This is a genomic window from Pedobacter sp. ASV1-7, assembly GCF_040203335.1.
Lineage (GTDB): Bacteria > Bacteroidota > Bacteroidia > Sphingobacteriales > Sphingobacteriaceae > Pedobacter.
The window spans coordinates 57,672-115,342 of sequence record NZ_JBEHBV010000005.1 but is presented as its reverse complement, the minus strand read 5'-3'; the positions used below and the strand labels follow the sequence as shown (position 1 = coordinate 115,342).

Sequence of the window (57,671 nt, the reverse complement as noted above, 5' to 3'; positions counted from 1 at the left end):
AAAAGCCTTCTGATGCATTGTAGGTTTCCAGATAATACATGTCCTTACATGGAATTAATTCCTTGAACTGCTCTCTGTAAGGTTTAAAGTTAACTGCACCGTGGATGTAGAGTTCCAGGTTGGGCCAGACTTCAAGTAAATGTTTCTTGCCAGTCATCTCCAACACTTTTTTCGCCAGTACGATAGTCCATGTCGGAACGCCGGCAATATTAGTCACATTCTCTTTGATGGTTGCTTCGGCCATTTTCTCCATTTTATCTTCATAATTGTCCATCAGGGCAATAGAGATATTTGGCGTTCGGTAGTACTCGGCCCACATTGGAAGGTTTTTAATCAATACAGCTGATAGATCACCATAAAAAGAATCTTCGTTGAGTTGATTGATCTGGTGACTTCCTCCTAATACCAGGCCTTTTCCGGTTAGAATTTGGTTGTCTGGGCGATTATTGCAAAAGATAGAAAGCATATCTTTTCCACCTTTAAAGTGACATTCTTGTAGTGACTCTGCAGAAACCGGGATGAATTTACTTCTGTCGCTGGTAGTCCCTGATGATTTAGCAAACCATTTAATTTCTGATGGCCAAAGAATATTTTGTTCACCTTTAAGCATCCGCTCAATATAAGGCTTTAGTGTATCGTAATTTTGTATTGGTACTCTTTCTTTAAATTGCTGGGGGCTAAGGATAGATTGGTAATCGTATTTTAATCCCCATTCTGTATCCTCAGCACTAGATATGAGTTTATGAAACCACTCTTCTTGTACATCATGAGGATATTTCATAAAAAGCTCGATCTGATGAACTCGCTTTTTCATATACCAGGTGAAAATTGAATTTACAATTGCCATGCGCTATATTTTGAATAAGGATTATAAGTTTTTCTTGCGGAGTACGAAATTTGAGCCGAGATACACTCTTCTAACCATTTCGTTCGCAGCAAGTACTTCAGGGGTGCCTGATTCGAGTATCTTTCCTTCAAAAAGAAGATAAGCTCTGTCTGTAATAGATAAGGTTTCCTGAACATTATGATCGGTGATCAATATACCGATGTTTTTTTGTTTCAGCTTAGCTACAATCGTTTGAATTTCCTCAACAGCAATTGGGTCTACTCCTGCAAATGGCTCATCAAGTAAAATAAAATTAGGGCTTGCAGCCAGTGCTCTTGCAATTTCTGTTCTTCTTCTTTCTCCTCCGGAAAGCAAATCTCCACGGTTTTTACGTACTTTATGTAAACTGAATTCAGTGATTAGTTCTTCCAGTTGTTCATGACGTTCTTCTTTGCTCATCTTGGTCATTTCTAAAATGGCCATTATATTGTCTTCAACTGAAAGCTTTCTGAAAACTGATGCTTCTTGTGCCAGGTATCCGATTCCTTTTTGTGCCCTTCTATACATAGGATCCTTGGTAATATCCTGATCATCTAAAAAGATGGTGCCTTCATTGGGTTTTATCAATCCCACGATCATATAGAATGAGGTTGTTTTTCCGGCTCCGTTTGGTCCCAGCAGACCCACAATTTCTCCCTGACTAACATTAAATGAAACGTCATTAACGACTGTACGTTGTTTATATTTTTTAATCAGATGTTCAGCTCTTAATATCATTTATAATTACGATTTACGAATTATGTCTGTTGATTTGCTCAATCTAGTTTAATTCCTTTAATATTTAACTGCAACCTTTTTTGTTCTTTCCACACATTTTCTTCAATAGTATAACAAATTGAAAAAGGCTTGTTTGGTTGTAACAGTAAAGCATACTCTTCTGCCATTCCAAATCCGATGCAGTCAAAAATAGCGGAATTTTGTTGTTTTACAGATAATTTTAAATGTTTTGTCCCAACAACAAAGGGCTGTCCTACAAAAGTTACACCATTGCTTATAAAAACAGGAGTAGGATTGTGTGGACCAAAAGGTGCCATTTGGGCAATGATCCGCTGGAATTTCCCATCTATTTGTGCAAGATTAATTTCATTGTCAATCTTGATTTCAGGAGTAAGCAGATCATCTGTAATAGTAGCTCTAACTTGTTCCTCGAAGCGATTTGTGAACTGATCAATGTTTTCAGGCTTCATGGTTAAACCGGCTGCAAACTTATGACCTCCGAATTGTACAAGGAGGTCATTACAGGCTAGCAAAGCTTCATACAGGTCAAAACCTGCAACAGAACGAGCTGAGCCAGTTAGTAAGCCATTTGATTTGGTGAAAACCACTGTAGGACGATAATACGTTTCGGTAAGCCTAGATGCAACTATACCAATTACACCTTTATTCCAATCTTCATGATATACAACCGTTGTTTTTTTGTTGATCAGAATATTACATTCACCAATTAAAGCAAGGGCTTCAGCCGTAATGCTCTGATCTGAGTTTTTTCGATCGGTATTTTGAATGTTGATTATTAAACTTTGCTCTAATGCCAGATCACGCTCTGTGCATAATAACATTTTGACAGCTTGATTGGCATGATCCATTCTTCCTGCTGCATTAATGCGTGGGGCAAGGTTAAAAACCACATCAGTTAGGGTATAATCTTTATTTTTTCCGGTTATATCTATAAGCGCTTTCAATCCCATGCATGGATTAGTATTCAGCTTTATGAGTCCGTGATAAGCCAGTATTCTGTTCTCATCTTCTACAGGAACAATGTCTGCGGCAATGCTTACCATAACAAGGTCAATATATCTCTCGTATTGTTCTGCAGGTAAATTATGAGTTATACAATAGGCCTGAGCCAATTTAAATCCAATACCGCAACCAGCAAGTTCTTTGAACGGGTATGGACAATCATTCCGTTTTGGGTCAAGTACTGCCACTGCTGCAGGTAATTCATCCCCAGGTAAATGGTGATCGCAGATAATAAAATCAATAGACAGATCATTGGCATACGAGATTTTATCGACAGATTTTATACCACAATCCAATGCGATGATTAAGCTGAAACCATTTGTTTTGGCATAATCTATTCCTGTTGTTGAAATTCCGTATCCCTCTTTATGTCGGTCTGGTATATAATAATCTATTTGTTGGGTAAACTGACTGAAAAAGCTAAAGGCTAAAGCAACAGAGGTAGTTCCATCTACATCATAATCGCCATAGATTAGTATTTTTTCATTGTTTTTTAATGCCTTATCAATACGCTCAATTGCCTTATGCATGTCCTTCATAAGAAAAGGATCATGTAACTTGCTCATTTGAGGTCTGAAGTATTCACGGGCTTCATCAAAAGTCGAAACGCCTCTTTGAACTAATATTTGTGCTAAACTGGGGTCTATATTTAAATCTTGTGCAAGCAAAGTAGTTGTTTCCGGATTTGCCCGGATTGCCTGCACCCATCTTTTCTTCATTGTTATCTGTTTGTCTATTTTTTCATGCAGGTTCCATATCTTTGCAATGATTCGTAAATATATCATTTAATTTCTTCTAACTAATAACTACGACATTGCAAGTTTTCACTTTATACGAAGGTTCTTATTCTGTAGATATAAGCAAAAAGTTTGTCCCATTTAATCCGGAGACTGATGACCCTAAAAGCCGCCCGGCGTCTTTGTTTGTTCATATTCAGCCATTTCTGGTGAAGTTGAAAAACTCTCTGGTACTAATTGATACAGGATTGGGATATAGTAATGATAAGGGGCAGTTGATTTTACATGAGAATATAAGAAAAGCAGGCTTTGATCCGGATGATGTGGATTTGGTGCTGATGTCGCATTTACATTTTGATCATTCTGGCGGTATGGTTCACCATATTGGTGAAAAGATGGAGCTTAGCTTTCCACATGCCAATTATGTGATTCAACGTGGAGAGTGGGAAAGTGCTTTTACGAATAGCTCATCTTCATACAAAACTGAAATCTTTGAGTTCTTACAGCGTAACGCTCAATTAACTTTTATTGAAGGTTCGGGGCAGTTAACAGATGAGATTAACTATGAGCTAACTGGTGCGCATACACCTTTTCATCAGGTTTATTTATTGGATGACGGTCATGATAAAGTGTTTTTTGGAGGTGATGTCTTACCTGAGCCAGAGGAATTGTTACGTAAGTTTATTGCGAAGTATGATTTTGATGGAAGGAAAGCGATGGAGCTAAGGGAAGAATTTGGTAAAAGAGCAGCAGCAGAGAACTGGAATTGTTTGTTTTATCATGCGAAAACTAAAGCTACTGGTTATGTAAGTTTAACTGAGGGGCAGTTTCAGATCACCTAATCGGCAAGTTGAAGTTCTTTAAAAAGTTCTATTAATCGTTCTATAGAGAGGGGTTTAGAGATAAACCCTTTAACTTTTGAGAAGGTTTTTGCTTTTTCAATATCGTTTTCATAAACAGATGAGGAAAGCATATACATATCTATATTTTTAGAAATATGTAGTTCTTCATAAGCATGGAGAAACTCCCATCCATTTAAAATAGGCATATTGATATCTATCAAAATTAAATCAGGAAGGTCTTCCTGATTTGTTGAGCTTTTTAAATGGTCAATAGCAAGTAAGCCATTTGCTTTGGATACCATCTTTACGTTATAGCCTGTTTTTTCAACGATCTTATTAATGATAAAGATGTTAATATCATCGTCATCAATAACGAGAAGGTTAATTATATTATCCATCATAAATTTGTTTGGGTCCCTATCCAAAAATTGGTATCGACATAAAGTTATAAAATATGTCGGAAATTTGGTTTATATGACAAGGTTTTATTTTTTACTAAATACAGAAGGCTGTATCATTTCATTATGATACAGCCTTCTGTATGGTTAAGCTAAATAACTTTTTATTTTTTAGCTACCAGCTTAATATTCAATTCAAAATCATCATAGATCATTTTATCTCCAACATCAGGGAACATACCCTTAGATCTATATTTGATACCATATTTAGTGCGATCAACGATTACCTTTTCCGCAATTGCAGTTACAGAACCATCAGCATTCCAGATTACATTAGCAGGGAAAGTAATAGAATTTGTAATACCTTTTATGGTCAGGTCTCCTGTTACATTTACTTGTTTACCTGCGGGAACAACTTTCTTAATAACAAAAGTAGAAGTCGCAAATTTATCTGCGCCAAAGAAATCGTCAGCTTTTAAATGGCCTTCTAATCTTTCGCTTTTATCGGCGTCTTTAATTGTAGTCATGTTGATTACAAAGTTTCCTCCAGATAGGTTTTTGCCATCAAATAAAAGGCTTCCTGATTGTAATGCAATTGTACCATTATGGCTTCCTGTTACTTTTTTACCAACCCAGGTAAGTGTTGATTGTGTAGCATCTACTTTGTAGTTGATAGGTTTAACCGGGGCTTTAAAAGCAGAAGTTGCAATAACTATCATAAGTAATGCAAGGGATGTAAGTTTTAATTTCATTGTTTTAGATTTTGTTTTAAACTAAAAACCAGTCCTGGCCTTTTGATACATTTTATATGACAACAAATGTATCAAAAGGTTTGACTGGTTAAATTGATCTATGATATTTTTTTCGTTACCTAATTGTTAAGCTAAATCTTCCTCATAACTTTCAATTGGAGGACAAGCACAAACTAAAGACCTGTCTCCATATGAATCATTCACTCTACCTACAGAAGGCCAGAATTTATAAGCCGCAACATAAGGTAGTGGAAAAGCTGCTGTTTGTCTGCTATAGTTATGGCTCCAATCATTCCCCGTAACAACTGCGGCAGTATGTGGTGCATTTTTTAATGGATTATCTATCTTATCTAATTCAGCATTTTCAACTGTTGCTACCTCTTTTCTGATTGCGATTAAGGCATCACAGAAGCGGTCAAGTTCATGTTTTGGTTCACTTTCAGTAGGTTCAATCATTAATGTGCCGGCAACAGGGAAAGATACTGTAGGTGCATGGAAACCATAATCCATTAAACGTTTAGCAATGTCAACCACTTCAATTCCAAAGTTCTTAAAGCCTCTGCAATCCAGGATCATTTCATGCGCACAACGGCCGTTAGCTCCTGAGTATAACACTGGATAGTGCTGTTCCAAACGCGCTTTCATATAATTGGCATTGGTAATTGCATATCTTGTTGCATTAGTTAACCCTTCAGAACCCATCATTGCAATATAAGCATGAGAGATAATTAATATGGAAGCTGAGCCCCATGGAGCAGAAGATACTGCATGGATAGATTTCTCATTATTGATATCAACTACCGCATGCCCTGGTAAATAAGGAACAAGGTGTTTTGCAACGCCGATAGGGCCCATGCCAGGACCACCACCTCCGTGAGGGATACAGAATGTTTTATGTAAGTTTAAGTGACAAACATCTGCACCAATATAACCAGGGCTGGTTAATCCAACCTGAGCATTCATGTTTGCTCCGTCCATATAAACCTGTCCGCCATTTTCGTGGATGATGTTACAGATATCGATGATACTTTCTTCGAATACACCATGTGTAGACGGATAAGTAACCATTAAGCAAGAAAGGTTTTCTTTGTTTGCCTCTGCTTTTTCTCTTAAATCATCAACATCAATATTTCCATTTTCCAGAGACTTAACAATAATGATCTTCATTCCAGCCATTGCAGCAGAAGCTGGATTGGTTCCGTGAGCAGATGAAGGAATTAAAGCAATATTACGGTGATGATCACCACGATCCTGGTGATAAGCTCTGATTACCATGAGACCAGCATATTCACCCTGGGCACCTGCATTTGGTTGGAAACTCATAGCAGCAAAGCCAGTAATTTCACTTAACCATTTGTTTAGTTCATTGAATACATTATAGTAACCTAAAACCTGATCCGCAGGTGCAAATGGATGCATTTTACCAAATTCTGGCCATGTTACCGGAATCATTTCAGTCGTCGCATTTAGTTTCATCGTACATGAACCTAAGGCAATCATTGAATGACAAAGTGAAAGGTCTTTAGTTTCCAGTGACTTGATATAACGCAGCATTTCATGTTCAGAATGGTGCGAATTGAATACAGGGTGTGTTAAATAGTCAGATGTGCGTTGCAAAGCCGCAGGAATTACAGATGTTACGTTTTTATCTTCAATTTCTACTGCATCAGCTGCGATAGCTTTTACTTTAGCAAAGATTTTAGTAAGTAATTTGATATCTTCAAAGGAAGTAGTCTCATCTACTGCAATGGTAACAATGTTACCGTTGTAATGTAAGTTAATCTCGTTGTCTATACATTCTCTGTGTATCGAGTCAACTAAGCTGCCTAAATCTAATTGTATTGTGTCAAAATAAGATTTGTTTAGTTGTTTGTATCCTATTTTCTCTAGAGATGTAGCAAGAGTAACGGCAAGACCATGTGTGCGTTCTGCTATTAATTTTAAACCTTTAGGTCCGTGGTAAACAGCGTAGAAACCAGCCATAATAGCTAATAAAGCTTGTGCTGTACAAATGTTGGAAGTAGCTTTATCGCGGCGGATATGTTGTTCTCTTGTTTGCAATGCCATACGCAATGCATAGTTGTTATTACTATCGATTGTTACACCGATAATACGGCCGGGAATAGAACGTTTATATTCGTCTTTTGTAGCAAAATAGGCAGCATGTGGGCCACCAAAGCCCATTGGGATACCAAAGCGTTGTGTAGTACCTACGACAACATCCGCACCCCATTCCCCCGGAGGAGTTAATAACGTAAGGCTCATTAAATCAGCTACAACTGTAACCTTTACATTTTTAATGTGCGCATTTTGAGCAAAAGTTCTGTAATCAAATACTTCTCCATTACCAGCAGGATATTGGATAATTGCTCCAAAAAACTCTTCAGTAAGTTCAAATGACTGGTGATCACCAATAACCAATTCAATACCGTATGGATTTGCACGGGTTTTCAGGATGTCAATCGTTTGAGTGAATAACAATTCAGAAACAAAGAATTTTTTTGCTGTCTGGTTTTTACGCAAGCTGTATTGCATAAACATAGCTTCAGCAGCAGCGGTACCCTCGTCTAACAGAGACGCATTTGCAATTTCCATACCTGTAAGGTCAATGACCATAGTCTGGAAGTTTAATAGAGCCTGTAAACGGCCTTGTGCAATTTCTGCCTGGTAAGGCGTGTATTGTGTATACCATCCTGGATTTTCCATTACATTACGTAATATAACTCCCGGTGTAATGGTGTCATAATAACCCTGGCCAATATAAGATTTGAAAACTTTATTTAAAGAAGCTGTTTGTTTCAGTGCAGCCAGGTAATCAGTCTCAGATTTAGCTTTTGGTAAATTTAACGGCTGTTTTAATCTGATAGATTGTGGAACTGTTTGTTCAATTAGTTCGTCAACAGATTTTACTCCTATGGTGTTTAACATTGCATTGGTGTCCTGTGTGTTAGGTGCAATGTGACGGTCTTTAAAGTTCTCTTGGTAATGAATATTTAAGCTCATGCAGTGTATGAATAAAAAGTTGCGCAAAGGTAATAAAAAATACCCTTAGCTCCAGTCAAAAACACTTCATAAATAGGTAAGAATTAATAGGCTATTCGCCCACTACTGCCCAACCTTCCTTTTTATTATATTTTAATTTGTAGGTTTTGGTGATGAAATTGCTGCCCGTGTTTTTATCTTTATAGAAAACGGTAAAAGCATTTTGTTGTTTTTTAAGCATGATGGTTACTTTGGCAGTTTTACTTCGCGCCTTATCTAAAGTAGCAGGCTTATCCTTGTCTAACACATATTCCATTACTTTTACAGTAGCTTTGTTTTGCTCTTGCTTCAAAACGTAAGGTTTTGATTTGTCAGTCAACGTAATCATATAAACATAGGAACTATCTTTAGACAGGAACTTTTTCTTTTGCTTTTGTAACTGCATTTCAACATAACCATTGTTATTAAGTTCTTTGAATTTAGCCAGCTCGTCTTTATCTGAACCACTTTTGAACTTAATTTCTCCAAGATTTATCTTTTCAGATTCATAAACTGGGTTTGATTTTAAATAATCAGCAATGATGTCAGAAGCGGTCGACTGCTCCAAAACGGCATTGTTGCCACAACCGGTTATAAAAATCAGGAATAAAAGAAACAAAGGAATATGTGCTTTCATAGTTTATCTCTGATTAGTTCTTTAACCGTTGCAGATACATTTGTATGGTATTTTCAAGACCTAGGTATAAAGCATCGCTAATCAAAGCGTGACCAATACTCACTTCCAGAAGTTCGGGGATACTTTCTGCAAAATACTTTAGGTTATGTAAATCAAGATCATGTCCGGCGTTGATGCCGAGTTCAAGTTCATTCGCTTTAAGGGCTGCTGCTACATATGGTAGAATGGCTTTTTCTCTGTTACTGAAGTAATTTTGGGCATATGCTTCAGTATACAATTCAATTCTATCTGTACCTGTAAGTGCTGCACCTTCAATCATTTCTACTACTGGGTCAACAAAAATCGAAACCCTAATGCCGGCAGATTTAAAGAGGCCCACCATTTCCTTTAAATAATCTTTATGTTTTATAGTATCCCAACCATGATTGGATGTGATTTGTCCATCTGCATCTGGTACTAATGTTACCTGTGCTGGTTTGTTTGCTAATACTAAATCAACAAATTTCTGCTCTCTGCAATTGCCTTCAATGTTAAATTCTGTGGCAATCACAGCTTTTAAATCATAAACATCTTGATAACGGATATGTCTTTGATCAGGTCTGGGATGTACGGTTATGCCTTCAGCACCAAAGCGCTCACAATCTAAAGCTACTTTTACAAGATCAGGATTATTACCACCACGGCTATTGCGAAGCGTAGCTATTTTATTGATATTTACAGATAGATGTGCCATGCACAAATATAAAATAAATAACCTATGTCGATACGATCTCTGTTTGTTTTTGTAGTTCTGACTATCATTTGCAACTTAACCTATGCCCAGAATGGAGCAGCTTTTTTTAAAGGATATCCAGTAGTGGCGCATTCGGATACATTATTCTTTATTAAAAATAAATTAGGCTCTTTGTCGGCCGCCGAAAGAGCAGAAAGAACATCGGCGAAAGTTGAACAACTGGCTGAAGATCTATTATTTGTATCTGATTCTTTAATTACTGAACGTGATTCAAGTCTGATCGCAATTGCTTATAAAGGAAATGTCATGATGAGCTTATCTCAGGCTGATGCAGACTCTGTAAAGATGGATCGTGAAGTTATGGCCAAAGCTTATCAGGAAATTATCCTGAATAATATCGATAAATATAAAAAGGAGACTGATTTAACGGAGTTGTTGAAGCGTGCAGCGCTTGGTCTTCTTATCATTTCAATATTAGGAATGTGTATATACTTCCTGAATAAGTATTCGAATCGTTTTAATGCCTGGCTTCGGGTCAAGCTTCACGCAAAGATTTCAGGCTTTAAAATCAAGAATTATGAACTGATTAACAGCAAAACTGAAATGCTTATTATTCGTAAGCTGCTTAATCTCATCAAGATATTGGTAATATTTATTCTTGTCTATCTGACTTTACCTATAGTATTTAGACTTTTTCCATGGACCAAACCATGGAGTGACAGTCTGATTGGTTTTGTGCTTAATCCCTTGAAAAATATATTTAGCGCAATAATAGATTTTGTTCCTGATTTGATTACAATAGGTGTGGTTGTAATAGTGTTTCAATATCTTAAAAGGGCAATTAAATTTCTGGCAACTGAAATCGAAGCAGAAAGACTCAATATTAATGGTTTCTATCCTGATTGGGCAAAGCCAACATATAATATAGTGAAACTGATATTGAATGCATTTATGTTGGTCGTTATATGGCCATTTATACCTGGTTCAGATTCTGGAATATTTAAAGGAGTTTCTGTGTTTTTAGGACTATTGATTTCTTTTGGTTCATCATCTGCCATAAGTAATGGGGTGGCAGGAATGGTGATTACCTATATGCGACCTTTTAAAATAGGAGACATTGTGAAGATCGGCGATACAACAGGAGCTGTTCAGGAAAAATCATTGCTCGTAACTAGGGTGCTAACCTTTAAAAATGAACTGATTACTATTCCTAATAGTGCTATATTAAGTGGTAATACCGTGAATTATAGTAGTATGGCAAATCAGAATGATTTGATCATCCACACTACCGTTACCTTAGGATACGACCTTCCATGGAACCAGATTCATGAGTTGTTAATTGATGCGGCACTGGCTTCTGAAGGAGTGATTAAAGAGAAACAGCCTTTTGTATTGCAAACAGGATTGGAAGACTGGTACGTGTGTTATCAGTTGAATGCTTATATCAACAACCCTAAGCGGATGCCGGCTATTTATTCTGAAATTCATAAAAATATTCATATAGCTTTTGATGCCGCAGGGATAGAGATTATGTCGCCACATTACCAGGCTATCAGAGATGGAAACGCAAGTACCTTGCAGAATACTGTGGTAATGACTAAAGGGGAATCATAAAATGAAATTTTATGATATGTGACGAATATTCCTATTTTTGCTCAAAAAATATTTTATATGAAAATAACGCTCTTATCATTTTTCGTAATGATATTTACTTTCGTTGCGAGGGCACAAGATGTAACAAGTCAATACACTTGGATGGAACATCCAGATTTTGTAATCAAAGGGGATGAACTGAAGAATTTTCCTGGTGGACAGTTAAGTGAAATGCTAATTGGACGACTCCCTGGAATAGATCATATCAATACTGCGAATCTGGAATCTCAGGTTGTGTTTATAGTAGACGGTTTTGTATGGAAAAGTATTGATGCAATTTACATTAATAACATTGAACAGATTGCTTATTATCGAGGAGGTTTAAATGCTAAGCTGGGTGTCCAAAATGAAACACCTAATGGTGTAATTGTAATTACTACAAAAACCGCGAAGTTTAAGCAGCCGCTAAAAGTAGATGTGAATACAATATTGGGAAACAATTTTTATAAGAAAGAGTTGGTTAACAAGGAAAACCGTATGCTGCAAAGCTATAATGTAGCTTTATCACAGGGACTTGATAAATTTTCATGGCGTGCATCTGCTGGATTTAATAGTGCAACCAGAAATCTTACTGGTTTTGATTTTACCAGGCAATTTCAATTGAATGGAGATTTACGGTTTTCACCCTTAAAATGGTTAGATCTTGGATTGAATGCAAATTATGCCCCTGTTAAAGGAAGTCTGGAAATAGGTAATATTCAGCTTGCTAATTCTAGTACAATGAATTCTCATGCTAAAATTAAACACGATGATTGGAATGGTACATTTTATATGAATGTCAAACCGGTTAAGGGTTTGTTAAATGAAATTAAAGTCTTAAAAGGGAAAACAGTCGTTGATCAAGGCTTGAATACTGAAACCTCTCGTTATTATGATCCCAGTTATACTGCGGAGTCTCACTCAAACGAATTGAGGAGTGGCAAGTATAAATATTTGTCTTTTCAGGATGATTTAAGTTATCGTTTTAGCGTAGATGAAGATAAGATCAGATTTAAAGCTGGAGCAAATTTTCAGTACCATAAATTCAATTCAGATTACGAAGTGGTATCTAAGAGTTTTTTTAATGGACAACAATCAAATTCATTTGAGAATTTAACTAAAAGTTGGCTTGAATATTACACACTTGTAGGTGATCTTTCTGTTAACTTTTATGATGTTTTGTTCTTAAAAGGTGGTGTTCGTTCAGACAAGTCTAAAAAATCATTGACAAAAGCTATTTATGCGCCATTTTTCTATGCTGATTTGAATTTTAAACAGGTTTTACTAAAAGATGTAAATGAGGTGAATGAAATTCGCTTGTTTGGATCTTATGGTGAATATCGTTCATTTGTCCCTTTAATTACTGAATCTAGTATGATAGGTATTACTGACGAATTCGCTAATATGTTTATCAATGCGAATTTAAATGATGATTTAGATAAAGTAAAAGTGCGGAACTTTGGTTTGAAGACTATATTTTTTGATAGATTAAAGCTGTCAGCTGATTGGTATAAAAATGATAATAATGCCTTTATAAGCGTAAGTATACCTTCGGTTGGTAATGGGTTTGAGACAATGGTGGTTCAAGCTAGAGTAGCATATAGCGGGTGGAGAGTTTGGGGATCAGCAGATGTTTTTAAAAATGCTTTATTTAGGTGGAATACTGGATTGAATTTCTTTAAGAATAAAACTAAAATGGTCTCAGGTAATCAGGTGGACTTGAATTCTAATGTTGATTTTAAACTTGCACTTCAAGCAGGTATGCAACAGCATTTCTCTTATGATAACTTTTCTTTGAATCTAAATGGTAGTGCTTATTTTAATCATCCTGTAATCAGCCCTGATTATTCTGGAAACATGGTTCTATTGCGGAGTGAAAAAGCTACTTTTATCAATTTAAATTATTTATCATTTGGCTATAACTTTAAAGATCAGATTTCCGATAAAAAACTAAAAGATCTGAATATAAGTCTTGTTGCCAGAAACCTGGTTCTAGATAAAAGATATGTAAATGATGTTATTTTATCTAAAACAGTTGGTATTGCTTTAAATGCTAGCTTTTAAAAGGTAAAAATGTTTTATAGCAAAAAGGGGTGCAGTTTTTTAACTGTATCCCTTTTTAATTTTCGAACAGATTTAAGACCTGTTTTTTGTATTCGCCCAAAATTTCGATTCATTATTCCATAAGGTAATAAAATGTGAAAAATAAAAGGTATTTTAGATTTACGGTAACGTAACCGTTTTGTCTCTTAAAAACAATCTTAATTAACGTACTGCGAATTAATCATCTGGATAATGGATGAAAGAAACAGCAGATCTCAACACCCGGGTACGTAACCGAATAATCTATTATTTAATTAAACTAGCATAATTAACCATACAGTGTAAATCTAAATCCCTAAACAAAATGATGAAAACAAAGAATTTTACTGCAACATGTTTCCTTTTCGGGATTCTATTTGCTTTAATCCCAGGAGTAGGTTATGCCCAGGGACCTCTAAATGTGAGTGGAAAAGTTGTAGATCGAACTAATCAAATTACTTTGCCAGGTGTAAGTATAAAAATAAAAGGAAGCAGTGGCGGTACGTCCAGCGATGTGAACGGAAATTTTCAGATTGCTACAAAATCAACCGATACCTTAGTTTTTTCTTTTATCGGATATCAAAGTAAACAGGTTGGTGTAAATAACCAAACCAATTTAACAGTTCAACTAGAACCCGAATCGAGTAACTTAAATGAGGTTGTGGTAGTAGGTTATGGAACTCAACGTAGGAAAGACATGACAGGAGCGGTATCTTCCATTAAGTCAGAAGATTTGGTAAAGGTAGCTACGCCAAGTTTTACATCAGCTATTCAGGGTAAAATACCTGGTGTATATGTCTCACAAACTTCAGGCGCTCCAGGAGGCTCTTCTTCCGTACGGATCAGAGGCGTTGGTACAACTGGAGGTAACCAACCTTTATATGTGGTTGATGGTTTTCCAATAAGTAGTGGAAGTATGGGAACTGGTCGGAGTTCAGATAAAGTTGATGGCTTATCTGTTATTAATCCTAATGATATCGAATCTATCGAAGTATTGAAAGATGCGGCCTCAGCAGCGATTTATGGTTCTAGAGCAGCGAATGGAGTTATTTTAGTGACGACTAAAAGAGGTAAAGAGGGGCAGGCAAAAGTGAATTTTAACTCATCAGTTGGTATGGCACAGCTATGGAAAAAACCTAAGTTTTTGAATGCTGAACAATTTGCAACCCTTGCGAATGAACTCTATACCAATTCGAATATGACCCCCAATCCTGAATGGGCAAATCCTGCTTCTTTTGGAGAAGGAACAAATTGGATTGACCAGGTTTTTAGAAATGCTCCGGTTCAAAATTATGATTTCAGCGCCTCTGGCGGTACAAAGAAATTAAAAGCAGCCGTTTCTCTGGGTTTTTTAGATCAGGATGGAACCATGATTGAAACGAACTATAAGCGCTATACAGGTAGATTTACAGCAGATTTAGCGGCAAGTGATCAATTGTCATTTGGTGGTTCCCTTGCCTATACCATTACACAATCTCAAGGACAGCAGAATCAGGTAATGAATTATGGCATTTTTAACCTGGCACAGCAATTTTATCCTACACTTGGTCCGGATGCAGTCATAAATGGTTCTTCCGCATATTATACCACACAGGGAGATAATCCAGTGCTTCGGGCAAGGTCAATGGACAATCGTTTAAAAAATTCAAGGGTTTTTGGAAATGTGTTTGGAGCTTATGAAATCATCCCTGGATTAAAATTCAGGACAAGCCTGGGTATTGACAACGATAACAATAGAAACACTTCCTGGGAGCCTACCGCAGAACGTGGGCATTATAGAAATCTTCAGGCTTATTTGAGTGAAACGGCAGCTGTTGATTTAACCTGGTTAATTGAGAATACCCTTTCCTTTAATAAGATCATTGATAAGCATAATATATCAGCCGTTGTTGGACAGACTGCACAAAAGAGCGAAACTGACTGGATTACAGCTGTGGGGAGAGAATTTTCTAATGAGCAATTGCAAGTTATTAATGGGAGTAAAACAGATTTGAGGGAAGCAAGTGGTACACGAGGCGATTATGCATTGGCTTCTTATCTGGCACGTGTGAATTATAGTTTTAACGATCGTTATTTATTCTCATTAAGTATCAGAAGAGACGGTTCCTCTAATTTTGGACCAAATAATAAATGGGGTAATTTCCCCTCGGTATCGGCAGGATGGAACATCTCAGAAGAAAATTTCCTAAAAAAAGTATCCTTTATTAATGCATTGAAAATCAGAGGTAGCTGGGGACAATTAGGTAATGATGCCATCGGGGCTTTCGGTTATTTGAATACTATTAGAAGTGGAACGGCAAGTGATAATTATGTATTCGGCCCAAACCAGGATTTAATTTTAGGAGCTTCTATGTCCAGACCTGGAAATCCTAATTTAAAATGGGAAACTACAGAACAAACAAATATTGGTATAGATGCCTCTTTGTTAAATAATTCTGTTTACCTGACAGCCGATTATTATGTTAAGAACACAAAAGATATGTTAGTTAACCTGCCGGTTTCTTATGAAGCTGGTTTTACTACAGCTCCATCTGTAAATGGAGGTGCGGTACAAAACAAAGGTTTTGAATTTTTACTTGGTTACAAAACTGAAGTAGGGGGATTGAAAATTGATGTCAATGGAAATATTTCAACGTTAACCAATGTGGTGACTAGCTTGGGTGTGGGCAGACCAATCAACGGACCAACAATTAACTTTACCAGTATGAGCTCTTCTTATACGGAAGTTGGCCAGCCAATAGGATATTATAGAGGTTATGTGGTAGATGGAATTTATCAGACTAATCAAGAAGTCAATAAAACTTTACAGCCTAATGCAGTAGCGGGAGATTTTAAGTTTAAAGACATTAATGGTGATAATATTTTGTCTGACCTTGATAAAGTGAAATTAGGAACACCATGGCCAGATATCATGTACGGAATGAACCTGGATTTATCTTTTAAAGGTTTTGATTTAAATGTATTGCTACAAGGTGTCGCCGGAAATGAGATCTACCATTCTAATAAGTTTTCCATCTATCCGATGAAGTATTTTGGTGGAACAGGAGTTGTGAACAGTTCTATAAATGTTTTAGAAAGATGGACACCTGGAAGCGGTAAAAATGAAATTCCAGCATTGAAATATGTAGATGCCAATGGGAATTATGCAAATGCTTCTTCTTTTTATGTGGAAAAAGGCGATTATATGAGAGTTAGGAATATTGTTTTGGGTTATAGTTTACCTTCCGCTGTCTTTAATAATTTAAAGACTTTTAAGAGCCTGAGGTTTTATGTAAGTGCTCAAAACCTGTTCACTTTCACTTCTTACTCCGGATTTGATCCTGAAGTGGGGAGTACAAATCCAATTAGGGCAGGAGTTGACGACGGCGTTTACCCAATGCCAAGAACTTTCACCGCAGGTATTAATCTTACGCTATAATATTCAGAACTAATCTTAAAAAAATGAAAACAGGATTTAAATATATAATGCTTTTTATAAGCATAGGCATTTTTTCTTCATGCACCAAAGATTTTCTAACCTTAACACCTAAGGATCAGTTAACGGATGCTAACTTTTTTAAAACTGAAAAAGATGCTCAATCAGCCCTTACCGGTGTTTATGGACAATTACAACCTAATGAAACTTATGGTGTATCTATAGATGCTGCCGATATTGAGTGGGCTATGAGTGGTGATTTGTATGAAATGGACGGATCTGCAGCGAGGATTGAAATCCATTCCCTGAACTTACCTGCCAGCAATACAAAAATAAGAGATGTGTACAGTCAAACCTACATTGGAATAAGCCGCGCTAATTTAACGATCTCCAGAGTAAGTAAAATGGAGGGTTTAGCTGATGACGTGAAAGCAAAAATTGTTGCTCAGGCAAAATTTTTAAGGGCCATCTATTATTATCGCCTGGTGAACTATTTCGGTGGTGTTCCTTTAGTGCTGGATGAGCTTGATGCTTCTTCAAATATGGAAATTCCTAGGGCTAGTGCTAAGGATATCTGGGTGCAGGTAGAGAAAGACTTAAATGATGCAATTGCTGTTTTGCCTCCAACCTGGCAGGGAAAGGACTTAGGGCGTGCTACCAAAGGTGCTGCTTTAGGTTTTCTAGTGAAAGCTTATTTATGGCAGGAGAAGTGGCCTGACGCTGTTAAGGCAAGTGAGGATATCAATGATTTAAAAATCTATGATATTGTGCCGAATTTCAGAGATGTATTTTTGGAAACTAATGAAGGAAATGAAGAAATGCTTTTCGCAACTCAGTTTCGTGGAGGAAATGATGGCGAGGGTAGTAACATTGTTTACAGAACAGCACCTCGTGGAGCTCCATCTCAATTTACAGGTTCCGGAGCATGGAGTAATTTTGTTCCACAGGCACATTGGGTAGAAGCATTTGAAAAGGATCAGACTGGCAGAATCAAAGATGATCGTTATTGGAGAGCTATCATTGGTCCAGGAGAACCTCATCAGGATATGGCAGCTTTTGTAATGCCTGTTAATGTTCCTGCCGGTTGGTCTAAATCGGGTTATATCCTTACTAAATATTGGCAAAAGGCAACTATTGGAAATTCTGGCGTAAATGCACCTGTATTGCGCTATGCCGAGGTGGTATTGAATTACGCTGAAGCTTTAAATGAAGTGGGTCGCAGTCAGGATGCCATGATTGAAGTGAATCGTATCCGTAAGCGTGCTAAATTAGATCCAAAACCACTTACCTTGGGTAAAGACGATGTTCTTGATGCTATATTTTATGAAAGAAGAATGGAATTTATCTGGGAATCTGCAGGTGCTTTCTCTGATTTAAACCGCAGAGGTCGTTTCCTGGACTTTATTCGTGACAACAGACCCAATTATTCAACCTTAGATGTGGCGAATAAACCATGGCTTCAAACTAAGCCTATACGTTTGCCAATTCCACGGGAGGCATGGGAAAGAAATAGAGCCCTTGAACAAAATCCTGGTTATACTTTCTAGAATCCATTGCTAATAAAAACGGTCAAGTAAAACCATGTTCTACTTGACCGTTCATTAAGCCGATTCACTTAGGCTTATTCTTTCTTAGTATCTGTATGCTTCAGGTTTAAACGGACCTTCAACAGGAACACCAATATAGTCTGCTTGATGCTGATCTAATACATCCAGTTCAACACCAATTTTAGCCAGGTGTAAACGTGCAACTTTCTCATCTAAATATTTAGGAAGAACATATACTTTGTTCTCATATTTATCAGTGTTTGTCCACAATTCCAATTGCGCTAATGTTTGGTTTGTAAATGAGTTAGACATTACAAAACTTGGGTGACCAGTTGCACAGCCTAAGTTTACCAAACGGCCTTCAGCCAATAAGATGATATCTTTGCCGTCGATAGTATACTTATCAACCTGAGGTTTGATCTCTACTTTAGTATCACCATAGTTTTTATTTAACCAGGCAACATCAATCTCATTATCAAAGTGACCAATATTACAAACGATAGCTTTGTCTTTCATGGTTTTGAAGTGTTCAGCACGAACGATGTCACAGTTACCAGTAGTGGTTACAATGATATCAGCTTCTTTAACAGCTGTAGCAAATTTCTTTACTTCATATCCTTCCATTGCAGCTTGTAATGCACAGATCGGGTCAATTTCAGAAACAATAACACGTACGCCTTGTGAACTTAAAGATTCTGCAGAACCTTTACCAACATCACCATAACCGGCAACAACAGCAACTTTACCAGCCATCATTACGTCAGTTGCACGACGGATCGCATCAACTAATGACTCACGGCAACCATATTTGTTGTCAAATTTAGATTTAGTAACAGAATCGTTTACATTAATTGCAGGTAAGTGCAATGTGCCATTTTTCATGCGCTCATATAAACGGTGTACTCCTGTAGTCGTTTCTTCAGATAAACCTTTAATCGCTGGAATCAGCTCAGGGAATTTGTCGAACACCATATTAGTTAAATCGCCGCCATCATCAAGAATCATGTTTAATGGCTGACGCTCTGGTCCGAAGTGTAAAGTTTGTTCAATACACCAGTCGAAGCTCTCTTCGTCTAACCCCTTCCAGGCATAAACCTGAATACCTGCAGCAGCAATTGCAGCAGCGGCATGATCTTGTGTGGAGAAGATATTACATGAAGACCAGGTTACTTCAGCACCTAGTTCTACCAATGTTTCGATTAAAACCGCAGTTTGGATGGTCATGTGTAAGCATCCTGCAATGCGTGCACCTTTTAAAGGTTTTGATGGTCCGAATTCTTCGCGTAATGACATTAATCCAGGCATTTCAGCCTCTGCCAATCCGATTTCTTTGCGGCCCCATTCTGCCAGTGAAATGTCCTTAACTTTGTAAGGAACGTAAGTTGTCTCTACTGATGACATATTATTGATTTTTAAGTTTATGAAATCCAAGCTGTTCTAAGAACTTGATTTCGTTATGCAAAAGTATGCAATAGTTGAACCAAATTCAAAAGCAGAGTGTTGATATGACTTATCCTAAAGTAATTTAACGGTAAAAACTAAAGCGTTAAGCCGATAACCTTTGATGCTAACTACAAGTGCTGTACATTTGTATATTGAAATAGGAATTAATTAAGAATTAAAGTATATGTATCCAGAATATTTAGTAGAACCGATGCGTGCAGAACTTACTAAAGTAGGTTTTGAAGAATTAAAGACTGCAGAAGATGTTGACAATGCCATCACTGGTGAGGGGACTGTCTTCGTAGTTGTAAACTCTGTATGTGGCTGTGCCGCTGCTAATGCACGTCCGGCAGCAAGACTGGCCGCAGCTAACGAAAAACATCCTGATAAACTGGTAACAGTATTTGCAGGTATGGAAAAAGAAGCCGTTGATAGAGCAAGAGGTTATATGATGCCTTTCCCGCCGTCATCACCAGCAATGGCTTTGTTTAAAGATGGTAAATTGGTTCATATGATTGAACGTCATCAGATTGAAGGGCGTCCAGCTCAAATGATCGCTGATAGCTTAATCGGAGCATTTGATCAATATTGCTAATCGCAAAAAGAAATAATAACTGGGGCTATCTGAAAAGGTAGCCCTTTTGTTTTTCACTTATTTTTCAGAGATATGGTATAGGACTTTTCTATACAGCTCATCCGGTAAAAATGGTTTGATCACTATGTCGTCAATTCCAGCTGCAAATACCCTGTCCTCTATTTCATCAGGTAGGTTTGCAGTTAGTGCAACAATAGGCAAAGTAACGCCATTCTGTCGCATTTGCATGCTTGATTTATAGCCGTCCATTACAGGCATGTGCAGATCCATCAAAATCAGCTTATGTCTGTTTACATCCAGTTTATCCAATGCTTCCTGTCCATTCAGGGCAACTTCGATTGTAGCTCCCCAGCGTTCCAGATATCTTTGAGCAACAAGTACATTCATCAGATTGTCTTCAACAAGCAGGATATGTACTCCTGAAAGGGGTTTGTCGCTTTCTGTTGGTAAATGTTCTTGCTTGCTATGTTCAAGGGTTTTGTCGCTTTTTTCAAAAGTCTGTACAAAATAGAAAGTCGAACCTTTGCCTTCATTACTAATTACATTCAATGATGAGTTTTGTAGTTCAAGTATCCTTTTGCAGATAGATAGTCCTAAGCCGGTACCTCCAAAACCTCTTGATGTGGAAGAGTCAGCTTGAGTAAACCGTTCGAAAATAATCTTCTGTTTATCTTTAGAAATGCCTATCCCTGTGTCTTTTACTTCAATGGTTAAGGTGACAAATGTTTCAGTTTGTACGGTTAGATTTACTGCAACCTGGACAAAACCTTGATTGGTGAATTTTATAGCATTATGAACAAGGTTTGTCATTACTTGTGATAATCGGGTCGGGTCACCCAGTAATTTATTGTTTAACCTCTGATCAACATGAAGCATGAGTCCAATTCCTTTATCATTGGCTGCACTTTGCATTCCGGAAACAATGTTACCTGCAATGGAGGCTACATCCATTTCAATTCTTTCGAAGGTAACTTTACCTGCTTCAATCTTATTCAGATCTAAAATGTCATTAACAATAGAGAGGAGGTTGTTTGCTGAAAACAGCATCACATCAAGCTGCTCTTTCTGATCGTTTCTCGGGGTGTTTTTTAGCAAAAGATGGCTCATCCCAATCACGGCATTTAGCGGAGTTCTGATTTCATGACTCATCGTGCTTAAAAATTCACTTTTAGCTCTTAAGCCTTCTTCTGCTTCAATTCTAGACTTCTTGAGATCAAAAGATACTCTGTGAGATAAGATGAGTGATTGAAGAAAGAAAAAACTAATGTATAACACAAAACACAATAGTTGGAATGTTGGAATGAATGACCAATAATTAAGTAAAGTAATTGCAAAGACAGGCATTAATGCAATCGTACTTAATAGCGTGTAAATTGCTCCTGGTCTTTTTCTTTTGTAGGCAATGATATATACATAAGGTATATAAATCAAGCAAGAAGTCATTACGATCAGGAATGGATTGGTTAGCTGCGAAAAGTAATACGGCGATATTATCATACTTGCAACGGAGAAGCCGAAACACAATGATCCAATAGCCCATATAATTATTTTATTTACTTCGCCTGGATATAGGTATCTGGTATATAAAGTAAATAGACTAATTCCTAAAAATAGACTCAAATATTCAAGCCGGATCATTAGGTCCCAACTTACATCTGGAAGTATTGTATGCAGTACATAATTGTCTGTTCCTGCTACTCTATAACTATACACTATAGAGAATAGAGCGAACAATAAAATGGGCTTGTCTCTGTTACCCATCAGGTATAATCCTAAGAAGAAAAGACCACCCATAATCAGGCATCCTGTCAATAAAAGATCAATGGCCTCGGTTTGTTTTCTGTCTAAAATAACCTTATCCTTATTGCCAATCCAGATGTTTTTCTTAATCCCCGCCTTTCTATGGGTAAAGTTTGAAACCTGCAATACGAGGTTTAATGTATCTGCGCCACCTGGTACATCTATTGTTTTATGTTCCCAATATGGAATGAAGTTATCGGCAACAGTACTAACTTTTCCATTTTTTCCCACTAAACGCCCATTCACGTATAGTTTGTATGCTGAATAAACATCTGGCATAGCAATTTTTAAAGACTGTCGTGATTTTGGTAATATAACTTTGACAGAATAAGTACCATAACCAAATGCAGGTAAGCTTTTCCCATTTTTTTTATCTGTCCAGCTGTAAGGAAAGTCTACCAGTTCAGCATTACCATTTTCTATATTTTTAGGATCTAACAGTTGGTTCCAGTAAAATAACCATTCGCCCTTAAGAGGGATTTTGTTCTCTAAATTTTGTTCGCGAAGATCTATTACCCCATTTTTTGCGACAGGGATTTCTACATTAGAATTTGCAAATACACAACTTGTAAAGCAGCATAGCATTAGCCATACGCTATAAAAACACTTACTTAACTCCATTAAGAATATTAAAATACTTAATTAACGGTTTGGGGTTAATCAATTAATGATTTTAATTTTTGCGCTAATATATGTTAATTAACAAGTTAATAGCAAAAAATTAGAAGTCCTTATTTAATAATTTTTCTAATTCTCCGAATGAAACATTCATTCGCACTCTTCCTTGTTTGGCATAGGCAATTTCTCCTGTCTCTTCTGAAATTATAACTGCTACAGCATCAGCGGTTTCTGAAATGCCTATACCTGCACGATGGCGGAGGCCAAATTGCGGAGGTAGTTTATCATTATCAGTTAGAGGAAGAATGCAGCTGGCACTTTTAATTTTATTTTCTGCAATAACTACAGCACCATCATGAAGTGGACTGTACTTTTGAAAAATACTTTCAAGTAATCGTTTTGATATTTTAGAATCGATTAGCTCGCAGCTATTCGCAAATAGTTGATCATCATAGAACTTAACAAATACAATCAAAGCACCTGTTCTGGTCTTTTTCATGCTTTTACAAGCATCAATGATAGGTTTAATTCTGATCAGGTTATTTTGTTCAATATTCTTGCTGCCAAATAAATAACCCCACCAGGCTTTGTTTTGTTGTAAAAATGTATTTTTTCCAATTAATAGGAGGAATCGCCTGATTTCCGGTTGGAATATAACAATCAAGGCAATAATTCCTACATTCATGAACTGATTTAGGATATTCGAAAGCAGCTTCATGTTAAGGGCAGCAACAACCCAGTATATTACCAGGATAATAACCATTCCCAATAATAGGTTTACAGCCAGTGTATTTTTAATCAGGTTGTAAATGTAATATATGATCAGTGCAACCAGAATAATATCTACTGCATCTGTCACTGTTATTTTTAAGAAATCAAATTCTAATGTTTTCACCCGTATTATATTATGCTGTTTGTAAAAACAGCTTTATGTTCTTAATGCCAAGTTAGGAATTTTAGCCATATTATTGTTGTTGCATCTTTGTAACCAATGCAATGCACTCTACCGCAGCTTTTACATCATGAACTCTTAAAATATTTGCCCCTTTTAATAGCGCTATTGTATTCAGAGTTGTTGTCCCATTTAACGCTTGCTCAGGGCCACCACCTAGGAATTTGTAGATCATAGATTTTCTCGATAATCCTGCCAGAATAGGAAGTTCAAGAATATCCAGATCACTCATGTGTCTTAAGACTTCGTAGTTCTGTTCTAGGGTTTTTGCAAAACCAAATCCTGGATCCAGAATGATATCATTTACACCTAAATTTTTCAACTCATCTACTTTAACAGAAAAATAACTGATCATATCCAGCATTAAGTGATTATAATCTGTATGTTGTTGCATGGTTTGTGGAGTACCTCTCATGTGCATCATGATGTAGGGGACTTTTAAGCTGGCCACAGTCTGAAACATAGCTTCATCCATATTACCGGCTGCAATGTCGTTTATAATATGTGCGCCGGCTTCAATCGCAAAACGGGCAACTTTAGCCCGAAAAGTATCTATTGAAATCAAAACATCTGGGTAGCTTTTTGTGATGGACTCCACTACCGGGACAATCCGGTCTATTTCTTGTCGCTCAGTAACATCAATTGCACCGGGTCTAGAAGAATAAGCACCAATATCTATAAATTTACCACCTTCATTAATTATTGTTTCAGCACGTTGTAAAGCGAGCTCCAATGAACTGATACGGCTATTGCTGTAAAATGAATCGTCGGTAAGATTAAGTATTCCCATGACAGACGGACTACTCAAATCGGTGATTCTGCCTTTAACGTTTAGTGTGGTCTTTCGGTTTAAAAATGTATCTTTAGCCATGTTTTAATACAAACTTAGATAAAAAAGGACTGGTATTAAAACGGGTTTTAACTTATTATATTAATTGTTTTGGCAACAAATACATCTCAGGAATTCGACGCTGTTATAGCGGTTTGTAAAACGCTTTTTTTAAAGAAAACAAAAGATTATGGTACAGCATGGCGTATATTAAGACCAGCGTCTATTACTGACCAGATCTTTATCAAAGCGCAACGTATCCGTACGTTAGAAGAAAAGAAAATCTCTAAAGTAGGGGAAGGAATTATTCCTGAATATATCGGCATCATAAATTATTGTATAATAGCAATGATGCAACTGGAACTGAATGAAAGTGACCCGCTTGAAATGGAATTGAAAGCTGTGGAAACAAAATACGAGGAACTGGTAAACGAAAATAAGGAACTCATGTTTAATAAAAACCACGATTATGGAGAAGCCTGGCGTGATATGAGGATCAGTTCATTAACGGATCTGATTCTGATGAAGATCTTTCGTGTGAAGCAGATCGAAGATAATATGGGGCAAACAATTGCTTCTGAAGGAGTGAAAGCGAATTATCAGGATATGCTGAATTATTCAGTGTTTGCGTTGATTAAATTGGGAGTACAGTAATGAAGAAGATCGCGTTAAACTTTTCAAGGATATTTGTTGGGGTCCTTTTTATATTTTCAGGATTAATTAAAGCGAATGACCCACTGGGCTTCGGTTACAAATTACAGGAGTATTTTGAGGTATTCCACATGTCGTTCCTGGGCGAATTTGCTACCGGTATCGCTGTATTGCTTTGTGTATTGGAAATTGTACTTGGAGCTTTACTACTATTTGGCTTTTGGAGTAAAAAGGTTACAGGAGGATTGCTACTTGTAATTATATTCTTTACTTTTTTAACTTTTGTATCAGCTGCATTTAAAGTGGTGACTTCTTGTGGATGTTTTGGCGATGCTATTCCTTTAACTCCATGGCAGTCATTCTCTAAAGACCTGGTTTTACTAGTGCTGATTATTTATCTGTTTATGCAACATAAGTTGATCAATCCAATAACAGAAAACGCTAAGGTACAATCTGCATTATTGATCATTGTGACGCTGGCATCAACATTATTTGGTGTTTACACTTACAGCACACTTCCAGTTATTGACTTCTTACCTTATAAGATTGGAGCAAATCTGCCACAGTTGATGAAAATTCCTGAAGGAGAAAAAGGAGATGAGTATGCAATCATGTATAATATGCACAACAAAACAACTAACGAGAAAAAGGTGATGAGTGATAAGGATTATCTAAAAACTGAAATTTGGAAGGATGAAAATTGGGAGATTGTAGGTGAACCAGAGAAAGTACTTGTTAAAAAAGGATATACGCCTAAAATTATGGATCTGATGATTAGTGATGCATCGGGGACTGATTATACTAAAGAATTAATAGAAAACCCATTTTACAACCTGGTTATAGTAGCTTATAATCTTAAGGATGTAAATGAAAATGCTATTGCTAAGATTAATGCAATTGCTTTGAATGCAACAGAACAATTTAATATTAGAACAGTTTTGCTTACTTCTAACTCTGCAAGTGATGCTGATGAGTTTAGTAAACGGATGAAATTGTTTGCAGAGGTTTTTTATGCAGATGCAGTACCGCTAAAGAGCATGGTCAGGTCAAATCCTGGTGTAATGTTGCTTAAAAACGGTGTTGTCATTAACAAATGGCATTACAATACTATGCCAACCTTTGATAAATTGGCTGATCAATATTTTAGTAAGTAAATATGCTGCAATACGCCATTAAAAAGATCTTGTATGGATTTGCTGTAATGGCTGGCGTAATTGTAGTGGTGTTTATTTTGTTTAACATCCTGCCGGGAGATCCGGCAAGGATGACAATGGGACAACGGGCTGATGTTTCTTCTCTTGAAGCAGTAAGAAAGGAGTTTGGACTAGATAAGTCTAAGCCTGCGCAGTTCTTTCTTTATCTTAATGATCTTTCCCCAATTGGTTATCATGAATGTACTGCAGCCGATAAAGAGAAATACAACTATTTAAAGCTAATTCCTGTTGGCGATCATGTGCTTGCATTTAAATGGCCTTATCTAAGGAGATCTTATCAAACGAAAAGGGATGTGACAACTATTTTGTCGGAAACTGTTCCCAATACCTTTATTCTGGCTTTTACAGCAATGGTATTTGCAACCATTATAGGTGTGTTTTTAGGTGTAATATCTGCAGTAAATAAGGATACCTGGATTGATAAAGTCGCTAATTCCTTTGCTATATTGGGAATCTCCGCACCTTCTTTTTTTGCTGGAATCATCATAGCCTGGCTTTTTGGTTTTGTTTTAAGCGATTATACAGGGCTGAATATGTCGGGTAGTTTGTATAGTTACGATCCATTTAAAGGAGAGATTGTGACCTGGAAAAACTTATGGCTTCCTATGGTAACATTGGGTTTAAGACCACTTGCAATTATTGTTCAGTTAACACGTAGTGCTATGCTGGATGTATTGGCACAGGATTATATCCGAACGGCAAATGCGAAAGGTTTGAGTCGTAATGCAATTATTTATAAACATGCACTGAAAAATGCGCTGAATCCTGTTATTACGGCCATATCAGGTTGGTTTGCTTCTTTATTGGCAGGGTCATTTTTTGTAGAATACATATTTGGGTATAATGGACTTGGACGTACTACGGTAAATGCACTGGAGATGTCTGATTTTCCTGTTGTTATGGGATCCATTCTTTTTATAGCCTTTATATTTGTGATAATTAATATTTTGGTTGATATATTATATGCCTTTGCAGATCCAAGGGTAAAACTTGCATAAATGATGAAAATATTTCTGATAGGCTTTATGGGCTGTGGGAAAAGTACAATGGGCAAAAAACTTGCTCAAAAATTGGGGTATACATTTGTTGACCTTGATCATGAGATAGAGAAAAACCTGGGGAGCACCATAGGTGCATACTTTGCTGGTCATGGTGAAGATGCATTCAGGAAGCTGGAAAGTGAAACTTTAAAAACTTTTGATTATCCAGCAAATGTGGTAATAGCAACCGGAGGTGGAGCACCTTGTTTTTTTGATAATATGGACTGGATGAATGAAAATGGCTTATCCATATACATAGAAATGTCTCCTGCAGCCTTAGCAAAACGTTTGGAAAGTGGGAAAGATAAACGTCCCTTGCTTAAAGACCTGACAGAAGCACAAATGATTGAGTTTATCGAAAAGAAACTCAATGAACGCAACGTGTTTTATCAACGTGCATTGCTTAAGGTAAACGGAATAAACCTCACCGCTGATGCGATGAGGGCAGCAGTTTTAAGCTGGCAATAAAGTTTAAATCTGCCAGACTTATCTGTAGATATTTGGTCTCTTCTTCATGGCCTGATCTACGGAAAGCGGACCAGAACCCACTACCCAGAACAAGACAAGCAATAACAAGACAAGGATTGAAAGCCATAACTCATTGTTAAGGACTGAGAACCCTCTTGAAAGGTTTACAAAAAATACTGCAATGATCAATATTGGAATCTGTATTACAGCTGCAAAACGTGTAAGTAGGCCAATAGTGATTAAAATGCCTCCTACAAGATGTACAAAGCCAACAATGTGTAGTCCAAGGCTAGACATTAATCCCGAGAAAGCATAAGTGTTGTTTTGTAGTAACATGTCTTGTAATGCTGCGGTATTGCTTACAATGGCAATGCCTTTGCTAAAGATGAGTATACCTAATACGATGCGTATCACATCAAGCCATTTGGTACGATGAACGTCACCCCAGTGCTCAATTTTTTGAATAACTGTCATATAGAATGCCTTCTTTTTAATGAAGTCCTCTATTAAAGTTAATGAAAAGCTATGAAAAAAACAATAGTAAATTATTAACAATTAGGTGGTTAAAGTAATTTCCAGGTCAGGTCAGCTTGCTGTTGTAAAACAGAAGAAAACTGTTGTCTTGGTGGTAGATCCAGGTAAGGATAAGTTACTTTCGATAAATAAAGTCCCTGTGGATGAGCAGGGGTGATCAGCTCAGGGGTTCTATTCTCGATCAGATAGCTTTCAAACTCATCAACGCTCAAAACTCCTTTCCCAATTTTTAACAATTGGCCCATGATAATCCTGATCATTTTACTTAAAAAACGATTGGAAGAAATCTGGAAACGAAGATGATCTCCATTTTCATCTACAGATAAACTTGCAGATCTGACAAAGCATAGAGTGTGTTCATATTTATCTGGGCTTGTACAAAAAGCCTTATAATCTTTGTAGTTAGGTAGTATCGAAGCTGCTTGTTTCATTTTGTCAAAATCAAGCTTGTCCAATAAATAAAATGAACTTAGTCCATTCAAAAATGGATTTTTATAGGTATGCAGGAAATAATCGTAAGACCGTTGCACAGCATCAAACCGGGCATGTTGTTGCCCATCCATAGGAATGATATCGAAGACCGCAATATTGCCCGGTAAGGATTTATTAAGCCTAAACATCAGATCAAAATCCCAGGGCTGTTCCACATCCATATGGAAAAAGAACTGACTGGCATGAACTTGTGCATCAGTACGGCCACAACCGTTAATAAATATGGGGACTTTTAAGATATCAGTAAGTGCTTTTTCCAAAACACCCTGTACATTCAATATTCCAGGCTGTTTTTGCCAGCCACTATAATTTAATCCGTTGTAACCTATATGAACAAAGTATCTCAATTTCTTTCTATTTTCTTCCTGCTCTCTTATTCAATTCTTCAATTGGCATATTCATCATTCTACCAATTGGGTTTTTACCTCTGTAAGTGATGACTTTTAACATGGTCGCATCTTTTGGAGGTGTTAATTTTTCCGTATATTTTGGATAGAAGCGATCAGGGAATGAGTTGTCAAAACTGTAATAAATATCCAATCCTGAAACCTCGGTACTTAAATCAATCAGAAGTTGTTTATCTGCTGATCTGCTGACTTTAAATATAGGATCATATACACTTGGCGCATATTTGGTTTCTGCTGCGTCCAGGCGCTTAAAATGTTGTTCTACTCTACTGAAAAAGTTAGGCCAGTTTTTTTTGGCTGGGGGAGACCAAACCGATTCTGCAATTGCCATACCTCTAGGCCAGGTCATGTATTCAGCCTGACGGATGTTATACACTTGTTCTGTCCATAGATTTGCCTGACCTCCTTTAATGTATTTAGGATCAACAGATAACGGTACAGGATCAAATTGGTAAGCTTTGCTCAACCTGAGAGAAGCATAAACACGAGGTTCAGTGATTACATCAGCCTGCATATAATCCAGATAAGCAAATTCGGTGGGACTCATTACCACCTCATGTTTATTTTTGGCAGCTTCAATACCATATTTCATTCCTCGCCAAGCCATAACAGCTGTATTGGGTGACATGTCGCCATTCAATATTTCATCCCATCCTATAAATTTTTTCCCTTTCGATTCAACAATCTTTTGAACACGCTTTTCAAAATATCCTTGTACCTGATGCATATTCTTTAAACCTTCCTTAAGCATCAATGCTTTGATGGCTTCATTTTTCTCCCAGAAATTGAAAGGAGCCTCATCTCCACCCATATGTATATATTCGAAAGGGAAAAGAGCCGCAACCTGGGTAATAACAGAATCTAAGAAAGCATATACCTTTTCATTTGCCGGACACAATGTATTGTCTACCAAAGCTATCGGAGGAGCACCTCTTGACCAGTCCATAATGCGTTCTCCGGAACGTACCTTATAATTTTCTGCACCCGGTGTGCAGGATAATTCGGGATAAGAGCTGATTGCAGCAAGACTATGACCAGGTACATCAATTTCAGGAAGAACATTGACAAAACGTTCTTTCGCATATTGCACGATCTCTTTAATGTCCTCTTGTGTGTAAAAGCCACCGTAATTACGTGGTTCATCCGCCGCAGGAGCTGGAAAAGTTCCAAAATCACCTACTTTTTTAACACTCCATGCACCAATTTCAGTTAGCTTAGGAAAGCCCTTAATCTCTATTCTCCAACCCTCATCATCGGTTAGATGTAAATGTAAGATGTTGTATTTGTAACGCACCATTGCATCTATATACTGTTTTACTTCTTCCTTAGTGAAAAAGTGACGAGCAACATCAAACATTAAACCTCTCCAGCCTAAGCGTGGGTAATCTGTGATTTCAACGCAAGGAACTTTCCATTCTATTTGTTCGGTACTTCTGCTATGCTCGGCCTCAATTGGCTCTTTACTTTCAATAGCGGCCGGAAACAATTGAAGCAGACTTTGTACACCATAAAACAAACCCGCTGCCTGATTGGCTTTAATGGTGATGTGATTTGGGGTAACAGTCAATTGGTAACCCTCATTACCAAGTGTGTGGTTTATTTTGTCATTTATTAATAAATGTATTTGTGCACTTTCCGATTTGCCACTTACAGAAGTTACAAAGCTGCCTGTAGGAACAGATAGTTTTTCTTGTAAAAAAGTAAGCACCTGATGTGTTTCAGGTGTAGCTGTACATTGAATAGTCACATTAGTCGGTAAAACGAAGTATCCTTCCTTTTTAGTCACTTCTACAGGTTCTGGAATAATAGCTATCTCGGGTGGGACATTATTTAGAGGATTATTAAACTCTGCAGTGCTTGTTATCTGTGAAACTGAAGTTTGTCCTAAAACTGAACAGCTAAACAGTAGAAAAAATAGGGCAGAAAGGATATTCTTCATTGATGATGTGTTTTTCGGATGTTATATTCTTAAAACGGCTGCAATTTACCAATTACTTTAGTGCATCCAATACGGTAAATAGTTTCTTATTTATTCCTGAACCTGAATAATTATTGACATTGATAACAATAATGTATTTATTTCCTGTATTGCTGGTATAATATCCTGCAAATGCGGAAACATTGTTTATCGTTCCGCTTTTAATTTTCATGCCATTGTATTCTGGAAAAGCTTTATAATAATCGCCAAACCAGTTTTCTTTTTGAGCCTGAAATAAAACATTTGCGACTGCCTGGGTTGTTATCCGGTTTGCTGGTGAAAGGCCACTTCCATCAATTATATTCAGCGCATTTTTGTCAATTCCTTTAGCTTCCCAAAACTTAATTTCTGTTTCTACACCATCAGCAGTACTTGCTGTTTTTCCTGATTTTAATGCGAGGGTTTTTAACATGGTTTCACCATATAGGTTAATACTCTTTTTTAAAAACCAATAAGTGATTTCTGATAAGGTAGGAGAGGTAATGGTACTGATCTTTTGCGTAATGTTAGCTATTGATTGTCCGTTTAACGCCATGATTCTTGTGGTCGTAACGGGTTGTGTGCTTACAATTCCTAAAAGTTTTAAGGTGTCCTGCAATCGGTATGCACAATCATAAGCAGGATCTGGAATTGCACCTGAAATGCTGCTTTTACGGATTCCAATACCCCAGGTTCCTCTTAAGTAAGCCGTGTTACCATAAGGAGGTAAAAATAAATAAGCATTATCACCACTACCCGAAGCCCCTGTTTTTAGCTCATTCATCACCTTTAAATAGGGCATTTCTGGAACTGTTTTTATTATTCCAGCATCATCTCCTTGTCTAGAACCGGGTTTTAATTGGATGTCAAATTGATTTTCACGCCATGATAATCCCGAAGTACCTGCTCCGTAATAATTACCCATGTCCTGCCATGTCCAGCCCTCAGGAGTAGTCTGGGTTCCAAAAATACGGTCATCTCCAATAATGGCTCCTTCTATTCTTTTAATACCTGCTTTTTTTATTGCATTAGCCCATTCTGTTAAAACAACATTTTCTTTATTCTGGTAGCGGTCAGAACCTAAAGTCGGATCGGCACTTCCAATTATAATCAAGTTGCCCTTTAAAACCCCATCAGTGGTAATATTACCCGTGTAGGCTAGTGTTGTTTGATACTGAAAATCTTTTCCCAGGATACTTAGAGCAGTTGCAGCTGTTATTACTTTTAAGGTTGATGCTGTAGCTAATCCTATTTGTTCATTCCTGGCAAAAAGTGGGCTGCCTGTATTGGCATCTAAAACACAAAGTGAGGAAATGGCATATTTTGTCTGTGGATCAGATTGAAAGATGTTGTAAGCTTTTTCCAGTTTCTGTATCGGAGTCTGTGCGATCGTGAAACTGCTGATAAAGAACAGGATTAAAAGAGATGGAATAGATCTATTAGACATAAGCTTTTAAAATTAAAACGGCCATCATGCTGATTTGTTATCAGGATGATGGCCGTTAATATGATTGGTTTAAATTGAATTAAACCAGTTTGTTGTTTACCAGGTATTCTGCAATCTGAACTGCATTTGTCGCAGCACCTTTACGTAGGTTATCTGCTACAATCCACATGTTCAATGTGTTTGGCAATGACTCATCACGTCTTATTCTTCCAACAAAAACCTCATCTTTCTCATGTGCGTCTTTAGGCATAGGATATTTAAGGTTAGCAGGATCATCAACTACGATGATACCTTGTGTAGCTGCAAGTAATTCTTTTACTTCAGTTACATCGAAATCATTTTCAAATTCAATGTTTACTGATTCAGAGTGGCCGCCCATCACAGGAATACGTACCGTAGTTGCTGTAACTTTAATACTGTTATCACTCATGATTTTCTGAGTTTCCAATATCATCTTCATTTCCTCTTTAGTATATCCATTATCCTGGAACACATCAATCTGAGGAATGACGTTTAAATCGATAGGGTAAGCGTAAGCCATAGGGCCATCAGTAATACCTTTACGTTCATTCATCATTTGTTCAACAGCCTTTACACCTGTGCCTGTAACAGATTGGTAAGTTGAAACAACCACACGTTTAATTTTGTATTTATCATGAAGTGGTTTTAGGGCCACTACCATTTGAATAGTTGAACAGTTTGGGTTTGCAATGATTTTATCATCGGCAGATAACTCATGTGCATTTACTTCAGGGACTACCAGCTTTTTCGACGGATCCATGCGCCATGCAGATGAATTGTCGATTACTGTAGTGCCAACTTCAGCGAAGCGAGGTGCTTCAGCTAATGATGTACTACCACCTGCAGAAAACAACGCAATATCAGGTCTCATCGAAATCGCAGTATCCATGTTTACAACAGCATACTTCTTACCCTTGAATGTGATTTCCTTACCAACACTCTTCTCAGAGGCTACAGGGATCAATTCAGTTAACGGGAAGTTACGCTCTTCTAATACTTTTAACATTACGGTGCCTACCAGGCCGGTGGCTCCAACTACTGCAATCTTCATTTTTTCTAATTAGTTGTTTTACTTGTTTTTAATTATTTATCAATTGTATTTTATGGTGAAATAATAAGTCCCCAAATATGGGCATTTTTTTACTCATAAAAAAAGGGATTGGCTTTTAGTAACCAATCCCTTATAATTTAATAAGCTATTCCTTATTTTATGAGTTCTCGGTTTACATAATCGAAGCTTTCCTTTATGCTTATAAATGGATCCTTCTTAAAGTTCTCCTGCTCCACAATCAGGTGCTCAAGCCCAGATTGTTTTGCATGTGCATAAATGCTCTTGAAGTCGATAGTACCTGTACCAACCTCCGTATTCAGTGCATTATTAGTTTTATCCATGTCTTTAACATGCCACATTACAAAACGCCCCGGATATTTATTGAAAAATGCAATAGGATCATTTCCTGAACGAACAATCCAGTAAAGGTCCATTTCAAAGTTAATAAGGTTTTTATCTGTTCCATTCAGCATAATTTCGTAACCAGTAACACCTCCTTCATGTTTGTGTAGTTCAAAATCATGATTATGATAAGCTAGTTTCATGCCCGATTGTTTTACCAATTCAGCAGCTTCATTTAAGCGGGCTGTAATTTTCTTATAATCCTCAAGTGTTTTTCTTATTGGTTCACTCATCCATGCAACCGTAAAATAATGATTGTCAACCGCTGCAGCTCCTTCTATTAAAGGTTTCAGTAGTTCTTTATCGCCACTGGTAATGAAATTATCAATAACAAAGTGACCACTAGGTGAGGTTAAGCCATTAGCTTTAAGCAAATTTTTAAATGACTTCGCATCAAGCCCCCAATAGCCAGCCTCTTTAGAGTAACTGTAAGTTTCTACTTCTTTATACCCAGCATTAGCTATTTTTTCAATTACTCCTTTTACATCATGAGGAATTTGTTCTCTAAGCGTATACAGTTGTAAGCCTATATTTCTCTTAGCTGTAGCTGCGGTACAAGCAAAGGATGGAAGAAAAAATGCTCCTGCTGCCGCAAGGCCAGCATGTTTAATGAATGTTCTTCTTGAGTTCATATTGATTTAATTTAAACGTCGCAAACATTTACGGCATCTCTAAGTGATTTAATATTATCTGAATATTTAGGGATAAACTCTTGTGCTACATAGCCTTTAAAGCCGGTAGCAAGAATTGCCCTTATAATAGCAGGGTAAAATAATTCCTGAGTATCATCAATTTCATGTCGCCCGGGTACTCCTGCTGTATGATAATGGGAGATGTATGGATGGAAGGTCTGAATGTTGCTGATCACATTGCCTTCATCAATCTGCATATGATAAATATCAAATAGCAACTTGAAGTTTTCTGATCCTAGTCTTTTTGCCAGTTCGGCACCCCAGGCAGTGTGGTCGCACTGATAGTCTTTATGGTCAACCTTGCTGTTCAATAATTCCATCACAAGTAGAACACCATGCTTTTCAGCTAGAGGGATTATTTGCTTTAAACCATCAACACAGTTTTTAAGCCCTGTTTCATCATCCTTACCACGTCTGTTGCCACTAAAGCAGATCAGCTGGGTATAACCAGCTTCAGCAACTTTAGGAATCATTTCTGTATAGTTTTTAATCAATGTTGGATGAAATTTAGGATCATTCCACCCGTCCACTAAATTAATCTCAGCTCCATTACACATAGAAGAATAAAGGCCATGCTTTTTTAAAGTTGGCCAGTCTTTAGGGCCGACAAGGTCGATCGCTTTGATGCCAATCTTTTTCGCCTCAATACACAATTCATCCAAACTCAGTTTTCCAAAACACCAGCGACATACTGAATGATTTACGTTTCCTTTTAGCTTATTGGACTCTGATTGTTGCAGTGCAAAAGCAGGTATTGTTGCCGAAACGCCTAATGCAGCGGTTCCGGCAACAATATTCTTTAACACAGTTCTTCTGCTTAGATCCTTACTCATCTCAAAATTGTTATACTACGGTTGGTTCTATTTTCTTTTTCTCATTAAAGAGAACTGTAAATAGTAAGAAGACTACAACTGCAATTACAGCTGGTATTATCCATATCATTTTCCAGTCTGTAAGGCCTTCAGATTTATACATGTCTGTTACCAAACCAGCAACTTTAAACCCGATTAACATACCCACACCATAAGTAGCTAATGTAATCATACCTTGAGCAGAGCTTTTGAATTTCTCTCCAGCTTTGGAGTTGGTATAAATCTGACCAGATACAAAGAAAAAGTCATAGCAAACACCGTGTAAGGCAATTCCAATAATTAACATGAAACTTAAATCAGATGCATTTCCGTATGCAAATAATATGTAACGCACTGCCCAGGCCAACATACCAACCAATATGGTTTTCTTGAAACCATATTTGGCAAAGAACACAGGGATTGCTAACAGAAATAGTGCTTCAGAGATTTGTCCGATTGCCATTTTACCTGTAGGGTTGGTAACTTTTATATCCGCAAGGAAAACACCCGCATTTTGATAATAAAATGCCAATGGAATACAAATTAAAATAGAAGATATAAAGAAGATGGCAAAGTTTTTATCTTTCAATAGTTTAAGTGCATCTAAACCTAATATCTCATTGATACTGATTTTCTCTCCTTTAGCAACTTTAGGTGGCGTAGCAGGAAGTGTAAAGCTAAATAGTCCTAAAATAAGTGAGCTAACGCCAGCCATCATAAAAGTATTTTTCAGTAAACCTGCTGTGATGCCTTCTGGTGAATCCCAATGAAATACAAAGCTGATTAAAAGTCCCGCAACGATCCACCCGATTGTTCCAAATACTCTGATAGAAGAGAACTCTTTTTCAGGGTCTTTCATCTGATTAAATGAAACAGAATTTACAAGTGCCAGTGTAGGCATAAATAAAATCATATAACCCAGTACATAAGGATAGAACACCGAAATGTCTGTAGCATTATACATCTGATACATTAATATCGCACCTACAATGTGCAGGATGCCAAGGATTTTTTCAGCATTGAAATACCTGTCGGCAATTAATCCAATGATAAAAGGAGCAATGATTGCACCCCAGGATTGTGTTGAAAATACAGAGCCTGTTTCAGCACCTGTGGCACTTAAATTACTTCCAAGGAAAGTCCCAAGTGTAACAAACCATGCGCCCCAGATGAAAAATTCCAGGAACATCATGACCGATAATTTGATGCGGTTGTTTAAATTCATGTTTGGTTTTTTATTTTTTATTTCGTCGATTGATTTACAGCTTTTTAATCATGATGTTACGGTACCAAACATTGTCTCCATGATCTTGAAGCGCAATTTTACCCGATTTAAAAGTACCCCAATCTTTCCAGCCGCCAAATTTACTGCCAGCAACAAGAGAAGCCCAGTTATCATCCCATAAAGTAGTTGATACAACTTTTACACCATTAAGATAATGCTCTAATTTACCATCTTTACAAATGATCTCAGCAGTATTCCATTCGCCAACTGGTTTTACTGGTTCTGACGAGCTTTTAATCAGATCATACAAATCACCGGCGCGGTGTTTGGTGATTTTGCCATCAGGATGGCCATCATTATCCAATACCTGCATTTCTAAACCAGTACTGTAAGTCCTGGCATATTTTGCAGGGTCTTCCTTTACATAGAAAATGATCCCACTATTGGCTTTTGGCGCAACTTTCCAATCTATTTTCAAGTGGAAATTGCTGTACTCATTGTCTGTCACTAAATCACCGCCACCGCTTTTGTCTCCAGCAGGATTAAAGTGTAATGTTCCATCTTCAACCGTCCATTTTGAACCTGCGGTTGTTTTACCGTAAGTATGCCAACCTTTAGTAGTTTTTCCATCAAATATTTTAGTAAATCCTTTTTTACTTGATTGGGCTTGTGCAATACCACCAGTGATAATGGCGGTGAGTATCATTGCTGAAATGTATTTTTTCATGTGTATGTTTTTAAGGATTAAAGATGAAGGAGCAATAATAGCTCCTAAACTCCAAGTGTCCAGCCTTTACGGTATTCGCGTTTTACAAATTGGTTTACATCATCAAAATTGGTAATTCTCATATTGGCATTGTCCCAAAGTAATTTAATGTTTCTACCTGGATATATGGTTTTCCCTTTTTCATTTTTTGCTTGTATATCTGTTCCTCTGATGGCAAGATTAGCCATTAATAGAGACTCAGTTAGTGGTCCAGCAATAGAGAACGGAGAGCTTACCTCTTTTTTACCATAACCAGCAATACATGCTTCAACCCATTGTGCATAATGGCCTTTGTCGCCGCCTGCTACGCGTTCAAATTTTTGTTTTACCTTAATATTCTTATTTCTGCTTAAAGGCAATAGACGAGGGTTTGCACCATATGTGTTAGCCATCATTTTACCCTTTGTTCCAATAAATAAAGTGCCATTCCCGCCGTCGCCAAATGATTCATTAGCAGCTAACTCCTCTGGTCTTTCCGGCTGTATACCACCGTCCATCCAATGTACAACGATATCTCCTTTGGTTTTTTTGGTTTTAGGGAATTTTAAAGTAACATGACTTGACGGAGGGCAACTATCAGGGAAATATCCTCTTTTAAACTCATCAACATATACAGAACCTACACTAGCTTGAACTTCAGTAGCATATTTTAGATCTAACACACTGAAAGGGGCTTCTAGAAGATGACATCCCATATCTCCCAATGCACCAGTTCCATAATCCCACCATCCGCGCCAGTTAAAAGGCACTAGTTTGTCTACATACTCTTTGTATGGAGCTGTACCTAGCCAAAGATCCCAGTCAAGATCTGAAGGTACAGCAGCTTTATTAGCAGACCATGGAATACCTTGTGGCCACACCGGTCTGTCTGTCCATGCATAAACAGTATGAACATCACCAATTAAACCAGCATCGTACCATTCTCTCATTAACCTTGGGCCATCATTTGATGCACCTTGATTTCCCATTTGAGTTACGACTTTATATTTTTCTGCAGCTGCAGTTAATGCACGTGCCTCATAAATATCATGTGTTAATGGTTTCTGAACATAAACATGTTTACCCAATTGCATTGCCGCAATGGCTTGTATGGCATGACTATGATCCGGTGTAGAAATAGAAACTGCGTCAAAGTTTTTAGCTTCTTTATCGAACATCTCGCGGTAATCCCTGTAATATTTTGCTTTAGGATATGCCTTTACACTGTTTGCTGCTCTGCTATCATGAACATCGCAAAGGAAACCGATATCTGCTTTACCACTATCGGCAAAAGCTTTAATATCCGAGAAACCTTTACCTCCAGCACCAATACCCGCAACGATAAGTCTATCGCTAGGTGCTAAAAATCCAGGTCCGCCTAATACATGGCGAGGAACAATCATAAATGCAGAAGCTGCAATAGCTGTGGTTTTTAGGAAATTACGTCTCGACGTAGCATCCTGGTTTTTGTTGATTTCTCCCATTTGTGTGTGTGGTTCGTTATTTTTTAAGAGATAAAATGTATTTTACCATTGTCTTGGCATCATCATGACTTAAAGATGCATGTGGAGTCATTGGTATTTCACCCCAAACTCCCTGGCCACCTTTAATGATTTTATCTGCCAGATGATTAACGTTTTCATCATTTAATGGATATTTAGCTGCAATATCTACATATGCAGGGCCAATTACTTTCTGTACTTTGTTATGGCATCCGATACAGTCTGATTTTGCAATTAATTTCTCGCCTTCACCCTTTACTGCTGTTGCAGGTGCAGCTGTTTCAGTACTTGTTGTAGGAGTTTCAGTTGTTGTACTTGTGTTTGAAGATGCAGCACGCTCTTCAGGGCTTGAACATGAGGCTATTGCTAATACAAAGCAGCCTAGGATAAATAGTGTCTGTTTCATTTTAATTTATTGATTTAGACCCAGGATTTTATTGTTGAAATCATCGTTTCCACCGGAAGCGGCAAAATCATCAAAAGCCCTGTCTGTTACTTTAATAATATTTTTTGTAATAAATTCTGCACCTTCTTTGGCGCCAACCTGAGCATCTTTTATACAGCATTCCCATTCCATCACAGCCCATCCTGTATAATCATATTGAGCAAGTTTACTGAAGATCGTTTTAAAATCTACTTGTCCATCACCAGGAGAGCGATACCTTCCCGCACGGTTTGCCCAGCTTTGGTATCCACCAAAAGTTCCCTGTTTCCCTGTGGCATTAAATTCAGAATCTTTAACATGGAAAGCTTTAATGCGTTCATGATAAAAGTCAATGTATTGGATATAATCCAACTGTTGCAATACAAAATGCGATGGATCATATAGTAAACAGGCACGAGGGTGATTGTTTACTTTCTCCAGGAACATCTCATAAGTGATACCATCAAACAGATCTTCTCCAGGGTGTATTTCGTAACAAACATCTACACCGCAAGTATCAAATTCATTCAAGATAGGCATCCATCTTTTAGCAAGTTCTGTAAAGCCGGCATCAACCAAACCTTCCGGACGCTGAGGCCATGGATGGAACATATGCCATAATAATGATCCGCTAAAAGTAGCATGAGCGTTTAAACCCAGGTTTTGTGAAGCTTTTGCAGCATATTTCAATTGTTGTACAGCCCATTCTGTTCTTGCTTTTGGATTGTTCTTATAAGCATCAGGTGCAAAAGCATCAAAGGCAAGGTCATAAGCTGGATTTACAGCAACCAACTGACCCTGTAGGTGAGTTGATAGTTCAGTAATTTCCAGTCCATACGACTGTACTTTTCCTTTTAGTTCATCTGCATAGGTTTTACTTTCTGCCGCTTTTTGCAAGTCAATAAACCTGGCATCAAGCGTTGGCATTTGTATTCCTTTAAAGCCAAGTCCTGCGGCCCATTCACAAATGGCATCCAAAGAATTAAATGGCGCTTCATCTCCAATAAACTGGGCTAAAAAAACGCCCGGTCCTTTAATTGTAGTCATGATTCGTTATATTTTAAAATCAAACCATTTTTGGTCTGACTGGCTTGAAGCCACTGCGTTTTCAATAAATGCCATTCCACGTACACCATCTTCAACAGTAGGGAAGTCTAGCATTGCAGCTGTTGGTGTGCCCCCTGCTAATTTTGTTCTTAAAGTAAGTACGAAATTTTTATAAATGTTGGCAAAGGCTTCGAGGTACCCCTCAGGGTGACCACCAGGTGTGCGAGTATTGTGTTTAGCTATGTCGGATAAATAAGCTTGCCCAGCACGATAAATCTGTGCTGGCTGATCCAACCATTTTACGATCAATGTATTTGGTTCCATCTGGTGCCATTCTAAGCCACCTTTTTCACCATATACCTTAATTTTTAAGGCATTCTCTTCGCCAGCTGCAATTTGTGAAGCTACCAAAATACCATTAGCACCATTGTCGAATTTAAGCAACACATTTCCATCGTCATCTAAACCTCTACCGGGTACAACAATGTTCAGGTCAGCACAAAGCTTACTGATTTTTAAGCCCGAAATATATTCTGCTAATTGTGCCGCATGTGTACCTATATCGCCCATTGCTCCACTTTTTCCGCTTTTTGAGGGGTCTGTGCGCCATGCAGCTCCAGCATTACCTTCGCGTTCGGTAAGTGTACTTAACCAACCCTGGGGATATTCAACCATGATTTTTCTGATTGCACCAAGATTACCATCAGCAACCATTTGTCTGGCTTGCTTAACCATTGGGTAACCTGAATAGGTATGAGTTAAGCATAATGTTAAACCTGTTTCTTTAACCTTTTGTTGCAGTTGTTTTGCTTCATCAAGTGATAAGGCGATAGGCTTTTCTATTACTACGTTAAAACCATGATCTAATGCCATCATTGCAGGAGCAAAATGGGCAAAGTTAGGGGTTACAATTGTTACGAAATCTATGCGTTTGTCTGCAGGTAGTTTACTTTCCTGCGTAATCATTTCCTCATAGTTTAAGTAAGTCCTGTCTTCAGGAAGGAACAATAATTTGCCCGATTCCCTGGCTACTTCTGGATTAATACTTAATGCTCCACAGCAAAATTCAACTTGTCCGTCAATGTTTGCTGCGATACGGTGTATGGCGCCGATAAATGCATCTTTACCGCCACCAATCATGCCCATTCTAATTTTTCTATTCTCCATTAAAGGTTTCCTTTTTTTAATTCACTAACAGCAAAGTCACACGCTCTGGCAGTTAGTGCCATATAAGTTAATGATGGGTTCTGACATGCGGCTGAAGCCATGCATGAACCATCGGTTACAAAAACATTTTTTACCTCGTGCATCTGGTTCCATTTATTCAAAACTGATGTTTTAGGATCATGACCCATACGTGCAGTTCCCATTTCATGGATGGCCATGCCTGGAGCAGAACCATTGTCAAATGTTTTGACATCTTTGGCGCCTGATGCTTCAAGCATTTCTGCCGCATCATTCATCATGTCAATACGCATTTTACGCTCGTTATCCTTAAACTCACAGTCAATAGCTAAAACTGGTTGTCCCCATTTGTCCTTTTTACTTTTATCGATATATACTTTGTTTTCAAAGTATGGTAATGCCTCACCAAATCCTCCTAATCCCATATTCCATGAACCCGGAACTGTCATCTGATCTTTAAAATCACCCCCAAAAGCTAGTTCAGCAACGTCTGCATGCCAGTTTCCGCGACTTCCTCCACCTTGGTAGCCAAAACCTCTCAGATAATCACGCTTGTCATTGCCCATATTTTGATACCTTGGAATATAAATACCATTAGCTCTTTTTCCGTAAGTATATTTATTCTCAAAGCCTTCAAATCTACCGTTTGCACCAGCGCGGAAGTGGTGATCCATTAAATTATGTCCCAATTGACCACTACCATTACCTAAACCATTTGGATGTTCATCAGAAACAGAGTTCAATAGGATGAAAGTACTACCAAGTGTTGAACCATTTACGAATACAATCTTTGCAAAGTATTCTGTAGTTTCCATTGTTTCTGAATCGATAACAACAACACCTTTGGCTTTTTGAGTTTCTTTATCGTAAATAATAGAATTTACTAGTGAGAAAGGACGCAATGTTAAATTACCCGTGGCAACAGCTGCGGGCAACGTAGAGGATTGTGTGCTGAAGTAAGCCCCAAAAGGACAACCTCTGCTACAAAGGTTACGATATTGGCATTTGCCACGTCCACCATGTTCAACAGTTAAGTTAGCGGTACGGCCAATGGTCATAATCCGAGACTTGCTCCATTTGGCTTCAATACGTTTTTTAACTTCTTTTTCCACACAGTTCATTTCCATTGGAGGAAGGAACTGACCATCTGGACATGCCGGCCAATTTTCGGCTTGTCCGCTGATACCTGCAAATTTCTCTACATAATCGTACCATGGTGCAAGATCTTTATATCTGATTGGCCAGTCAACGCCGTGACCGTCTTTAAGGTTATCTTCAAAGTTCAGATCACTGAAACGATAGCTCTGTCTGCCCCACATTAATGATTTACCACCAACATGAAAACCGCGGTACCAGTCAAAACGTTTAACCTCGGTATATGGACAATCGTGGTCATTTACCCAAAAGCTTTCATTAAATTCCTGGTAAGGATAATCTCTTTTTTGTACAGGATGACTTTCCTTTTGTTCTTCGGTTAGTCGACCTCTATGTTCAAACTCCCAAGGCTTTTTCATTGCCGTGGTATAGTCTTTTATATGTTCAATGTTTCTGCCTCTTTCAAGCAGTAAAACTTTCAGACCTTTTTCCGTTAATTCTTTTGCTGCCCAGCCACCACTGATTCCGGATCCTACAACAATCGCATCATAAGTATTCTGCGCTGTTGCTTTAACATTTAAATTGCTCATTTATTTATGATATAAAAGGTTTACGACCAAACTCTTTGTCCAGGCTTCATATCCATACAACCGTCATAACGACCAGGTATTTCTACGAATTCATAAGCCTGTGTAGCACCAATTTCTGAAGTGAAATATCCCAGTAGGGTTAAATCTCTGATGATTGAGAAGAAACGAGGTTCCATTTTAGGTTTGTCTTTAGGAAGAATGGATATAGTACCTGTATTCTCTGTCTGCGATGTTGCTTTCTCATCCGGGTTTGTTAGCTGTTTATCTTTTTCAGCTTGTTCCTGCTTGTCCAGATTTTCTTTTTCTGTTTTAGTTGCTGCGACAGTCGCATCTCTAAGCTTGCCAAGTAAATCCTGACGTTCTTTTACACTGAGTTCCAGAAAACCTTTTTTGTATTCATCTTTCGATTGTTTCTCCAGATCATCCAGCCCTTTTATAAAGGCTTTTTGGGCATCATCAGGATAACAATCTTTTACCATCATCGAAATGAATGGTCCTACACCAGCGGCTTTTGCACCAGGAGTTTTTGTAGTAGGGATAATAATATCCGCAACTTCGGTAATCAAGTTTTGCTGATTATCGGAAAATAAACTACCCTTTGTTGGAGTGGATGTTGAATTGCAACTTTCCAGAAATACGCCGATTGTAGTTGCTGAAAGTGCTCCACCCATTAAAAAGGCGACACTTTTTACCGCTTCTCTTCTGTTCATATTCGGTTATTAAGGTTGGTATTATGTGTTTAAACTATATTTCGTTTTGTAATATTAAGCAAATAAAAATAGATAGTGTTATAAATACACCATAAAGTAAATATATAATGTTTTTGTTACTAAATCAATTCTATGTCAATTAATTTGTAACAATAATAGAAATGTCAATAACGCGGAATAGCAGATGCTAATTTTCTTTTGTATGTGCTAAGGTGTTGAGGTACAGGTGTTTTTTTTTTTTTTTTGATCAAGGGGGCGTTTAAGCCTGCTAGGCATTTATTGCACCAACAGGCTTAAAAGTTGGAGTGGAGAGTTTACTTAGGCTCCTCGATGGGATCCTCCCAGGTATAGGTTTTGAACACGCTAACTGGTAAATCACCTTTTCTCAAATTCGAAACTTTAATATAGCTCCATCCCATGCGAGCATCTAATGGATTTGGTACATGGATACTGCTCAGTTCTACTGTTCCACCATTAATAACTGCAGTTGCAGGGTGGAAAATGCGATCGCTCCCTGCTATTTCGAATTGTGTTGGGGATAACCCATCACTAGTCTTCAGGCCTTCTTCGGCGTATTTAAAATTTACTGTTAATTTATTGTTTGTTACCTTAAAATCTTTGAATACTGGGCTTTGTTTACTTTTGTAGTTCTCTTTTTTATAAGTCTTGCTTAGCGCCAACATCGCCAGGCGCATACCTACATCTTTTTTATCCAGGGGATGGATATTGTTGATGTCTGCAAGGTCATCGTTCACAACAACTCCGCTTTTGGGTATCGTTTCTGAGACCGTTGCCTGTACAAAACGCATAGAGGGATTGGCGTAGTTTGTTTGGAAATTCCAGTCTCTTTTGTATGGACAGATCTGTGCAATATAAAATGGGAACTGGTTTCTCCAGTCTTCACGCCACCCTTCAATCATGGTCTTTAAAAGCTTTGCGTAATGATAAGGTTGATCCAGATTGTTTTCCCCCTGGTACCAGATGGCTCCTGCAATAGGAAAGTTCCGAAGGGGGTAGATCATTGCATTGTACACATTTCCTGCTTTGAAAGGTTCAGTACTGCCTGCTGCTTCTTTCTTCCTGGCGTCTTCAGATAAAACAGGATCGGCATATACCAGCTCGCGCTTACACCATACTTCCGCAGGTGTATTTCCCCAGCTTACATTAATAATGCCGATTGGAATGTTTAAATCGGTGGTCAGCTTGTTGGCAAAGAAATATCCGATGGCACTAAAATCAGCAGCAGTAGTGGAAGAACAAACTTCCCATTTTGCAGTGATATTTTCCACCGGATTGTCTGATTGTACCCTGTCCCTAACATTCAGCAGCCTGATATTAGGGTTGGTAGCCATTTTCATTTCATCTGGCCCGTTCCTGGAATCAAATAAAGTCCATTGCATGTTAGACTGACCTGAGCACAACCATACTTCTCCAATCATTACATTTGACAGAACGGTTTCCGCTTTGCCCATAAAGGAAATGGTATATGGCCCCCCGGCAGCTGGAGTCCTTATAGTTTCTTTCCAGGTGCCGTCTGGATTTACCCGTACTTCTTTACCGGGAGCAGATTTATCCCAGCTACAGGTAATCTTTATTTTCTGAAAAGGTGTCCCTTTGCCACTAATAGGGATATCTGAAAGTTGTTGTAGGACCATGTCCGATTGAAACATGGAATTAAGTGAAACTTCTGACTTACTGGTAAAGTTTTTGTTTTTATCATCTGATAAGCCCTTTTCACTGCATGCCACAAAAAAATAGCAACAGGAAATCAATAGATAAACAATATATCTTGTCATTTTCGTGATTTAGTTAAGATTAGCAGCTTTTGTTAAAAATCCATATTCGTGATGAGGGTAAAAGATTTTCCTTTTATCGTTACCGGATAATGTTTCCCTTTGCTAAAGTCAACGATCTCCTGCGCAGCCGGAATAGCAAAACCATCTGCATTTCTGCTGCCTTCAAAATCGACCCCTTCACCTGCAACGTAGCGGAAGACCTTTGCATTGTTCAAAACCTGTTCCGCTTCCATCTTCAGATTGATCTGATAGGTCACCGCATGGGAATTAGAAATGGCTATGGTATATTTCCCGTCTTTCATAGCAGCGATGGCCTGTACGCCTTTTTTATTCGGAAGTTTAGCTTGATAAATGGTCGCGCCCGTTGGAAAGTAACGGCACATTAACGACATGGGGTAAAACCATGGTCTTATTGCTTCATCAGCAACGCCACCAAATTTCTCCTGTCCCAATATATTCCAAAATCCCCAGCGCTTTAATTTGTTATTCCCATCATCATACATGGCGTCATCCATATTCCATAAAATAACACCGTTGTAACCAGCGTCCATATTTTGTATGATCGCATCTGCCATATCCACTCCATAAAAGGCGTCATAAATCATCATGTTGGAGTCATCACTGGTATGCTGATCCTGACTTATCCGCAACAGGTTGTCCTTACCTAAATCCGAATTGCTGGAATACTTAAATCCAAGTTCACCCATGATCATTTCCATATGATCAGGCACCAGGCTGCGGTAGTCTGCAAGTACCTTTTTATAGTTACCTCCTTTTACCTGGTCATCGGTAGGATAGGTATGAATGTCGTAGGCACCAATTTTATCCCCGAAATAACCTTTTGCCCGGGTAATCCAGTTTCCCAGGCTATTGTCATTCCAAACGGCAATATCAGGTGCAATAACCGTAATCTTATTTGTCAGGTTCTTGCTTTCCATCTTTTTTAAGATCTCCACATACGTTCTTTGCCAAAGATCATAGTCGCCCGCAATTGACGACCAGCTTCCTGCTGGTTCATTACACATATTATAATACTTAATGCAGGTGTAAGCCTTATCATTAATCAGGTAGCTTAAAAAATTTGTAGACTTGTCCAGCCAGGCTACATCAACCTGGTTTCCGGGCAATGCTGGTTCACCCCATTCGCCAAACATCACTTTTATACCTTTCTGCTGACAAAAATCAAGGATTTTAAACAGTACCCCATCGCTCTTGTGCGGATTGTATTGCCCGTCTACGATGTAATTCCAACCCGGCGACGCCATGAGACGGATTAAACCCGGTTTCAAAAACTCCACTCTTTTAAATAGCGTATTCCAGTCGGCTTCACTTAGCGTATTTGAACCTGTCCATTTAAATACATTATCATATCCTCCCCATTGTGGGCCTATTCCGACAAAGGGAGAGGCCTTGGTTACACTGTTGGTGATGATCAGGTCATTTCGGTTATTCAGAACCAGACCTTCTGTTTTGTCTTTGCAGGAGTAAACCAGGATCAAAATCCAGGACATCGCAATGCATAAATATTTTAATTTCATAATCAATCTCTTTTATTACTAATTCGTAGTTTTACTCACCTGAACCCAGAATTTCTTGGCGTTCTCGACTAATTTCTCTCTGTCCTGATAAATATCAATCCAAACAAAAGTTGGCTTTAGCTCAAACGTGAAAGCCCGGTCTTTAACAGTCATGCTTTTGCCGCCTTCCAGAGTTTCGGTTCCAGAAGTTACAAACCGACCTGTTGTTACCACCTTATTGGCATTCGTAAATGTAATGGTCCCTTGTGCGGAATTGCGTTTCCATGAGCTCTCTCCTGTGGGAATTTTTCTGTATTGATAATTGACATCAATAGGTGTTCTTGCTCCATCTGGATCGGCTATAAATATAAAATTGGCATATTTTGCATCTGTACCCGCATCATTTACCAGTTTCCCGAAGGTGTTTCCTTGCTCATCAATTCCCTCCAATGTGAAAGTTAAGGTATTGTCGTATTCGGCTTCGGGGCCTGTTTGATCTGTTTTCCAGTTCCAGCTTCTTTCCCTGATATCGGCAAAAGCATCTACACCACCAAATTCCGGCCATGCACCTCCATAAACTGAAAGCGCCGAAATTTTCCAAGTACCGATCAGTTCATCTTTGAAAGGAAGACAGTTGATTTTCCAGGTACGCTTTTCTCCTGAAGCAGCGGTCACCACAATAGATGCGGTGTTGTCGGGATTATCAAAATTAAGTGCATCACCGATCGATAAATCTGCCTTTGCGCCATAAGAGAGTTCCAGCTCTTTAATAACGATTTTAGATTTGTCGCTTCCATTTTCGTTGAAAAGAAATGAAACCAGACCATTGTAGGCTTTGTCACGTTTAATTTCAGCATTGCCGACCTGGTGTTCAAACTTTATATTTACAATGCTTCTTTCGTTATTCCAGCTGCCATCCTCAAAAGGTTTCATCGGATTTTTCTTACATGAATAAAGCGTGAATGTTATGAAAGCAGCGAATATATAATAGGATAGTTTCATAAGATTATTTTTGACGAAGGTTAGGATTCAGATCAATCTCTTTTTGTGGTATCGGATAAAAGGCCGCTTCGGCTTCTGATATCCCGGATGCAGCAGCCTTAGGGTCTTTAACCGTTACAATAGCCTTTCTGCGAAGGTCATACAGTCTCTTACCTTCAAAAGCAAGCTCCAATGCACGTTCATCTACCACCAAATTTCTGAACTGCGTTATGCCCAGTCCTGCCGGGGCTTCGTCTAGGCCAGCACGTTCCCTGATTTTATTTAACCATTCATACCCCTCGGTCGTTGGACCTTTTGCCTCTGCATACACCAACGCAATGTCTGAAAACCGGATTAAAAAAGGACGGACACTTGATTTTACACCAATATAGTCGGGGTCAATAAATTTCCTGGTTAAGTAAGTTGGATTGTCGTCCCATGTAGATCCGGTGCTGTTGGTGTAATATCGCTTCGACATCAGAACAGATTTTCGCTTATCCTTATTTTCATAGGTATTTGCAAATTGATCTGTAATCAGAAAAACACCCCATCCGTTGTTTGTAGCTTTTGTAAAAGTCTCATCCGGATTCTTAAACCATAGGTTACTGCCATTTTTGTAAGGAATAAACATCTTGTCAATAGAGGAGAAATTACCTTCCTGTATCCCTGTTTTATCCATAGACAAAATAAATATATGCTCAGGTCCGTTCGGCTTTTTCACATCATAAATGTTTAACAAATCATTATCCAGTTTGTATTCCGACTGTTCATAAAGCACCTTTCCTGACCAGTACGCTGCACTGTCATACATTAAAGAAAAATCTCTTTTCGAGTCTCTGTATAAAGCAAGGTTACTTTGTTTTGATGAGGCTAAGGTTAAATAAGCTTTAGCCAGTAAAGACTGGGCGGCAACCTTATCTACACAACCTACTACCCGGTTTACGCGAAGTTGCTGTTCCGCAATTAGACAGTCGCTGATGATAAAATCATACAGTTCATCCAGGTTGGCGGGTAAAGGCGGATTTGTTTGTGCCTGTGTACTCACCATTTTACTTTGAATGGGCACCAAGCCATAAGTAGAAGCAAGATTGTAATAGTTATAGGCACGTAAAAAATGTGCTTCACCGATAATCCTTTTTTTCAGTTCTTCATCCAGCTTACTGCCGCCAACATTTTCGATTACTGCATTGGCCCTGTTGATCCCGATGTAGCTGTATTTAAAAAACAGCTCCAGCTGTTCATTGTCTTTGAACAATGCCCGGGTCCAATTGTTAATTTCCTGTGCACCAAAAGCTTCTTCGCTTTTCACATCACAGGTTTCGCTGGCTAGTTCATGGATATAAAAAATGGCCCTTGCATATTCATTATTGGTAAAAGCGTTGTAAGAATAATATAGCGCAGATTGGGCGTCTTCTGCTGTTTTATAAAAATTATTCTCTGAATAAAAGCCATATGGATCTTCTTCCACTTTACAGCCGGAAAAACCAGCTAAAAACAGAAGCGTTATGAGTAGTCTCGTTTTCATGATCTTATATTTAAAAATTTACCTCTAAACCCATTGTGTATTTCCGTAGTCTTGGATATCCGCCATAGTACCTTCCATCCAGACCAACCTCGGGGTCATACCCTTTGAAACTGGTAAAAGTGTATAGGTTCTCTGCATTTATAAACAAGCGTGCATCTTTAAGCCACTTAATTTTAGTTGTATTGAATCTATAGCCAAGGTTGACGTTCTGAACGCGTAAATACGAGCCATCTTTAATAAACCAGTCTGATGTATAATACAATCTACCTTGTCTTAAGCTTGGGTAATCATTGGTCTGATTGTCTGGTGTCCACCTTAAAGGCACATGGTCTGCAGAGTTGTACATGCCAGGCATGATAACGTCATTTCCGAATACACCGTTCAGAAACAGGTTGACGTCAAATCTCTTGTACCTTAGGTTTAAATTCATACTTGCGCTAAAATCCGGGTTCGGGTCACCGATAATCGCCCTGTCATTTGAATCAAAAACACCATCTTCGTTCAAATCAAGATAACGGTATTCACCTGCTTTGGATTCTGCACCAACAAGCCCCGCTTCGGCACCCTCTTTTGCCGACTGTAAAATGCCGTTGACCTTATAACCGTAAAAGACATTTACCGGGTAATTTACAGCCAGGATATTTGAAGATGTTTCCCGGAAAGGGTCTAATCCTGATCCGTAATATTCATATTGCATACCTGTCAGAAAATCTGTGCTCAGACCGGAACTAAGTGTATTTCCCAGGCTAACCACCTTATTCTTGTTTTTTGAAAAGATTAATGTCCCGGAAAAGCCCCAGTCGCGACTTTCAACCATGGTTCCGTTGACTGTGAATTCAATTCCTTTATTGCTGATTTCACCATCATTTACCCACATCTTATCGTATCCCGAACTCAGTGTTAAGTAGCGCTCACGTAACAGGTCGTCGGTATGTTTGTCATAGTAATCCGCCGTAATGTTTAGCCTGCTTTTTAAAAGGCTGATATCTAAACCTATATTGTACTGCGAGGTAGTTTCCCATTTTAGATCTTTATTCGGTATGCCACCCCAAAGTTTATATCTACCGCCAATACCAGTATTACCAATTACATAACCAGGGCCAATTGCTGTGTTCCACATGCCATTGCTGTAAAATGTTTCTATACCATATCTGCTCAATGTCTGATATGGAGAAATTCCCTGGTTACCGGAAATACCATAACTGCCTCTGAATTTAAGCTCGTCAAAAATGTTCAGGTTTTTAATGAAATCTTCATTGTGTAATTTCCAGCTGACTGCTCCGGATGGGAAATAAGCCCAGCGGTTGTTTTGGCTAAACTTGGAAGAACCATCAGCACGAAGGGTTGCCGTAAATAAGTATTTATCCGCAAAAGCATAGTTCACACGCCCCAAATAAGACAATAGCTGGGTTTTAGTCTGGCTGTTGGTGTGTCTGTTCAGGTCTGGGTTTCCAGAAGACATGTTCTCATTTCCCAGGGTTCCATTTTTAAAATCGTAGGAAGCTAAGCTTGAACTTCTTGCCAGGCTATATTCGTATGATTGCCCCAGCATTACATTTATTTTGTGTTTCTGGCCCAGCATTTTATCGTATGTCAGATATGTTTCAGATAGGGTATTGTTTCCAAACCAGTTGTCGATGTAAGCTGCTCCTTTATTGTTTGTTCCATCTTCTGTGTACTTATCCGGGTTGTACCTGTCCTGTATAGAGGAGCCATATTTGTAGTTCAGATGCGATTTTAGATTCAAACCATCTATGATCTGCCATTCCAAAATTCCTGATGAAATAAAGTCTACCCCGTTAAATACATTTTTTACCTGATCTGTTCTGGCAATAGGATGGTCGTAATCATTATTGCCAGCCATAAAATAACTGCCGTCATCGTTGTATACCGGCCAAAGCGGGTTGCGCCAGTAAGCCAATCCTCCATTGTTATTCCTTTTGTCCTTTGAAATATTGTTAAATGCAGTTATATTCAGTTTTTTGCTGAACTGGTGCTTAATGTTTAACCTGACAATGGCTTTGTCGTAATCATCATTGATATATGCCCCATTTTGTTTCAGATAGTTGGCGCTTAAATTCAGAGCCGTTTTTTCTGTGCCACTGCTTAGTGCTACTGAGGTGGAATTAGATATGGGCTGATCCCTGAAAACAGTTTTGGACCAATCGGTATAGTAAGGCCAGATACCTTCTTCAATTTGCTGCACAGAAGGATAATAAATACCAGTTGAATTTACCGCACCGATGTAAAGCGGTGCTAAATCTCCATTTATTTTAGCCTCATTGTCGAGCTGTGCCATTAAAGCCGGACTTGTCCATTGGATCATTTCAGATGAAAACTGATCCAGTGTAGTTTGTTGGGTAACGGTTATTTTCGCTTCACCACTTGCTGCTTTTTTCGTGGTGATGATGATGACGCCATTGGCCCCTCTTGAGCCATAGATGGAGGATGCCGAAGCGTCTTTTAAAACTTCAATGGAATTGATGTCTGCCGGGTTTATTTGTTTTAGATTTCCTGCATCACCTAAGGGAAAGCCATCGACAACAACTAATGGTGCATTTGATCCGCGTAATGAACTTCCGCCACGTATGCGGACGGTTACTCCAGATCCCGGGTCCTGAGATGAATTGACAATCTGCAAACCTGCCGAACGGCCTTGTAGTAGTTTTTCAATTGAACTTGACGGAATATCTTTGAGATTGTCCATTTTAACAGTGGCTACAGAACCGGTTAAATCAGCTTTTTTAACGGCACCATAACCTACAATAACAACCTCGTTTAAACCACTGACTTTTTCTTTAAGCACTACGTTCAATATATTCCAGGATGGTACTTTTACCAGCTGTTCTTCATATCCAAGAATAGTGAAAACCAGCACATTGATCTCCGGAGAAAGTTTCAGTTCATACCTTCCCTCACCGTTTGTACTTGTCAGAAATGTTTTGTCAGCTGTACTGATATTTACGCCAGGCAGCCCGATTCCCTTTTCATCGGTTACCTGTCCTTTAAGAATGATTTCCTGTTTAATGGGAATGGTAGTTTTCTTTCGTTCAATCAGAATCCTGTTTCCCCTGATTTCATAAGTTAGGGGCTGGTTGGCAAAGCAGTGATCAAGTATGGTCTGCAGTGGCGCATTTTTAAAATTGACTTTAACCGGTTTTGCATCTTCGAGGTCGTCTGAAAGATATAAAAAATGGTAGCCTGTTTGACTACGCAATTCAGAGAACACCTTTTTCAGCGATAGGTTATCACCTTTAATACTGGCATTTTGTGCCCGAACTTCTGCCTGGGCCTGCATAAACGATAGCGTCAGGATAACTAAGGCAATCTTTAGCATGATCAATAGCTTAATTGGGACATAGCAATAGCGCTTGCATTTTGATGCAACATAATTTTTATACATTTGTAAATAGGTTATAATTACTAAATGGTTATTTAACGGTAACTTGAAATTATCAACCAAATCCGGCTTAGCCGGTTGGCCAGGAGTGTTACAGCACTTCTGGTTTTTTTGGTAAAAAGCATTTGGTATACTTAATCCATCACAACAACCTCCTTCCCGTTTCTTTTGAACCGCATTTTTCCGAGTGATTCAAGATCTTTCAGCAGCTCATCAACATTTGCCGATTTGGGAAAGGTTCCTCCAAATCTCTTGGTCAGGTTGCGGTTTTTAAATGTAACCTCGATGTCATACCATCTGGCTACTTTTTTCATGACTTCCCTGACGTTCTGATCATCAAATACAAAGTACCCGTTTCGCCAGGCCAGTACATTTTCTATATCGGCCACCTGCTCGTTAATTTCCTCCTTGTTGCGATAGGTAAGGGCTTCAAAGCCAGGTTTAAGCTGATGTATATGTTTTCCTCTCCAAATGTTTACACCGCCTTCCAGTAGTGTAGTGCTGATCGTCGTGTCATCTGGATAGGCTGAAACATTAAAATGGGTTCCGGTAACTACAATCTCAGTATGATCCGCAATGACCTTAAAAGGTTTTTTGCTGTTGTGTGCAACCTCAAAGTAAGCTTCCCCAGTTAATACAATCTTACGCTCTTTGCCAGAAAAGATAACTGGATAGGATAAAGAAGAAGTCGCATTTAACCAAACTTTGGTACCGTCGGGTAAGATGAGCTTGAAATTTTCACCCTTGGGCAATTGAATTGTATTCATTACTGGTTTTTCCAGGTTGTTTGCGGTTGCCTGGTTTCCCTCATCCCTGTAAACCAATTCATTTTTTAGTTTTTTGATGGATGTGCCTGCGTCCTGTAAAGTCTGTCCTTCGTTATTTTCCAGTAAAACCCTGGAACCATCAGATAAGGTTAAAATAATGCCTTTCAGATCTGTTTTTACCATACTGCTGGTAGGTGCTGTGGAAGCATTCTGGTTTTGCACAAAAAGCCAGCCCAGCCCCGCAACCAGTAATAGAGCGGCTGCAATCCCTGCGTACCATAAACGGAATGTTGGTTTTTGACTTTTAGGTAAACGTTTATGATCAATATAAGCTTTGATCCGCAGTCCGGTAAGTATGCGCTCCTCCTCACTTTTCCATTGCCATTCTTTTAGCAAAGGCTTTTCCATTACCAGGCGCTCTAGCTGTTCCTTCTCATCCGCACTGCATTTGTCGTCCGCATACCGGTGCAATAATTCCCTGATTTCTTCCTGGTTCATACCTGGCTCTTTATAAATGGTTATATCTCTTAGAGTACCTTTATCGGGGCAAAGTAGTAGGACGTTGTAAGAAAAAGTTAAAATGATGTGATAATCATTGTTTTAATTGTTCATGATGTATAGGAGGACAAGGTAAGGGATGTATTCTTCCCCGATTTTTAACCTCAGTTGTTTGAGTGAATTATTGATCTGCTTTTTCACTGTTAAGTCCGATATCTGCAGTTTTTCAGCAATTTCCTTGTAGGTCAGATGTTCTTTGCGGCTCAGGATAAAAATCTCCCTCATTTTTGCCGGTAATTTTTCAATTTCGGCATCGAGTACCGCCGACAGCTCCTTCGTATTGATGATTTGTTCAAACCCTTCATCAGCCTCTGCATAATGAGCTACCAGGTTTTCCAGGTAATTACGCTGCTTCAGATTTAACTTCCATTTTTTAAATGCTGCATTCCTGCCCATCGTAAACAGGTAAGTTTTAATAGAATTTACCCGTTCCAGCTTGTGACCTTGGTTCCAGAAGCTTAAAAAAGTCTCCTGAACAACGTCAATCGCCTCGTCTTTATCTGGAAGGATCCGCATGATATGCCTTAACAATGGTTCCCAATACTGATCGTATACCGAAGTAAAAGCCAGCTCGTCGCCTAAGGCTAGCTGTTGCAATAGTAAGTTGTCCTGACTTTCACCCGATGATATCATCAGTTTTTAGATTTGGTTATCTTACAATTATAGGAAGATTATTAATTAAATAATAATCGAGTAGAATTTTTGGTCGCTATAAACATTTTTGAATAGGTTTGTTCATTTATTTATTTTTGTACAAATTCTAACTTATATATGAGTGAAAAAATATTGGTATTGGGTTCTAATGGTCAGATCGGCACAGAACTGGTAACCGCTTTACGTAAAACTTATAGTGAAAATAATGTCATAGCCTGCGATATCCGCAGACCGGATTATGATATCAAGAACTCGGGACCTTTCGAGTTTGTGAACGTGCTTGAAAAGGATACCTTAAATGAAATATTCAGAAAATATAAGCCAACTCAAGTCTATCTGTTAGCTGCTTTATTGTCAGCTACAGGAGAACAAAATCCCAAACTAGCCTGGGACTTGAATATGAATGGTCTGTTAAATATTTTGGATTTAGCTATTACTTATAATACAGCAAAAGTTTATTGGCCAAGTTCTATTGCAGTATTTGGTCCAAATTCACCAAAGGATGTAACTCCACAGTTTAGTGTAATGGATCCAAATACGGTATACGGTATAAGTAAATTGGCAGGAGAGCGTTGGTGCGAGTATTACTTCCAAAAGTACGGACTAGATGTACGTAGTATTCGTTATCCTGGATTAATTAGTTGGAAAGCTGCGCCGGGTGGTGGTACAACAGACTATGCCATTCATATTTTTCATGATGCATTAAGGAAGGGTAGTTATGCTTCATTTTTAAATGAAAGAACTGAATTGCCAATGATGTATATGGATGATGCAATAAGGGGAACAATAGAATTGATGGATGCTGAGGCTTCTAAAATATCGATCCGTTCGAGTTATAATTTTACGGGTGTAAGCTTTACACCGGAAATACTTGCTGCAGAAATCAGAAAACATATTCCTGAATTTAAGTTAAGTTACACTGAAAATGATCCACGACAGCAAATTGCTGATGGGTGGCCACGTTCCATAGATGATAGTTATGCAACAAAAGATTGGGGATGGAAGCCTGAATTTGATTTATCTAAACTAACATCAGATATGTTGAAGAATTTAAAAAAATAAATATCTAGTTTTGAGGCTGGCTTTGAATACTGGCTACTAGTAATAAAATAAAAAAATGGGAAGAGCATTCGAATTTAGAAAAGAAAGAAAGTTTAAACGTTGGGCCAAAATGGCTGTGCAGTTTACCAGGATAGGTAAAGATATCGTGATGGCGGTAAAAGATGCCGGGCCACATCCCGAAACCAATTCACGTTTGCGTACCGCAATGCAAAATGCTAAAGCGGTAAATATGCCAAAAGACCGTGTAGAAGCAGCTATTAAGAGGGCTTCTGATAAAAGCATGGCCAATTATGAAGAGATCGTTTATGAAGGCTATGCACCACATGGCGTCGCAGTTTTGATTGAGACAGCTACTGATAATACCAACAGGACTGTTGCGAATGTGCGTAGTTATTTCAATAAAACAAACGGTACTTTAGGTAAAACAGGATCACTTGATTTTGTGTTCAACAGAAAATCTATTTTCAGGTTTGTTCCTTCTGATGATATGGATCTTGAAGAATTAGAGTTTGAACTGATTGATGCTGGATTAGAAGAATTGTACGTAGAGGCAGATGAAGAAGGAAATGATATTGCAGTAGCTCAGGGACCTTTTGAAAACTTTGGTACTCTTCAAAAAGCATTAGAAGAAAAAGGTATAGAATTAAAGAGCTCTAAACTGGAGCGAGTTGCTTTGTCGCACCATGAAGTGACAGAGGAGCAGGCAGCGGATGTACTGAAACTAATTGATAAATTAGAAGAAGATGATGATGTTCAGGCTGTTTATCACAATATGGCAGAATAGATAATCTATATAAAAATGTAGAGCAGGGCATTTATTGTTCCTGCTCTTTTTGTTTATCGTCATTTTCTTCAATGTTATTTTCGTATTCGTCCATCACCGTATCTTTCCACATGGAAATTCTTTTATGATATGCTGTTCTTGCAATCATATGCGCTCCTACAGGTGCAGTCAATACAAGAAAGAATACAGTTGCAATTGCTTTAGTGGTAACTGAAACA

General features: G+C 38.2%; 47 protein-coding genes (2 of these 47 cut by a window edge). 12 read left to right on the top strand and 35 right to left on the bottom strand.

The genetic code is table 11. From position 1 onward, the window contains the following. The 3 genes in view from ABDJ41_RS13075 to recJ are tightly spaced (at most 38 nt apart) and all read right to left on the bottom strand, a layout consistent with a single transcriptional unit that may run on beyond the window. Positions 1–847 carry the 5' portion of a GH3 auxin-responsive promoter family protein gene (locus ABDJ41_RS13075; RefSeq protein ID WP_349786494.1) on the bottom strand. The gene continues 662 nt to the left of window position 1, outside the view, so the window shows 847 of its 1,509 coding nt (coding positions 1–847); the start codon lies at positions 845–847; its stop codon lies beyond the left edge, outside the window. A 21-nt stretch (positions 848–868) separates the two neighbouring features. Further along, the gene (lptB, locus tag ABDJ41_RS13070; protein WP_349786493.1) at positions 869–1,603 is read right to left on the bottom strand and encodes an LPS export ABC transporter ATP-binding protein; all 735 of its coding nucleotides are present in this window, start codon (positions 1,601–1,603) and stop codon (positions 869–871) included. 38 nt (positions 1,604–1,641) lie between these two features. Beyond that, complete coding sequence (recJ, locus tag ABDJ41_RS13065; RefSeq protein WP_349786492.1) at positions 1,642–3,345, bottom strand: single-stranded-DNA-specific exonuclease RecJ; 1,704 nt, start codon at positions 3,343–3,345, stop codon at positions 1,642–1,644. Between the two features lie 95 nt (positions 3,346–3,440). Between recJ and ABDJ41_RS13060 the strand changes: the two genes are divergently transcribed. Continuing rightward, the gene (locus ABDJ41_RS13060; RefSeq protein WP_349786491.1) at positions 3,441–4,205 is read left to right on the top strand and encodes an MBL fold metallo-hydrolase; all 765 of its coding nucleotides are present in this window, start codon (positions 3,441–3,443) and stop codon (positions 4,203–4,205) included. On the opposite strand, the gene ABDJ41_RS13055 is transcribed toward ABDJ41_RS13060, so the two are convergent. The 5 genes from ABDJ41_RS13055 to ABDJ41_RS13035 form a co-directional block, all read right to left on the bottom strand. After that, positions 4,202–4,606 carry a response regulator gene (locus ABDJ41_RS13055; protein WP_349786490.1) on the bottom strand — a complete coding sequence of 135 codons (405 nt, stop codon included), beginning with the start codon at positions 4,604–4,606 and terminating at the stop codon, positions 4,202–4,204. The genes ABDJ41_RS13060 and ABDJ41_RS13055 overlap by 4 nt on opposite strands. 161 nt (positions 4,607–4,767) lie before the next feature. After that, positions 4,768–5,355 (bottom strand): YceI family protein, encoded by a 588-nt coding sequence (locus ABDJ41_RS13050; RefSeq protein ID WP_349786489.1) that lies wholly within the window; start codon positions 5,353–5,355, stop codon positions 4,768–4,770. Positions 5,356–5,481: 126 nt separating this feature from the next. Continuing rightward, complete coding sequence (gene gcvP, locus ABDJ41_RS13045; protein WP_349786488.1) at positions 5,482–8,358, bottom strand: aminomethyl-transferring glycine dehydrogenase; 2,877 nt, start codon at positions 8,356–8,358, stop codon at positions 5,482–5,484. Between the two features lie 91 nt (positions 8,359–8,449). Beyond that, a complete protein-coding gene (locus ABDJ41_RS13040; protein WP_349786487.1) occupies positions 8,450–9,013 on the bottom strand; it encodes a hypothetical protein in 564 nt (187 codons plus the stop codon). 13 nt (positions 9,014–9,026) lie between these two features. Further along, positions 9,027–9,746 carry a pyridoxine 5'-phosphate synthase gene (locus ABDJ41_RS13035; RefSeq protein ID WP_349786486.1) on the bottom strand — a complete coding sequence of 240 codons (720 nt, stop codon included), beginning with the start codon at positions 9,744–9,746 and terminating at the stop codon, positions 9,027–9,029. A 24-nt stretch (positions 9,747–9,770) separates the two neighbouring features. Between ABDJ41_RS13035 and ABDJ41_RS13030 the strand changes: the two genes are divergently transcribed. The 4 genes from ABDJ41_RS13030 to ABDJ41_RS13015 all read left to right on the top strand — a co-directional run bounded on the left by ABDJ41_RS13030 (position 9,771) and on the right by ABDJ41_RS13015 (position 18,422). Next, positions 9,771–11,360, top strand: coding sequence for a mechanosensitive ion channel family protein (locus tag ABDJ41_RS13030; protein ID WP_349786485.1), 1,590 nt, complete (start codon positions 9,771–9,773; stop codon positions 11,358–11,360). A 57-nt stretch (positions 11,361–11,417) separates the two neighbouring features. Further along, on the top strand, positions 11,418–13,442 hold the full coding sequence (locus ABDJ41_RS13025) for a TonB-dependent receptor (protein WP_349786484.1): 2,025 nt from the start codon (positions 11,418–11,420) through the stop codon (positions 13,440–13,442). Positions 13,443–13,785: 343 nt separating this feature from the next. Then, positions 13,786–16,878, top strand: a complete 3,093-nt coding sequence (locus tag ABDJ41_RS13020) for a SusC/RagA family TonB-linked outer membrane protein (protein ID WP_349786483.1) — start codon at positions 13,786–13,788, stop codon at positions 16,876–16,878. A 23-nt stretch (positions 16,879–16,901) separates the two neighbouring features. Further along, on the top strand, positions 16,902–18,422 hold the full coding sequence (locus ABDJ41_RS13015; protein WP_349786482.1) for a RagB/SusD family nutrient uptake outer membrane protein: 1,521 nt from the start codon (positions 16,902–16,904) through the stop codon (positions 18,420–18,422). A gap of 84 nt (positions 18,423–18,506) precedes the next feature. Here ABDJ41_RS13015 and ahcY read toward each other — a convergent pair whose 3' ends face one another. Further along, the gene (gene ahcY, locus ABDJ41_RS13010; protein ID WP_349786481.1) at positions 18,507–19,823 is read right to left on the bottom strand and encodes an adenosylhomocysteinase; all 1,317 of its coding nucleotides are present in this window, start codon (positions 19,821–19,823) and stop codon (positions 18,507–18,509) included. Between the two features lie 226 nt (positions 19,824–20,049). Here ahcY and ABDJ41_RS13005 point away from each other — a divergent pair, with 226 nt between their 5' ends. Beyond that, entirely contained in the window at positions 20,050–20,460 is a 411-nt protein-coding gene (locus ABDJ41_RS13005; protein ID WP_349786480.1) for a BrxA/BrxB family bacilliredoxin, read from the top strand. Positions 20,461–20,517: 57 nt separating this feature from the next. Here the strand turns inward: ABDJ41_RS13005 and ABDJ41_RS13000 are convergent, their stop codons facing one another. From ABDJ41_RS13000 to folP, 3 genes are all read right to left on the bottom strand, one after another. Next, positions 20,518–22,881 carry an ATP-binding protein gene (locus ABDJ41_RS13000; RefSeq protein ID WP_349786479.1) on the bottom strand — a complete coding sequence of 788 codons (2,364 nt, stop codon included), beginning with the start codon at positions 22,879–22,881 and terminating at the stop codon, positions 20,518–20,520. A 100-nt stretch (positions 22,882–22,981) separates the two neighbouring features. Further along, positions 22,982–23,773: a diadenylate cyclase CdaA gene (gene cdaA / locus ABDJ41_RS12995; RefSeq protein WP_349786478.1), complete on the bottom strand. Its 792-nt coding sequence runs from the start codon at positions 23,771–23,773 to the stop codon at positions 22,982–22,984. Positions 23,774–23,843: 70 nt separating this feature from the next. Continuing rightward, the gene (folP, locus tag ABDJ41_RS12990) at positions 23,844–24,701 is read right to left on the bottom strand and encodes a dihydropteroate synthase (RefSeq protein ID WP_349786477.1); all 858 of its coding nucleotides are present in this window, start codon (positions 24,699–24,701) and stop codon (positions 23,844–23,846) included. A 69-nt stretch (positions 24,702–24,770) separates the two neighbouring features. On the opposite strand from folP, the gene ABDJ41_RS12985 reads away from it, so the two are divergent. The 4 genes from ABDJ41_RS12985 to ABDJ41_RS12970 are packed head-to-tail and all read left to right on the top strand — an operon-like array spanning position 24,771 to position 28,032. Continuing rightward, a complete protein-coding gene (locus tag ABDJ41_RS12985; RefSeq protein WP_349786476.1) occupies positions 24,771–25,313 on the top strand; it encodes a DUF1599 domain-containing protein in 543 nt (180 codons plus the stop codon). Further along, entirely contained in the window at positions 25,313–26,464 is a 1,152-nt protein-coding gene (locus tag ABDJ41_RS12980; protein WP_349786475.1) for a BT_3928 family protein, read from the top strand. The genes ABDJ41_RS12985 and ABDJ41_RS12980 overlap by 1 nt, the downstream gene beginning before the upstream one ends. A 2-nt stretch (positions 26,465–26,466) precedes the next feature. Continuing rightward, complete coding sequence (locus ABDJ41_RS12975; protein WP_349786474.1) at positions 26,467–27,522, top strand: ABC transporter permease; 1,056 nt, start codon at positions 26,467–26,469, stop codon at positions 27,520–27,522. Further along, positions 27,523–28,032, top strand: coding sequence for a shikimate kinase (locus tag ABDJ41_RS12970; RefSeq protein WP_349786473.1), 510 nt, complete (start codon positions 27,523–27,525; stop codon positions 28,030–28,032). Between the two features lie 18 nt (positions 28,033–28,050). Here the strand turns inward: ABDJ41_RS12970 and ABDJ41_RS12965 are convergent, their stop codons facing one another. The 22 genes from ABDJ41_RS12965 to ABDJ41_RS12860 all read right to left on the bottom strand — a co-directional run bounded on the left by ABDJ41_RS12965 (position 28,051) and on the right by ABDJ41_RS12860 (position 55,586). Next, positions 28,051–28,506, bottom strand: a complete 456-nt coding sequence (locus ABDJ41_RS12965; RefSeq protein WP_349786472.1) for a DoxX family protein — start codon at positions 28,504–28,506, stop codon at positions 28,051–28,053. An 89-nt stretch (positions 28,507–28,595) separates the two neighbouring features. Then, positions 28,596–29,405 (bottom strand): tRNA pseudouridine(38-40) synthase TruA, encoded by an 810-nt coding sequence (gene truA / locus ABDJ41_RS12960; protein WP_349786471.1) that lies wholly within the window; start codon positions 29,403–29,405, stop codon positions 28,596–28,598. Between the two features lie 7 nt (positions 29,406–29,412). Beyond that, complete coding sequence (locus tag ABDJ41_RS12955; RefSeq protein WP_349786470.1) at positions 29,413–31,404, bottom strand: beta-N-acetylhexosaminidase; 1,992 nt, start codon at positions 31,402–31,404, stop codon at positions 29,413–29,415. A 52-nt stretch (positions 31,405–31,456) separates the two neighbouring features. After that, positions 31,457–32,869, bottom strand: a complete 1,413-nt coding sequence (gene dacB, locus ABDJ41_RS12950) for a D-alanyl-D-alanine carboxypeptidase/D-alanyl-D-alanine endopeptidase (RefSeq protein WP_349786469.1) — start codon at positions 32,867–32,869, stop codon at positions 31,457–31,459. A 79-nt stretch (positions 32,870–32,948) separates the two neighbouring features. Then, positions 32,949–33,941: an aspartate-semialdehyde dehydrogenase gene (locus ABDJ41_RS12945; RefSeq protein ID WP_349786468.1), complete on the bottom strand. Its 993-nt coding sequence runs from the start codon at positions 33,939–33,941 to the stop codon at positions 32,949–32,951. A 152-nt stretch (positions 33,942–34,093) separates the two neighbouring features. Continuing rightward, positions 34,094–34,975 (bottom strand): sugar phosphate isomerase/epimerase family protein, encoded by an 882-nt coding sequence (locus ABDJ41_RS12940; RefSeq protein ID WP_349786467.1) that lies wholly within the window; start codon positions 34,973–34,975, stop codon positions 34,094–34,096. Positions 34,976–34,986: 11 nt separating this feature from the next. Then, on the bottom strand, positions 34,987–35,868 hold the full coding sequence (locus ABDJ41_RS12935; RefSeq protein WP_349786466.1) for a hydroxypyruvate isomerase family protein: 882 nt from the start codon (positions 35,866–35,868) through the stop codon (positions 34,987–34,989). A gap of 10 nt (positions 35,869–35,878) precedes the next feature. Beyond that, entirely contained in the window at positions 35,879–37,111 is a 1,233-nt protein-coding gene (locus ABDJ41_RS12930; protein WP_349786465.1) for a nucleoside permease, read from the bottom strand. Positions 37,112–37,145: 34 nt separating this feature from the next. Further along, a complete protein-coding gene (locus ABDJ41_RS12925) occupies positions 37,146–37,838 on the bottom strand; it encodes a 3-keto-disaccharide hydrolase (RefSeq protein WP_349786464.1) in 693 nt (230 codons plus the stop codon). A 44-nt stretch (positions 37,839–37,882) separates the two neighbouring features. After that, entirely contained in the window at positions 37,883–39,340 is a 1,458-nt protein-coding gene (locus tag ABDJ41_RS12920; RefSeq protein ID WP_349786463.1) for a Gfo/Idh/MocA family protein, read from the bottom strand. A gap of 16 nt (positions 39,341–39,356) precedes the next feature. Next, positions 39,357–39,764: a c-type cytochrome gene (locus ABDJ41_RS12915; protein WP_349786462.1), complete on the bottom strand. Its 408-nt coding sequence runs from the start codon at positions 39,762–39,764 to the stop codon at positions 39,357–39,359. Between the two features lie 6 nt (positions 39,765–39,770). Continuing rightward, positions 39,771–40,829: a sugar phosphate isomerase/epimerase family protein gene (locus ABDJ41_RS12910; protein ID WP_349786461.1), complete on the bottom strand. Its 1,059-nt coding sequence runs from the start codon at positions 40,827–40,829 to the stop codon at positions 39,771–39,773. Between the two features lie 6 nt (positions 40,830–40,835). Then, entirely contained in the window at positions 40,836–41,996 is a 1,161-nt protein-coding gene (locus ABDJ41_RS12905) for a Gfo/Idh/MocA family protein (RefSeq protein WP_349786459.1), read from the bottom strand. Beyond that, the gene (locus tag ABDJ41_RS12900) at positions 41,996–43,699 is read right to left on the bottom strand and encodes a GMC oxidoreductase (RefSeq protein ID WP_349786457.1); all 1,704 of its coding nucleotides are present in this window, start codon (positions 43,697–43,699) and stop codon (positions 41,996–41,998) included. Before ABDJ41_RS12900 ends, ABDJ41_RS12905 begins: the two co-directional genes overlap by 1 nt. A 20-nt stretch (positions 43,700–43,719) precedes the next feature. Continuing rightward, a complete protein-coding gene (locus ABDJ41_RS12895; protein ID WP_349786455.1) occupies positions 43,720–44,409 on the bottom strand; it encodes a gluconate 2-dehydrogenase subunit 3 family protein in 690 nt (229 codons plus the stop codon). Between the two features lie 314 nt (positions 44,410–44,723). Further along, positions 44,724–46,205 carry a sialate O-acetylesterase gene (locus tag ABDJ41_RS12890; RefSeq protein WP_349786453.1) on the bottom strand — a complete coding sequence of 494 codons (1,482 nt, stop codon included), beginning with the start codon at positions 46,203–46,205 and terminating at the stop codon, positions 44,724–44,726. A 32-nt stretch (positions 46,206–46,237) separates the two neighbouring features. Further along, positions 46,238–47,743, bottom strand: coding sequence for a hypothetical protein (locus ABDJ41_RS12885; RefSeq protein WP_349786451.1), 1,506 nt, complete (start codon positions 47,741–47,743; stop codon positions 46,238–46,240). 18 nt (positions 47,744–47,761) lie between these two features. Beyond that, a complete protein-coding gene (locus tag ABDJ41_RS12880; protein ID WP_349786449.1) occupies positions 47,762–48,724 on the bottom strand; it encodes a hypothetical protein in 963 nt (320 codons plus the stop codon). 4 nt (positions 48,725–48,728) lie between these two features. After that, the gene (locus ABDJ41_RS12875) at positions 48,729–50,228 is read right to left on the bottom strand and encodes a RagB/SusD family nutrient uptake outer membrane protein (protein ID WP_349786447.1); all 1,500 of its coding nucleotides are present in this window, start codon (positions 50,226–50,228) and stop codon (positions 48,729–48,731) included. A gap of 10 nt (positions 50,229–50,238) precedes the next feature. Next, positions 50,239–53,565, bottom strand: a complete 3,327-nt coding sequence (locus ABDJ41_RS12870; RefSeq protein ID WP_349786446.1) for a TonB-dependent receptor — start codon at positions 53,563–53,565, stop codon at positions 50,239–50,241. A 197-nt stretch (positions 53,566–53,762) separates the two neighbouring features. Then, positions 53,763–54,893, bottom strand: coding sequence for a FecR domain-containing protein (locus tag ABDJ41_RS12865; protein WP_349786444.1), 1,131 nt, complete (start codon positions 54,891–54,893; stop codon positions 53,763–53,765). A 102-nt stretch (positions 54,894–54,995) separates the two neighbouring features. Continuing rightward, the gene (locus ABDJ41_RS12860) at positions 54,996–55,586 is read right to left on the bottom strand and encodes an RNA polymerase sigma factor (RefSeq protein ID WP_349786442.1); all 591 of its coding nucleotides are present in this window, start codon (positions 55,584–55,586) and stop codon (positions 54,996–54,998) included. A gap of 138 nt (positions 55,587–55,724) precedes the next feature. On the opposite strand from ABDJ41_RS12860, the gene ABDJ41_RS12855 reads away from it, so the two are divergent. Both ABDJ41_RS12855 and ABDJ41_RS12850 read left to right on the top strand, forming a co-directional pair. Further along, positions 55,725–56,669 (top strand): NAD-dependent epimerase/dehydratase family protein, encoded by a 945-nt coding sequence (locus ABDJ41_RS12855; RefSeq protein ID WP_349786440.1) that lies wholly within the window; start codon positions 55,725–55,727, stop codon positions 56,667–56,669. 55 nt (positions 56,670–56,724) lie between these two features. Next, on the top strand, positions 56,725–57,453 hold the full coding sequence (locus ABDJ41_RS12850; RefSeq protein WP_349786438.1) for a YebC/PmpR family DNA-binding transcriptional regulator: 729 nt from the start codon (positions 56,725–56,727) through the stop codon (positions 57,451–57,453). A 31-nt stretch (positions 57,454–57,484) separates the two neighbouring features. Here ABDJ41_RS12850 and mnhG read toward each other — a convergent pair whose 3' ends face one another. Next, positions 57,485–57,671, bottom strand: the 3' portion of a protein-coding gene (mnhG, locus tag ABDJ41_RS12845) for a monovalent cation/H(+) antiporter subunit G (protein WP_349786436.1). It continues 173 nt past the right edge of the window; only the last 187 of its 360 coding nucleotides appear in the window; the start codon falls outside the window, past its right edge; the stop codon is at positions 57,485–57,487.

Coding starts and splice junctions, on each gene's coding strand:
- ABDJ41_RS12905 (WP_349786459.1), bottom strand. CDS start 41,996: ATGGAGAATAGAAAAATTAGAATGGGCATGATTGGTGGCGGTAAAGAT.
- lptB (WP_349786493.1), bottom strand. CDS start 1,603: ATGATATTAAGAGCTGAACATCTGATTAAAAAATATAAACAACGTACA.
- ABDJ41_RS12955 (WP_349786470.1), bottom strand. CDS start 31,404: ATGAAGAATATCCTTTCTGCCCTATTTTTTCTACTGTTTAGCTGTTCA.
- ABDJ41_RS13000 (WP_349786479.1), bottom strand. CDS start 22,881: ATGGAGTTAAGTAAGTGTTTTTATAGCGTATGGCTAATGCTATGCTGC.
- ABDJ41_RS13050 (WP_349786489.1), bottom strand. CDS start 5,355: ATGAAATTAAAACTTACATCCCTTGCATTACTTATGATAGTTATTGCA.
- ABDJ41_RS12860 (WP_349786442.1), bottom strand. CDS start 55,586: ATGATATCATCGGGTGAAAGTCAGGACAACTTACTATTGCAACAGCTA.
- ABDJ41_RS12900 (WP_349786457.1), bottom strand. CDS start 43,699: ATGAGCAATTTAAATGTTAAAGCAACAGCGCAGAATACTTATGATGCG.
- ABDJ41_RS12850 (WP_349786438.1), top strand. CDS start 56,725: ATGGGAAGAGCATTCGAATTTAGAAAAGAAAGAAAGTTTAAACGTTGG.
- ABDJ41_RS13055 (WP_349786490.1), bottom strand. CDS start 4,606: ATGATGGATAATATAATTAACCTTCTCGTTATTGATGACGATGATATT.
- ABDJ41_RS12855 (WP_349786440.1), top strand. CDS start 55,725: ATGAGTGAAAAAATATTGGTATTGGGTTCTAATGGTCAGATCGGCACA.
- folP (WP_349786477.1), bottom strand. CDS start 24,701: ATGGCTAAAGATACATTTTTAAACCGAAAGACCACACTAAACGTTAAA.
- ABDJ41_RS13015 (WP_349786482.1), top strand. CDS start 16,902: ATGAAAACAGGATTTAAATATATAATGCTTTTTATAAGCATAGGCATT.
- ABDJ41_RS13040 (WP_349786487.1), bottom strand. CDS start 9,013: ATGAAAGCACATATTCCTTTGTTTCTTTTATTCCTGATTTTTATAACC.
- ABDJ41_RS12890 (WP_349786453.1), bottom strand. CDS start 46,205: ATGACAAGATATATTGTTTATCTATTGATTTCCTGTTGCTATTTTTTT.
- ABDJ41_RS12935 (WP_349786466.1), bottom strand. CDS start 35,868: ATGAGTAAGGATCTAAGCAGAAGAACTGTGTTAAAGAATATTGTTGCC.
- gcvP (WP_349786488.1), bottom strand. CDS start 8,358: ATGAGCTTAAATATTCATTACCAAGAGAACTTTAAAGACCGTCACATT.
- ABDJ41_RS12975 (WP_349786474.1), top strand. CDS start 26,467: ATGCTGCAATACGCCATTAAAAAGATCTTGTATGGATTTGCTGTAATG.
- ABDJ41_RS12865 (WP_349786444.1), bottom strand. CDS start 54,893: ATGAACCAGGAAGAAATCAGGGAATTATTGCACCGGTATGCGGACGAC.
- ABDJ41_RS13030 (WP_349786485.1), top strand. CDS start 9,771: ATGTCGATACGATCTCTGTTTGTTTTTGTAGTTCTGACTATCATTTGC.
- ABDJ41_RS12875 (WP_349786447.1), bottom strand. CDS start 50,228: ATGAAAACGAGACTACTCATAACGCTTCTGTTTTTAGCTGGTTTTTCC.
- ABDJ41_RS12915 (WP_349786462.1), bottom strand. CDS start 39,764: ATGAAACAGACACTATTTATCCTAGGCTGCTTTGTATTAGCAATAGCC.
- recJ (WP_349786492.1), bottom strand. CDS start 3,345: ATGAAGAAAAGATGGGTGCAGGCAATCCGGGCAAATCCGGAAACAACT.
- ABDJ41_RS12980 (WP_349786475.1), top strand. CDS start 25,313: ATGAAGAAGATCGCGTTAAACTTTTCAAGGATATTTGTTGGGGTCCTT.
- ahcY (WP_349786481.1), bottom strand. CDS start 19,823: ATGTCATCAGTAGAGACAACTTACGTTCCTTACAAAGTTAAGGACATT.
- ABDJ41_RS13005 (WP_349786480.1), top strand. CDS start 20,050: ATGTATCCAGAATATTTAGTAGAACCGATGCGTGCAGAACTTACTAAA.
- ABDJ41_RS12945 (WP_349786468.1), bottom strand. CDS start 33,941: ATGAAGATTGCAGTAGTTGGAGCCACCGGCCTGGTAGGCACCGTAATG.
- ABDJ41_RS12895 (WP_349786455.1), bottom strand. CDS start 44,409: ATGAACAGAAGAGAAGCGGTAAAAAGTGTCGCCTTTTTAATGGGTGGA.
- ABDJ41_RS12910 (WP_349786461.1), bottom strand. CDS start 40,829: ATGACTACAATTAAAGGACCGGGCGTTTTTTTAGCCCAGTTTATTGGA.
- ABDJ41_RS12870 (WP_349786446.1), bottom strand. CDS start 53,565: ATGCTAAAGATTGCCTTAGTTATCCTGACGCTATCGTTTATGCAGGCC.
- ABDJ41_RS12940 (WP_349786467.1), bottom strand. CDS start 34,975: ATGAACTCAAGAAGAACATTCATTAAACATGCTGGCCTTGCGGCAGCA.
- ABDJ41_RS12925 (WP_349786464.1), bottom strand. CDS start 37,838: ATGAAAAAATACATTTCAGCAATGATACTCACCGCCATTATCACTGGT.
- ABDJ41_RS12885 (WP_349786451.1), bottom strand. CDS start 47,743: ATGAAATTAAAATATTTATGCATTGCGATGTCCTGGATTTTGATCCTG.
- ABDJ41_RS12970 (WP_349786473.1), top strand. CDS start 27,523: ATGATGAAAATATTTCTGATAGGCTTTATGGGCTGTGGGAAAAGTACA.
- ABDJ41_RS13020 (WP_349786483.1), top strand. CDS start 13,786: ATGATGAAAACAAAGAATTTTACTGCAACATGTTTCCTTTTCGGGATT.
- dacB (WP_349786469.1), bottom strand. CDS start 32,869: ATGTCTAATAGATCTATTCCATCTCTTTTAATCCTGTTCTTTATCAGC.
- ABDJ41_RS12965 (WP_349786472.1), bottom strand. CDS start 28,506: ATGACAGTTATTCAAAAAATTGAGCACTGGGGTGACGTTCATCGTACC.
- ABDJ41_RS12920 (WP_349786463.1), bottom strand. CDS start 39,340: ATGGGAGAAATCAACAAAAACCAGGATGCTACGTCGAGACGTAATTTC.
- ABDJ41_RS13025 (WP_349786484.1), top strand. CDS start 11,418: ATGAAAATAACGCTCTTATCATTTTTCGTAATGATATTTACTTTCGTT.
- ABDJ41_RS12930 (WP_349786465.1), bottom strand. CDS start 37,111: ATGAATTTAAACAACCGCATCAAATTATCGGTCATGATGTTCCTGGAA.
- ABDJ41_RS13035 (WP_349786486.1), bottom strand. CDS start 9,746: ATGGCACATCTATCTGTAAATATCAATAAAATAGCTACGCTTCGCAAT.
- ABDJ41_RS12880 (WP_349786449.1), bottom strand. CDS start 48,724: ATGAAACTATCCTATTATATATTCGCTGCTTTCATAACATTCACGCTT.